The sequence below is a fragment of the Pseudoduganella albidiflava genome (assembly GCF_004322755.1).
GTDB lineage: Bacteria > Pseudomonadota > Gammaproteobacteria > Burkholderiales > Burkholderiaceae_D > Rugamonas > Rugamonas albidiflava.
The window spans coordinates 856,634-914,304 of sequence record NZ_CP036401.1 but is presented as its reverse complement, the minus strand read 5'-3'; the positions used below and the strand labels follow the sequence as shown (position 1 = coordinate 914,304).

The window sequence follows — 57,671 nt, the reverse complement described above, 5'->3', positions numbered from 1 at the left end:
AGAGGACGCGGCGCGCTGCTGCTCCGTCTGCACCGGCGCCTTCGTGCTGGCGCGCGCCGGCTTGCTGGATGGCCGCCGCGCCGTCACGCACTGGCAGGACGTCTCCGCGCTGCGCGAACAGCATCCGCTGGTCGACGTGCAGGACGACGCCATCCACGTCCGCGACGGCAAGTTCCGCACTTCCGCCGGCATCAGTGCCGGCATGGACCTGGCGCTCAGCCTCGTCGAGGAAGACCTTGGCCGCGCCGCCGCGCTGGCGGTGGCCCGGCGCATGGTGCTGTTCCTGAAGCGCCCCGGCGGCCAGCGGCAGTTCAGCGCCGAGCTGCTGGCCCAGTCGGTGCCGGACGGCGTCACCGCGCAACTGACCGCATGGCTGCGCCCCCGCCTCGCCCGGCAGTTGGACGTCGACCAGATGGCATCCGCTTGCGCCCTCTCCGTCCGCACGCTGCACCGCAGGCTGCGGCAGGAGGCGGACGTCACGCCGGCGCAATTGCTCGCCCGCCTGCGCATGGAACTGGCGTGCAGCCTGCTGGAACGGCCGCGCATGACGGTCAAGGAAGCCGCCCGGCGCAGCGGCCACGGAAGCGAATACAACCTGCGCCGCGCCTTCATGCAGCACCTCGGCGTGCTGCCCAGCGAGTACCAGGCCCGCTTCGCCTGAATGCTGCAAGAAAACCGGTGGCTTCATGGGGAGTTCGTGGAGCATGCACCGCGCCCATACAGCGGTGATGGCATGCATGCCATCGCTCCCTCCAGGCTCCAATTGTTTTGCACCATTTCCTAGAAAATGGGACCTGTCACTGAATGCCGCTTGAATAAGCCAACCCCAAGTGCAGATGCTGGGGTGAATGCATGCGCTTTCAAAGCGTCGGGTAACGCTTGACCAAGCGGCATTTGAGCCTGTCGCAGGATTTCCCATTTGCAACTTTTCCGGAAAATGGAGCCTGTCACCGGTTTCGGGCAATAAAAACGCCACCCGAAGGTGGCGTTTGGGGTGCTGCGGGGAAGCCGGGATCAGCGCTTGCGCATCGGCGGCAGGTCCGTGCACACGCCTTCATACACTTCGGCGGCCATGCCGATCGATTCGCCAAGGGTCGGGTGCGGGTGGATCGTCTTGCCGATGTCGGTGCCGTCGGCGCCCATCTCGATGGCCAGCGCGATCTCGCCGATCATGTCGCCGGCATGCGTGCCGACGATGGTGCCGCCCACGATGCGGTGCGTTTCAGCGTCGAACAGCACTTTCGTGAAGCCTTCGTCGCGGCCGTTGGCCACGGCGCGGCCCGAAGCGGCCCACGGGAAGTGGCCCTTCTCGACCTTGATGCCCTTGGCCTTCGCTTCGTCTTCCGTCAGGCCGACCCATGCCACTTCCGGATCGGTGTAGGCGACCGACGGGATCACCGAAGCATCGAAGTGCGACTTCTGGCCGACGGCTGCTTCAGCGGCCACGTGGCCTTCATGCACGGCCTTGTGCGCCAGCATCGGCTGGCCCACCAGGTCGCCGATGGCGAAGATGTGCGGCACGTTGGTGCGCATCTGGCTGTCGACGTTGATGAAGCCGCGGTCGGTCACCTGCACGCCGGCCTTGTCGGCGGCGATCTTCTTGCCGTTCGGGCTGCGGCCCACGGCCACCAGGACCATGTCGTAGATCTGCGGCTCCGGTGCGGTGGCGCCGGCTTCGGCGGCTTCGAACGTGACCTTGATCCCTTCCGGCAGCGCTTCCACGCCGACGGTCTTGGTCTTGGTCATGATGTTGTCGAAGCGGTGCGCGTTGTACTTCTGCCAGACCTTGACGGCATCGCGGTCGGCGCCCTGCATCAGGCCATCCATCATCTCGACCACGTCGATGCGCGCGCCGAAGGTGGAATACACGGTGGCCATTTCCAGGCCGATGATGCCGCCGCCGATCACCAGCATGCGCTTCGGCATGAAGCGCAGTTCCAGCGCGCCGGTCGAATCGACGATGCGCGGATCTTCCGGCACGAATGGCAGCTTGACGACAGCGGAGCCGGCCGCGATGATCGCCTGCTTGAACTGCACGACCTTCTTGACGCCATCGGCGCCGGTGACCTCGATGTGGTTCGGGCTGACGAACTGGCCAACGCCCTGCACCACCTGCACCTTGCGCGCCTTGGCCATGCCGGACAGGCCGCCGGTCATCTTCGAGATCACGCCTTCCTTGTACTTGCGCACTTCGTCGATGTCGACTTCCGGCCGGGCGAACTTCACGCCATGCTTGCCCAGGTGGGCCGTCTCGTCGATCACGGAAGCCAGGTGCAGCAGCGCCTTCGACGGGATGCAGCCCACGTTCAGGCACACGCCGCCCAGCGTCGCATAGCGCTCGACGATCACGGTGTTCTGGCCCAGGTCGGCGGCACGGAATGCGGCCGAGTAGCCGCCGGGGCCGCCGCCCAGCACCATCATGTCGCACTGGATGTCGACATTGCCGGAGTACGAACCGGCTGCCGGCGCGGGACCGGACGATGCCGGTGCCGCGGCCGGTGCCGGCACGGCAGGGCCGCCGTACACCGGTGCCGCCTGGCCCGGGGCCTCTCCTTTTTCGGCAGGCGTGGCAACCGGCGCTGCGGGAACGCCAGCCGGTGCCGGTGCAGCAGCAGGAGCAGCAGCACCCGCGGCTTCCTCCAGCAACAGCAGCAGCGAACCTTCGCTCACCTTGTCGCCCACCTTGAACTTCAGCTCCTTGACGACGCCGGCGTGCGTGGCCGGGATCTCCATGGATGCCTTGTCCGATTCCACGGTGGCGATCGACTGGTCGACCTTGATGGTGTCGCCCACCTTGACGATCACCTCGATGACTTCGACTTCCTTGAAGTCGCCGATATTCGGTACTTTTACCTCAACGATGCTCATGTAGCGGGCTCCTTACAGCAGCACTTTGCGCATGTCGCCCAGCACTTCTGCCAGGTAGACTGCGAAGCGGGCACCGGACGCGCCGTCGACCACGCGGTGGTCGTACGACAGCGACAGCGTCATCATCAGGCGCGGCACGAACTGCTTGCCGTCCCACACCGGCTTCATCGAAGCCTTCGACAGGCCGAGGATCGCCACTTCCGGCGCATTCACGATCGGGGTGAAGTGCGAGCCGCCGATACCGCCCAGCGACGAGATGGTGAACGTGGCACCCTGCATGTCGGCCGGCTTCAGCTTGCCTTCGCGCGCCGCCAGCGACAGTTCCGTCATTTCGCGGGCGATCTGCGACACGCTCTTCTGGTCGGCATTCTTCACCACCGGTACCACCAGGCCTTGCGGCGTGTCGGCGGCGAAGCCGATGTTGTAGTACTTCTTCAGGATCAGGTTCTCGCCCTTCGCGTCCAGCGAGGAATTGAACGCCGGGTATTTCTTCAGCGCCGCGGCCGATGCCTTGATGACGAAGGCCAGCATCGTCAGCTTGGCGGCATCCTTGTTCTTCGCGTTGGCGTTGTTAGTCTCGACACGGAACGCTTCCAGGTCGGTGATATCCGCATCCTCGAACTGCGTCACGTGCGGGATCATCACCCAGTTGCGGTGCAGGTTCGGGCCGGAGATCTTCTTGATGCGCGGCAGCGGCTGCAGTTCCGTTTCGCCGAACTTCGAGAAGTCCAGCGACGGCCATGGCAGCAGGTTCAGGCCCGCACCACCGCCACCAGCCGCGGCCGGAGCCGCGGTCGGCGCGGCAGCCGCGCCGGCAATCACGCCCTTCACGTAGTTCTGCACGTCCTGCTGGGTGATGCGGCCTTTCGGACCGGTGCCCGGCACCTTCGCCACGTCCACGCCCAGTTCGCGGGCGAACTTGCGGACCGACGGCGATGCGTGGGCCAGCTTGCCCGATACCGCCGGGGCTGCCGGAGCGGCGGCAGGCGCCGGTGCAGGAGCAGCGGCAGGAGCAGGTGCTGGAGCAGCAGCGGCAGGTGCCGGAGCAGCAGCAGCAGCGGCAGGCGCGGGAGCGGCGGCGGCAGGAGCAGCCGAGCCGCCGGTCGATTCCACCACCAGCACCAGCGAACCCTCGGCCACCTTGTCGCCGACCTTGACCTTGATTTCCTTGACCACGCCGTCGTGCGACGACGGGATTTCCATCGAGGCCTTGTCGGACTCCACGGTGATCAGCGACTGGTCCTTCTTGATCGTGTCGCCCACCTTGACCATCAGCTCGATGACTTCGACTTCCTTGAAGTCGCCGATGTCCGGCACCTTGACGTCGACCGGGCCGGCGGCGGCTGCCGGAGCGGCGGCCGGCGCTGGCGCTGGAGCCGGCGCGGCAGCAGCGGCAGGCGCCGGTGCCGGCGCGGCGGCGGCGGGAGCCGGAGCAGCGGCGGCCGCACCCTCGGCTTCGACCAGCAACAGCAGCGAACCCTCGGCGACCTTGTCGCCGACCTTGACCTTGATTTCCTTGATGACCCCGGCCGACGACGATGGAATCTCCATCGATGCCTTGTCCGATTCAACGGTGATCAGCGACTGGTCGACCTTGATCGTGTCGCCGACCTTCACCATCAGCTCGATGACCTCGACTTCCTTGAAATCACCGATATCCGGGACTTTGACTTCCACAATGCTCATAGCGTTTGCTCCGTATTCTCGTTATTGGGTCACCGGATTGGGCTTGTTCGGGTTCAGGCCATATTTCACGACAGCCTGTTCCACCACGGCGAGGTCGATCTTGCCCTCGTCGGCCAGCGAACGGAGCGCGGCAACCGTGATGTAGTAACGGTTCACCTCGAAGAACTCGCGCAGCTTGGCGCGGCTGTCCGAGCGGCCGAAGCCGTCGGTGCCCAGCACGCGGTAGGTGCGGTCCTTCGGCATGAAGGCGCGGATCTGCTCGGCGTACAGGCGCATGTAGTCGGTCGTGGCGATGATCGGGCCCTGCGTATCCTTCAGCAGGCCGGTGACGTACGGCACGCGCTGTTCCTTGGTCGGATTGACGAGGTTCCAGCGCTCGGCATCCTGGCCGTCGCGCGCCACCAGCGTCAGCGACGGCGCGGACCACACGTCGGCGGCGATGCCCCAGTCCTTCTCCAGCAGCTCGGCGGCGAAGATGGACTCGCGCAGGATCGTGCCCGAGCCGATCAGCTGCACGCGCTGGCCGGCGTTCGCGGCGCCTTCCTGCAGCAGGTACATGCCCTTCAGGATGCCCTCTTCCTGGCCAGCCTTCAGGCCCGGATGAGCGTAGTTCTCGTTCATGATGGTGATGTAGTAGAACACGTCTTCCTGTTCCGTCACCATGCGGCGCAGGCCGTCATGGATGATCACCGCCAGCTCGTGGCCGAAGGTCGGGTCGTACGGCAGGCAGTTCGGGATCGCCGCGGCGAACAGGTGGCTGTGGCCATCCTCGTGCTGCAGGCCTTCGCCGTTCAGCGTGGTACGGCCGGCGGTGCCGCCCATCATGAAGCCGCGGGCACGCATGTCGCCCGCCGCCCAGGCCAGGTCGCCCACGCGCTGCATGCCGAACATCGAGTAGTACGTGAAGAACGGGATCATCACGCGGTTGTTGGTCGAGTACGACGTGGCCGCCGCGATCCACGAGCTCATGCCGCCCGCTTCGTTGATGCCTTCCTGCAGGATCTGGCCGGCCTTGTCTTCGCGGTAGTACATCACCTGGTCCTTGTCGACCGGCTCGTACAGCTGCCCCTGCTGGTTGAAGATGCCGATCTGGCGGAACAGGCCTTCCATGCCGAAGGTACGCGATTCGTCGACCAGGATCGGCACCACGCGCGGGCCCAGGCTCTGGTCGCGCAGCAGCGCGGTGATGATGCGCACGAACGACTGGGTCGTCGAGATTTCGCGGCCTTCCGCGGTCGGCTCCAGCACGTTCTTGAACGCTTCCAGCGGCGGCACGACCAGCGTTTCATCGGCCTTCATGCGGCGCGCCGGCAGGTAGCCACCCAGGGCCTTGCGGCGCTCGTGCAGGTACTTCATTTCAGGCGCGTCGTCGGACGGCTTGAAGAACGGGATCTCGGCCAGCTTGTCGTCCGGGATAGGAATGTTGAAACGGTCGCGCATTTCGCGGATCGCCTCGTCGTCCAGCTTCTTGGTCTGGTGGGCGGTGTTGCGCGCCTCGCCGGACTTGCCCATGCCGTAGCCCTTGACGGTCTTCACCAGCAGCACGGTCGGCTTGCCCTGGGCTTCCTGCGCCACCTTGAACGCGGCGTAGATCTTGTGCGGGTCGTGGCCGCCGCGGGTCAGGCGCCAGATGTCGTCGTCGCTCATGTTGGCGACCATTTCCAGCAGCTTCGGATGCTTGCCGAAGAAGTGCTTGCGCACGTAGGCGCCATCCTTGGCCTTGTAGTTCTGGTATTCGCCGTCCAGCGTTTCCATCATCACGCGCTGCAGGATGCCTTCCTTGTCCTTGGCCAGCAGCTCGTCCCAGCCCGGGCCCCAGATGACTTTCACGACGTTCCAGCCGGCGCCGCGGAATTCGCCTTCCAGCTCCTGGATGATCTTGCCGTTGCCGCGCACCGGGCCGTCCAGGCGCTGCAGGTTGCAGTTGACGACGATGACCAGGTTGTCCAGCATTTCACGGGCGGCCATGCCGATCGCGCCCAGCGATTCCGGCTCGTCCATCTCGCCGTCGCCGCAGAAGGCCCAGACCTTGCGGCCGTCGGTGTTGGCGATGCCGCGCGCGTGCAGGTACTTCAGGAAGCGCGCCTGGTAGATCGCCATCAGCGGGCCCAGGCCCATCGACACGGTGGGGAACTGCCAGAAGTCCGGCATCAGTTTCGGGTGCGGATACGACGACAGGCCACGGCCGTCGACTTCCTTGCGGAAGTTGATCAGCTGGTCTTCGGTCAGGCGGCCTTCCAGGTAGGCGCGCGCGTACACGCCGGGCGACGAGTGGCCCTGGATGTACAGCAGGTCGCCGCCGTGCTCTTCGCTCGCGGCTTTCCAGAAGTGGTTGAAGCCGATGCCCAGCATGTTCGCCAGCGAAGCGAACGAGGACAGGTGGCCACCCAGGTCGCCATCGGCACGGTTGGCGCGCACCACCATCGCCATCGCGTTCCAGCGCATCCACGAGCGCAGGCGCTCTTCGTATTCCAGGTTGCCCGGGCAGTGCGCGCCCACGTCGGCGGGGATGGTGTTCACATACGCGGTATTGGCGGAGAACGGGATGTCGGCGCCGCGGCGGCGCGCCAGGTCGACCAGGCGCTCCATCAGGTACTGGGCGCGTTCCGGCCCTTCATTCTGCAATACAGCCTCGAGTGCCTCGAGCCATTCCTTGGTTTCCAGTGCGTCCGGATCGTTGGCGGTTTGGGCCGTGACCTGGTCAAGTTGAGCTGACATCTATCTAGTCTCCTGAGTGATTGGCCCGAACCGATCCGGTGATCGTGGCGGACGCGAGGGGTGATTATTTACCAAGACTTTTACAAAGTGCGGAGATTCTAACAGTGAATTTAGCCTTTTTCAAAATACGAAAGCTGTTTTTATAATGTGAAATTTCCCTATGTGGAAATGCTGCAATGCCGCATAAATGCGCAGTTCCCAATCAGTTTCCGTGATCAAAAAATCACTTTTATGAGCACGTTCAAACTGCTTTTGGTTCCACCGCCAAAGGCCACCCCAACGCGTGCATGGTTACCTGGCAGCGACCGATCCGGCTGCGGCGCCGGCAATGGACTGCATGAAGCCCCAGCGCGGCGCAACGCGCCTTTATAATGACGGTCTTTCATCCCACCTTAGTCCATCACCATGTCTGCCCAACTCATCGACGGAATCGCCCTCTCCCAAAAACTGCGCGCCGAAATCGCTTCCCGCGCTGCCGCATTGACCGCCAGCGGCAAGCAGCCCGGCCTGGCCGTGATCCTGGTGGGCGAAGACCCTGCCAGCCAGGTCTATGTGCGCAACAAGGTGAAGGCATGCGGCGACGTGGGCATCCACTCCGTGCTGGAGAAATACGATGCCGACCTGGCGGAGCAGGCGCTGCTGGACCGCATTGCAGCATTGAATGCCGATCCGGCCATCCATGGCATCCTGGTACAGATGCCGCTGCCGAAGCACATCAACCCGCACAAGGTCATCGAAGCGATCGCCACGTCGAAGGATGTGGATGGTTACTCGGTGCTGTCGGCCGGCGAGCTGATGACGGGCCTGGAAGGCTTCCGTCCCTGCACGCCGTACGGCTGCATGAAGCTGATCGAATCGACCGGCGTGGACCTGCGCGGCAAGCACGCGGTGGTGATCGGCCGCAGCAACACGGTCGGCAAGCCGATGGGCCTGCTGCTCTTGCAGGCCAACGCCACCGTCACCATCTGCCATAGCGCCACCCCGGATCTGTCCGTATATACCAAGCAGGCGGACGTGGTCGTGGCGGCGGTCGGCCGCCGCAACACGCTGACGGCGGACATGGTGAAACCGGGGGCAATCGTGATCGATGTGGGCATGAATCGCGACGATAATGGCAAGCTGTGCGGGGACGTGGATTTTGCCGGCATCAAGGAAGTGGCCGCGCACATTACGCCGGTACCCGGCGGCGTCGGCCCGATGACGATCACCATGTTGTTAATGAACACCATCGAATCGGCGGAACGCGGCTGATTCGATTAACCACTAGGAAGAACATGACGACTGACAACCCCCTGCTGGACTTTGGCGGCCTGCCGCGTTTCGACGCGATCAAGCCGGAACACGTGACGCCGGCCATCGACGAGCTGCTGGCGAAGAACCGGGAAGTGGTGACGCAGCTGGAAGCGCCCGTGGAACCGGTGACGTGGCAGAACTTCGTGACGCCGCTGGAAAACGCCACCGAACTGCTGGGCCGTGCATGGGGCATCGTCAGTCACCTGAACAACGTGGCCGACACGCCCGAGCTGCGCGCCGTGTACAACGAGAACCTGCCGAAGGTGACGGAATTCTGGACCGAGCTGGCGCAGAACGAGGCGCTGTTCGCCAAGTACAAGGCGCTGCAGGCGTCGCCGGAATTCGCCACGCTGGCGCCGGCCCGCAAGCGCATCATTGAAAACGCGATCCGCGATTTCCGCATGGGTGGCGCCGAACTGCCGCCGGATCAGAAGGAACGCTTCGCGGAAATCCAGGAAGAGCATGCCGCCACGTCGACGCGCTTTTCCGAGAACGTGCTGGACGCCACCAACGACTGGAAGCTGCTGGTCGAGGACGAAGCCGATCTGGCCGGACTGCCGGACGACGTGAAGCACGCCGCGAAGACCCTGGCCGAAAAAGACGGCAAGCAGGGCTGGCAGTTCACGCTGCACTTCCCTTCGTATTATCCGATCCTGCAATTCGCCGACAACCGCGCGCTGCGCGAGAAGGTGTACCGCGCGAACGCCACCAAGGCCTCCGAACTGGGCGACGTGTTCAGCGAGCGCGAGAAGTGGGACAACAGCGCCAATATCGTGAAGCTGCTGCAGCTGCGCGCGGAAGAGGCACAGCTGCTGGGTTACAAGAACTTCGCCGAGGTGTCGCTGGTGCCGAAGATGGCACAGAGCCCCGAACAGGTGATCGGCTTCCTGGAAGACCTGGCGCAACGCGCCCGTCCGTATGCCGAGAAGGACCTGGAAGAACTGAAGACCTTCGCGGCCGAACACCTGGGCCTGACGGAACTGAACGCCTGGGACCTGCCGTATGCATCGGAAAAGCTGCAACAGCACCGCTACGCGTTCTCGGCGCAGGAAGTGAAGCAGTACTTCCCCGAGCACAAGGTGATCGACGGCCTGTTCAAGCTGGTGCAGAACCTGTTCGGCGTGCAGATCCTGCCGGACCAGGCCCCCACCTGGCACAAGGACGTACGATTCTTCCGCATCGAGCGCGACGGCGAACTGGTGGGCCAGTTCTACCTGGACCTGTACGCGCGCCCCGGCAAGAACAGCGGCGCGTGGATGGACGACGCGCGCAGCAGGCGCCTGGAGGCCGGCCAGCTGCAAACGCCGATCGCCTACCTCACCTGTAACTTCACGGAGCCGGCCGTCATCGATGGCAAGGTGCAGCCTTCGCTGTTCACGCACGATGAAGTGATCACGCTGTTCCACGAGTTCGGCCACGGCCTGCACCACATGCTGACCGTCGTCGAGGAACTGGGCGTGTCCGGCATTGCCGGCGTGGAGTGGGATGCGGTGGAACTGCCGTCGCAATTCATGGAAAACTTCTGCTGGGAGTGGAACGTGCTGTCGCACATGACGGCGCACGTGAAGACCGGCGAGCCGCTGCCGCGCGCGCTGTACGACAAGATGCTGGCCGCGAAAAACTTCCAGTCCGGCCTGCAGACGCTGCGCCAGGTGGAATTCTCGCTGCTGGACATGCACCTGCACTACGACTATCAAACGGCGTCGGGCAAGTCCGTGCAGGACGTGATCGACGAGGTGCGCAAGCGCTTCGCGGTCATCGTCCCGCCGGCGTTCAACCGCTTCCAGAACTCGTTCGGCCACATCTTCGCCGGCGGCTATGCGGCCGGCTACTACAGCTACAAGTGGGCCGAGGTGCTGTCCGCCGATGCCTACGCGGCCTTCGAGGAAGCGGCGGAGCTGGAAGGCGCCGACGAGCGCGTGGTCGATACGGGCCGCAAGTTCCTGCACGAGATCCTGTCGGTCGGCGGTTCGCGGCCGGCGCTGGAATCGTTCACCGCGTTCCGCGGGCGGGAACCGCAGATCGACGCGTTGCTCCGACACAGCGGCATGGCTGCGTGAAGGGACCTCTGGTAGCGCAGTGAAGTAGAAAGTTCTCCGCCGACGCCAAATGCTGGGGTCAGACCCGCCGGGGTCTGACCCCGGACTTTGCTTCTGGGGTGGACTCTCGCCGCGCTACAATAGCGCCCATGACCCGCATCGATTTCCACACCAACGTTCCCGACAAGATCGCCTATGCGTGCCGCCTGGTGCGCAAGGCCTGCAACGCCGCGAGCGCGTCCGGCGCGAAAAGCCGCATCGTCATCATGACCGAGGACAGCGCGCAGCTGGCGCGGCTCGATGCGGCGCTGTGGAGCTTTTCCGATGTCGACTTCCTGCCGCACGTGCATGTCAATGACCCGCTGGCGCCGGATACGCCGATCGTGCTGGCCGACAGCGACAGCGTGGAATTGCCGCAGGCCGACTTGCTGGTGAACCTGGCGCGCCGCGCACCCGCGCAGTTCGAGAGCTTTCCCCGCCTGATCGAGGTGGTGTCCGCCGACGAGGACGACGCGGCCGCCGGCCGCATCCGCTTCGTTGCCTACAAGCGGCAGGACTTCACGCCCGCCCACCTCAGCGTGGGCAAAGCGTGAGCGCGGGACCGTTCGATGCCGGCATTCCCGTGCTGACGGAAGTGCTGCAGGAAATCCCTGCTCCGCCCGTACCCCCGCGGGAGCCCGCAACGGTGCATCCTCCCGCTGCCGCTTTCAAGCCAGCGGTATGGCGCACAGGCGTGGGAGCGGCTTCGGTGACGACTGCTCCGGCGCCCGTCATCGACCTGGTGGTGCCGGCGGAAGCAGACCTTGAGGCGGGCACTGAGGCGATCACTGAGACGGGCACTGAAGCGGGGACTGAAGCAGGCGCTGAAGCGGGCATGGAACCCGCCGTCGATGCCCCGCCAGCAAACGACGTTGAAACTGGCGTAGCGACCGGCATAGCTGCCGGAATCGAAGCGGGTACCGAAGCGGGAGCCGAAGCCGGAGCCGGAGCAGCCGCCGGCGTAACAGTGGACATGCAAGCCGGAGCGGAAACGGAAGAAGCAGCCCCATCCGTGGAGCGCGCCGGCGCCGTGGACCTCGCCGCCATCGAGCAGGCGCTCAGCGAACGCATCGTGCAGCAACTGATGCCGCGCGTGGACGCGCTGGTGGCGGAGCGTTTCGACCAGGTATTGCAACAACTGGCCGGCGGGTTGCAAGCCGGCCTGGCCGAGTCGGTCGCGCAGGCGGTGGCCGCATCGGTGCGGCAGGAACTTGCGGCGCTGCAGGCACCAAAACCGTGAAAAACGCACTGCCTGGCGGCTGAAAACGCGGTCCTGGCCGGTGCATGCCCGCCCTGTGCCGGTGCGCGCCGCAACAATCGCCATTTGTGCCTTTGCCATTTGAAAAATTTGTTGTACCTTCTGCCAGAATGACGCTCACGAGGCGTCACCCAACATTCATTGGAGAGACGAGTATGCAGACGAAGTCCATCGCAGTTGCCATCGCCCTCGCTTTCGCGGCCAGTGCCGCGACGTCGGCCGGCGCACAGGAAGTCATCAAGATCGGCCACGTGGGCCCGGTCTCCGGCCCCCAGTCCCACCTGGGCAAGGATAACGAGAATGGCGCCAACATGGCCGTCAACGACCTGAACGCGAAGGGCATCAAGATCGGCGGCAAGCCGGTGAAATTCGTGCTCGTGCTGGAAGACGACGGCGCGGACCCGAAACAGGGCACCACCGTGGCGCAGAAGCTGGTCGATGCTAAGGTCAACGGCGTGGTCGGCCACCTGAATTCGGGCACCACGGTGCCGGCATCGCGCATCTATTACAATGCCGGTATCCCGCAGGTGTCGCCGGCTTCCACCAATCCCGTCTATACCAAGCAAAAGTTCAACACCACGTTCCGCGTGGTGGCCAATGACGCCAAGCTGGGCGGCACGCTGGGCAAATATGCCGTCGACAAGCTGGGCGCCAAGAAGATCGCAGTGATCGACGACCGCACCGCGTACGGCATGGGCGTGGCGACCGAGTTCATCAAGGGTGCCAAGGGCGCGCAGGTCGTCGACAAGCAATTCACCAACGACAAGGCAACGGACTTCAACGCGATCCTCACCAGCATCAAGGCCAAGAATCCCGACCTGGTGTTCTTCGGCGGCATGGACGCGGTAGGCGGCCCGCTGCTGCGCCAGATGAAGGCGCTGGGCATCAAGGCGAAGTTCATGGGTGGCGATGGCGTGTGTACCGACGCGCTGCCGCGCCTGGCCGGCACGGCCGCCGCCGACGGCGTGGTGACGTGCGCCGAAGCGGGTGGCGTGCCGCCGGAACTGCAAAAGAACATGGATGACTTCCGCGCCCGCTACAAGAAGGCGTACAACCAGGAAGTGCAGCTGTACGCGCCGTACGTGTACGACTCGGTGATGACGCTGGCGCAGGCCATGCAGGATGCCGGATCGTCCGATCCGAAGAAGTACCTGCCGTTCCTGAAGAAGGTGAAGTACCAGGGCGTGACGGGCCTGATCACGTTCGACCAGTTCGGCGACATCAACGATGGCGCGCTGACCCTGTTCACCTACACGGGCGGCAAGAAGACCAGGATGGAAGTGGTCAAGTAAGAAGGATAACGACGGGAGACAAACCGTGCGGCCGTCCCTGGTGGACGGCCTTTGTTTTTCAGCGGCCCATATTTGGTGACCGCATAAGTATTGGAGTAAAACGCATATGCAACAGAAGCTGATTTCCCTCGCCATCGGCGCCACCCTGCTTTCCGCTGGCGGCGCGATGGCGCAGGAAGTGGTCAAGATCGGCTATGTGGGCCCGCTGTCGGGCCAGTCCGCCCACCTGGGCACGGATACGTCGAACGGTGCGCGGCTGGCTGTCGAAGACCTGAATGCCAAGGGCTTCAAGATCGACGGCAAGCCCGTCAAGTTCGTGCTGATGGCCGAGGATGATGCCGCCGAGCCGAAACAGGCCACCGCCGCCGCGCAAAAGCTGGCGGACCAGAAGGTGAACGGCGTGATCGGCCACCAGACCTCCGGCACGTCGATCCCCGCGTCGCGCATTTACTACAATGCCGGCATTCCGCAGATTTCGGCATCGGCCACCAGCCCCGTCTACACGCGCCAGAAGTTCAACACCACGTTCCGCGTGGTTGCCAACGACCTGAAGCTGGGTGGCACGCTGGGCAATTATGCCGTGCAAAACCTGGGCGCCAAGCGGATCGCCGTGATCGACGACCGCACCGCCTACGGCATGGGCGTGGCGACCGAGTTCGTCAAGGCCGCGAAAGGCGCGCAGATCGTCGACAAGCAGTTCACCAACGACAAGGCGACGGACTTCAATGCCATCCTCACCAGCATCAAGTCGAAGAACCCGGACCTGGTCTTCTTCGGCGGCATGGATTCGGTCGGCGGCCCGCTGCTGCGCCAGATGAAGGCGCTGGGCATCAAGACCAAGCTGATGGGCGGCGACGGCATCTGTACCGAGGCGATGCCGAAGCTGGCCGGCCCGACCGCGGGCGACGATTCGGTCGTGTGCGCGGAAGCGGGCGGCGTGACGCCGGCGCAGCAAAAGAAGATGGAAGAATTCGCCGGCCGCTACAAGAAGCGCTATGGCCAGGAATTGCAGATCTATGCGCCGTATTCGTATGACGCGGTGATGGCGATGGCCACGGCGATGGCGAACGCGAAGTCGGCCAATCCCAAGCAATACCTGCCGTTCCTGTCGAAAGTCAGCTATCCGGGCATTACCGGCACGATCGCGTTCGATCCGGCCGGCGACATCAAGGATGGCGCGCTGACGCTGTTCACGTTCCGTGGCGGAAAAAAGACACTGATCGAAGTGGTGAAGTAACCACGCCGGCCTTGATCCTGGTGAAAACGATCGGGCCGACGTAAAAAAACCGGGCGCTGCCCGGTTTTTTATCGATACGGCGCAGAAAGCTTACTTCTGCGCCAGGATCCATTTGACGAGCGTCTTCGCATCTGCCTCGCTCACTTGCGGGTTGGCGGGCATCGGGATCGCGCCCCACACGCCTGCGCCGCCCTTGATCACCTTGCCGACCAGCTTGGCTTCGGCATCCTTCTGGCCCGCGTACTTGGCCGCCACGTCCTTGTAGGCAGGCCCCACCAGCTTGTTCGCAACAGCGTGGCAAGCCATGCAATTCTTTGCCTTCGCCAGGTCCGCGTTCGCCATCGCTGCCTGCGACACGAAAGCCGAGCCCACTACCAATGCACCCATCACGAAACGTTTCATCGATTTCTCCAAATTAAACCTGCCGGTGATTCTAACGCGTTTCCCATCAGCGGGTACGTATAGCGCCTATTGCCAGAACGAAGCGGTCGGGTATTCCGTTGACGCTGCAAATGTTGCGAAATGTTGCGCTCGGTAAATTTTGTAAGTAGGATGGATTGCTTACCGGAGCCCGTCATGCCGATCATCCTTGCCATCCTTGCACTTTGCGCGCTGCGCTTCTTTGAAATCTGGCGCTTCGCCGACCTGTCGTGGTGGTGGATCGTCGGGCTGATGGTGGCCGCGTTCGTGTGGTTCGAGTTCGTCGAACCGATGCTGGGGCTGGACAAGCGCAAGGCGCACGACATCGATGCGAAGCGGCGCAAGGACCGCGTCGCCGACCGGTTCGGTACGCCGAAGAAGAAATAAACTACTGTCGAGTTCGTGTCAGGGGGGTGAAGCAGGGAGCGAGACAGGGGTTTCGAGGAACACCGTTCCGCGCCTGACGAGCGACGCAGCCATACCGGGCTGCGTCTTCGCGGAGCATTGCTCCGCGCCTGCGGAACGACGCAGCCTTGCAAGGCTGCGTTCCCTCCAGGCACGCTGACACGAACTCGAGCATTGCCGGTCGTTTACCGCTTCAGCTGCGACAGGTCGCGCACGGCGCCGCGGTCGGCGGAGGTGGTCAGCGCGGCGTAGGCACGCAGCGCCTGCGAGACGGCGCGTTCACGGTTGACCGGGTGCCAGGCGGCGGCGCCCTTGTCTTCCATCCTGCCGCGGCGGTGGGCCAGTTCCTCGGCCGTCACGCGCAGGTTGATCGTGCGGTTCGGGATGTCGATGTCGATCATGTCGCCCTCTTCCACCAGGCCGATGGCGCCGCCTTCGGCCGCTTCCGGCGAGGCATGGCCGATCACCAGGCCCGAGGAGCCGCCGGAGAAGCGGCCGTCGGTGAACAGTGCGCAAGCCTTGCCGAGGCCCTTCGACTTGATGTACGACGTGGGGTACAGCATCTCCTGCATGCCCGGACCACCCTTCGGCCCTTCGTAGCGGATGATGACGACGTCGCCCGCATGCACGGTATCGCCCAGGATCCCTTCCACGGCCGCGTCCTGGCTTTCGAACACGCGCGCCTTGCCGGAGAATTTCAGGATGCTTTCATCCACGCCGGCCGTCTTCACGATGCAGCCCTTCTCGGCGATGTTCCCGTACAGGACGGCCAGGCCGCCATCCTGCGAGTAGGCATGCTCGCGGTCGCGGATGCAGCCGGCCGTGCGATCCAGGTCGTTGGCCTCGAAGCGTTCCGATTGCGAGAACGCCGTCTGCGTGGGCACGCCGCCCGGCGCGGCACGGAACAGTTGATGTACAGCCTGATCGTCGCTGCGCTTGATGTCGTATTTCTCGATCGCCTCGCCCAGCGTCTTCGAATGCACGGTCGGCAGCGACGTATCGAGCAGGCCGGCACGCGCCAGCTCGCCCAGGATGGCGATGATGCCGCCGGCGCGGTGCACGTCTTCGATGTGGTACTTGTCCGTCATCGGCGCGACCTTGCACAGGCATGGCACGTTGCGCGAAATGCGGTCGATGTCGGCCATCGTGAACGACACTTCCGCTTCGTGCGCGGCGGCCAGCAGGTGCAGAACGGTGTTGGTGGAACCGCCCATCGACACATCCAGCGCCATGGCGTTTTCCCACGCGGCCTTGCTGGCGATGTTGCGCGGCAGGACCGAGTAATCGTCCTGCTCGTAATGGCGCTTGGTGATCTCGACGATCATCCGGCCGGCGCGCAGGAACAGCTCCTTGCGGTCCGAGTGGGTTGCCAGGATCGTGCCGTTACCCGGCAGCGACAGGCCCAGCGCCTCGGTCAGGCAGTTCATCGAATTGGCGGTGAACATGCCGGAGCAGGAACCGCACGTCGGGCAGGCCGAGCGCTCGATTTCCGCCACGTCGGCGTCGGACACGGTCGCGTCGCCGGCCTTGATCATCGCATCCACCAGGTCCAGCTTGATGATCTTCCTGTCGGAGTTGACGACCTTGACGACCTTGCCCGCTTCCATCGGCCCGCCGGAGACGAAGATGGTCGGGATGTTCAGGCGCATGGCGGCCATCAGCATGCCCGGGGTGATCTTGTCGCAGTTGGAGATGCACACCATCGCATCGGCGCAGTGCGCGTTGACCATGTACTCGACCGAATCGGCGATCAGGTCGCGCGACGGCAGCGAGTACAGCATGCCGCCGTGGCCCATGGCGATGCCGTCGTCGACGGCAATCGTGTTGAATTCCTTGGCGACGCCGCCGGCGGCCTCGATCTCGCGCGCCACCATCTGGCCCAGGTCCTTCAGGTGCACGTGGCCCGGCACGAATTGCGTGAACGAGTTGACGACGGCGATGATCGGCTTGCTGAAATCGCCATCCTTCATGCCGGTGGCGCGCCACAGCGCGCGGGCGCCGGCCATGTTGCGGCCCTGGGTGGTGGTATAGGAACGGTAGGTTGGCATGACGATGTCTCCTCAGACTTGTATAAAGGGCAGCAACTGACGGCGCAACTGACGACGCAACTGACGGCAAGAAAATGTTGGCAAAAAATGTTGACAAAAAATGTTGACAACTTCTGCACACGCGCATACGCGCGCAGAGGCGCGAAAGGGCATCAGCTTGCGCCCGCCGGCATCAGTTGTCAAATATATGATTTAATGCGCTGTGAGAGCTTGGAGATATCACTGAACATGAACATCGAATTGCGCCAGCTGCGTTATTTCGTCACCGTGGCCGAGGAGCTGCACTTCGGCCGCGCGGCCAAGCGCCTGCACATGACGCAGCCGCCCCTGTCGCAGACCATCCTCGCGCTGGAAGACATGCTGGGCGCCGCCCTGTTCGACCGCAACCGCCGCGGCGTGGCGCTGACCGCGGCCGGCGACGCCCTGCTGCCGGAAGCGCGCCGCCTGCTGGCCCAGGCGGGCGAACTGCCGGGCCTCGTCAAGCGCGCGGCATCGGGCGCCACCGGCAAGCTGGTACTGGCCTTCGTGTCCTCGGCCGACTACAGCGTGCTGCCCCCTTCGCTGCGCGCCTACCGTGCCGCCTTTCCGCAGGTGCAGATCACGCTGCAGGAAGCCACCTCCGACCTGCAGCTGGAAGAACTGCTGCACGGCCGTGTCGATGCGGGCCTCCTGATCCCGCCGCTGCCGGACAAGGCGAAAGCGGAACTGGATTACCTGCCGGTGCTGAACGAGCCCCTGATCCTGGCCTCGCCGGCCAGCCTGCCCGAATTGCGCGGCAAGCACGAAGCCGACCTGTCGGCAATGCCGCCACTGCCGCTGATCATCTTCCCGCGCGCGATTTCGCCGGGCCTGTACGACGCCATCCTGGCCGTATTCCGCGCCGCCGGCATCACCCCGGTCATCGGCCAGGAAGCGATCCAGATGCAGACCATCGTCAGCCTGGTGTCGGCCGGCATGGGCATCGCCCTTGTGCCACAATCGGTCTCCAACCTGCGCCGGCCGGGAGTAGAATACCGCCCGCTGGCGCAGGCCACCCCGCTGGTCGAAACGGGCCTGGCCTGGCGCCGCGACAATACTTCCCCCGTCCTCAAGGGCTTCCTGGACTTGATGAGAAAGAGACTCTGATGCTGATTCACCCGATGCCCGATCCCGTCGCCCTGCAGCTCGGCCCGGTGGCGATCCACTGGTACGGCCTGATGTACGTGCTGGCCTTCGCGCTGTTCATCGCGCTGGGCCGCGTGCGCATCCGGCAGCCGCACATCGCCGCCCTGGGCTGGAAGAACCACGACCTGGACGACATGCTGTTCTACGGCATGCTGGGCGTGGTACTCGGTGGCCGGCTGGGCGAAGTGATCTTCTACCAGCCGCACCTGTTCGCCACGCCGCTGGAAATCTTCAAGGTCTGGCATGGCGGCATGAGCTTCCATGGCGGCTTCATCGGCGTGCTGGTCGCGATGTGGTTCTGGGCGCGCAAGGCGAAGCGCAACCTGCTGGACGTGTACGACTTCATCGCGCCGATGGTGCCGCTCGGGTATGCCGCCGGCCGCCTCGGCAATTTCATCAACGCGGAACTGCCGGGCCGCCCGGTACTCGACCCGAACCTGCCCTGGGCGATGATCTGGCCGAACGTGGATGCGCTGCCGCGCCATCCGTCGCCGATCTACCAGATGCTGGTGGACGGCATCCTCGTGTTCATCATCCTGTGGATGTTCGCGCGCCATGCCCGCCCGCGCCTCGCGGTGGGCGCCATGTATACGCTGCTGTATGGCTGCGCGCGCTTCTTCACCGAGTACTTCCGCACGCCGGACTGGGAAATCACCGTGCTGGGTTTGCCGGTCACGTCGGGCCAGGTGCTGTCGCTGCCGATGATCGTGGCCGCCATCGCGATGCTGGTGTGGTCGTACCGGCGCAATACCTACAGCGCGGCGCCGGCGCACGCGTAGCGCATTGTCGCCGCATGCGCAGGGCGGCACGCCTGCGCCGCCAGTCTTCCGGCTGGCGCTTCAGCCGATCAGCTTCAGTATGAAGCGCCACTCGTCCGCTTCCACCGGCATCACGGACAGCCTGCTGCCCTTGGCCAGCAGGCGCATGTTCTCCAGCTCGGGGTGGCTGCGCAACTCCTTCAGCTCCACGTACCGCCCCTGCTTCACGGCCCTGACGTCGATGCCGGTCCAGCGCGGGTTTTCCTGCGTGGCCTTGGCGTCGTAGTACGGGCTGGCCGGATCGAACTGCGTGGCATCCGGATACGGCATGCTGGCGATTTCGGCGATGCCCGCGATACCCGGCACCGCGCAACTGGAGTGATAGAACAGCACGCCGTCGCCGACCCGCATGGCGTCGCGGATGAAGTTGCGGGCCTGGTAATTGCGCACACCGTACCAGGACGTGGTCTGGTTCTTCGATGCGAGCACGTCGTCGAAACTGACGTCGTCGGGTTCGGACTTCATCAGCCAGTACTGTTTCGGCATCTGCCTTGCTCCTGACGTGAAAACGGCGGGCGTAAAAAAGCGGGACGTAAAAAAGCGGCTGCGCACCTTCCGGTGCAACAACCGCTTTCAGTACTTCATATAGGGCCCCGCCTGTGCCGTCATGCCGGCATCCTGAACCTAACGGTTCAAGGCGGCCACAGTCAGTTCAACTTCGGGTTCATCGGACTAGCGACGCTCACACCCGCCGAACAATGTTCCGCGACCTATGCGTGTTAATGGTTCAAGGAATATATGGCACTTCTCGAACACCGCAGGGTAGGACGCAGTTTACTCCTCAAACGCCGTCAGGGAAAGTCCTATCGTGCGTCAGAAGAGATTTTCCTGCGGGGTCAGCGCGCCGTCGAGCACCCGGTGCATCGCGGCGATCTTGTGCTGGACTTCCAGCAGCGAGATCTCCGACAGCGGGCCGGCCGGCGCCTTGGCCGTCAGGAATTCGGCGGCCATCGACAGCGCCGCCATCACGGCGATACGGTCGTTGCCCTTCACCTTGCCCGTGTCGCGGATGGTAGTCATTTTCTTGTCCAGCAGGGCCGCCGCTTCGCGCAATGCGCGTTCCTCGCCGTCCTTGCAGACCAGGCGGTACGACGAACCCAGGATATTGACGTCCACGTTGCTCATGACTGGAGGTCCTCTTGCTCGGGGGTTGCCGTTTCCAGCGGAGGGATATGTTCCAGCAGTGCCGACACGCGCGCATGCGCTTCGGCCAGGCGCTTCTGGTATCCCAGGTTTTCAGCCACCAATGCGGCATTGGCCTGGCGCAGCTGGGCGTTTTCACGCCGCAACGAGAGCGCCAGCTCGGCCAACTGCTCGATCTTGTCGGAAAGTTCTTGGAAGTCTGCAATCATCCCGCCACTATAGGGCGGCGCGATAACGTGGTCAACCGAATCGGGACGGTTCTTTACTTAATTACATCTTAATGGCAGAACGCCGCTACAAGGAAGACGGGCGGGATAGCGGATGAGGTAGCGGATGAGGTAGCGGATGAGGTAGCCGGTGAAATGGCGGACGAAGTAGCCGGTGAAATGGCGGACGAGGTGGCCCATGAGATGGCCGATGCAGCAACAGAAGCAGGTAGCAGCAGAAAAGTAAGTAGTAGCCGGAGTAAGTAGTAGCAGAAGCAAGTATCGGACGCAGGTAGCCGACATGCATGCCGCCGGATGGCGGCATGCCAGGACTGCCGGGCGAGTCAGGTAACCGTGCCCAGCGCCAGCAACAGCATGGCGCCAGCCAGCACGCCCAACGCCGCGCCGGCGGCCACGTTGATCGCCACACGCACCCATTCCGGCGCATGCAGGTCTCTGGGGAATTTCGTCTGGAACATCGCAGCCTCCGCTAGACAATGCAACGTTTAATGCTTGCAATCCCTGCAACGTTAATACAGTGCAACGCTTATGAAGTACTACCTGATGCCGTGCACCCTGATGCTGTGCAACTTGATGCAGCAACTCAATGCACGTTTGATGAATGCTTCCGAATGCGAACGGACAGTGTGCACCTCCGGCGAAGCTTTGTCAAAACACAAACGGGGCTTTCCGGCCTCCCGCTGCGAGCGCTACCGCCGATAGAAATTTTCCCAATATGAATTCTCTTGAAATCACTTAGGACCATCCCTATAATTGTTGGCACTCGTTAGTCGAGAGTGCTAACAACGAATCAACCTCACTGTACACATAAGGAGTTTTGTATGAACCTTCGCCCTTTGCACGATCGCGTCATCGTCAAACGCCTGGACCAGGAAACCAAGACCGCATCCGGTCTGATCATCCCTGATGCCGCCGCCGAGAAGCCGGATCAGGGTGAAGTGCTGGCAGTGGGCAACGGCAAGGTTGCCGACAATGGCACGCTGCGCGCACTGGAAGTGAAAGTCGGCGACCGCGTCCTGTTCGGCAAATACTCCGGCCAGGCCGTCAAGGTCGATGGCGAAGAGCTGCTGGTGATGCGCGAAGAAGACATCCTGGCGATCGTCAACAAGTAATCGGCCGACCCCTTACATAGAATCTGGAGATTTCCAACATGGCAGCTAAAGAAGTGATTTTCGGCGACGCAGCGCGCGCCAAAATGGTTGAAGGCATCAACATCCTGGCCAACGCGGTCAAGGTCACCCTGGGCCCGAAAGGCCGCAACGTCGTGCTGGAGCGCTCGTTCGGCGCCCCGACCGTGACCAAGGACGGTGTCTCGGTCGCGAAAGAAATCGAACTGAAGGACAAGCTGCAGAACATGGGCGCGCAGATGGTGAAGGAAGTCGCATCGAAGACTTCCGACAACGCCGGCGACGGCACCACCACCGCGACCGTGCTGGCACAAGCCATCGTGCGCGAAGGCATGAAGTTCGTTGCCGCCGGCATGAACCCGATGGACCTGAAGCGCGGCATCGACAAGGCCGTCGCCGCCACCGTCGAAGAACTGACCAAGATCGCCAAGCCATGCACCACCTCGAAGGAAATCGCCCAGGTTGGCGCGATCTCCGCGAACTCCGACTACTCGATCGGCGAGCGCATCGCTGAAGCGATGGAAAAAGTGGGCAAGGAAGGCGTCATCACCGTGGAAGACGGCAAGTCGCTGAACGACGAGCTGGACATCGTGGAAGGCATGCAGTTCGACCGCGGCTACCTGTCCCCGTACTTCATCAACAACCAGGAAAAGCAGGTTGCTGTCCTGGAAAACCCGTTCGTCCTGCTGTTCGACAAGAAGATCTCGAACATCCGCGACCTGCTGCCGGTACTGGAGCAAGTGGCGAAAGCCGGCCGTCCGCTGCTGATCATCGCCGAAGACATCGAAGGCGAAGCGCTGGCGACCCTGGTGGTCAACAATATCCGCGGCATCCTGAAGACCTGCGCAGTGAAAGCTCCTGGCTTCGGCGACCGCCGCAAGGCCATGCTGGAAGACATCGCCGTGCTGACCGGCGGCCAGGTGGTTGCTGAAGAAGTCGGCCTGACGCTGGAAAAAGTGACGCTGGCAGAACTGGGCCAGGCCAAGCGCATCGAAGTGGGCAAGGAGAACACCATCGTCATCGACGGCGCCGGCGAAGCCGCGGGCATCGAAGGCCGTGTTCGCCAGATCCGCGCACAGATCGAAGAAGCGACCTCGGACTACGACCGTGAAAAACTGCAAGAGCGCGTGGCCAAGCTGGCCGGCGGTGTTGCCGTGATCAAGGTTGGCGCTGCCACCGAAGTCGAAATGAAGGAAAAGAAAGCCCGCGTGGAAGATGCACTGCACGCCACCCGCGCTGCCGTGGAAGAAGGCATCGTTCCTGGCGGTGGCGTGGCCCTGCTGCGTGCCCGCGCTGCGCTGACCGTGAAGGGCGACAACCCTGACCAGGAAGCCGGCATCAAGATCGTGCTGCGCGCGATGGAAGAGCCGCTGCGCATGATCGTGCAGAACGCCGGCGAAGAATCGTCGGTGGTGGTCAACGCTGTGCTGGGCGGCACCGGCAACTACGGCTACAACGCCGCCAACGGCACCTATGGCGACATGGTTGAAATGGGCGTGCTGGATCCGGCCAAGGTCACCCGTTCGGCACTGCAGAACGCCGCATCGATCGCCGGCCTGATGCTGACGACCGACTGCATGGTGGCGGAAGTGGTGGAAGACAAGCCAGCCGGCGGCATGGGTGGCATGGGCGGCATGGGTGGCATGGGCGGCATGGACGGCATGATGTAATCATGCGGTAACTGCCGGCTTCGGCCAGCTGCACCTGAAAAGGCTGCTTCTTCGGAAGCGGCCTTTTTTACGTCAAGGTCGCCTGGAAAATGGGGATGTACCGCTTACGAAAATCCGGGACGGAGCCTAATGCCGCTTAGATAAGTCCACCCCAAGTGCAAATTCCGGGGGCAGACCCGGCGGGTCTGACCCCAGCCCTTCGCTGTTGGGGTGAAAGCATGCGCTTCCAACGTATCGGGTAACGCTTAACTTAGCGGTATCAGGGACAGACCCTGTTTTTCGGGAAACTTCCTCAAAAACAGGGTCCGTCCCGGATTTTGGCGTCGATGGAACGCATAACGCTCGAGTCGACCGGGCTTCGACACACCCCTCCCGACCCCGCAAACAACAACGGCCGCCGAAGCAGCCGTCGATGACGTCACGGGAAGCGCGTCATGGAAGTACGCGAATCATGTTCGCAGGCTCAGGGCCGCCGTCGCGCCAGCCCGGCGCCCACGGCGCTGCCGAGGCCGACACCGAGGCCGATGCCCATCGCGAAATTGCCCATTGCAACACCGATCGCGCAGCCGATCGCTGCACCCAGGCTGATACCGAAGCCAACATAGCGCCCGGTGCGGTCGTCCGGTTCCATATCCATCTTGCGTCTCCTGTTCCGTGGTTGTTGTGGGACCAATATACACCCGGTTTTCGTTCTCTCTGCTGTTTTTTTAAGCGGATCGTCCCGCTTGAACAACGTTTTCAAACGGCTGGGTTATACGGTTTTGCGTTGCATCAAAGCTCACTTTTCACTCCCAAACCATGGCGCCGGCGGGGCCTCGCGAAGGGGCGGATGGTGCACCGCAATGCTTGCGTGCGCCTGCCGCCCGGCCATCGACTTATCATTTTTTCTTGACTAATCGAGCGAGAACGACATGGCAGATACGGTGGGCGACTTCCTCTTGCAACGCCTCGGCGAATGGGGCGTGCGGCGCGTGTTCGGCTATCCCGGCGACGGCATCAACGGCATCATGGGTGCGTTCGGCCGCCAGGAAACGATCGAATTCATCCAGGTACGGCACGAGGAGATGGCCGCCTTCATGGCCACCGCGCACGCCAAGTTCACCGGCGAAGTGGGCGTGTGCCTGGCCACCTCCGGCCCCGGCGCCGTGCACCTGCTCAATGGCCTGTACGACGCCAAGCTCGATCACCAGGGCGTGGTGGCCATCGTCGGCCAGCAAAAACGCATGTCGATGGGCAGCGACTACCAGCAGGAAGTCGACCTGCAGGCGCTGTTCAAGGACGTCGCCCATGAATACGTGCACATGGCCACCGACCCGGCCCAGGTGCGCCACCTGATCGACCGGGCCTTCCGCATCGCCAAGGAAGAACGCGCCGTTACCTGCCTGATCTTCCCGAACGACGTGCAGGAGCTGGCCGCGGTTCCGAAGCCGCCGCGCGAGCACGGCACCGTGGTCTCGGGCATCGGCGCCCTGACCCGCAGCCACGTGCCGCCGCAGGCCGCGCTGCAGCAGGCCGCGCGCATCCTCAACGAAGGAAAGAAAGTCGCGATCCTGGCCGGCGCCGGCGCCCTGCATGCCACCGACGAGCTGATCGAAGTGGCCGACATCCTCGGCGCCGGCATCGCCAAGGCGCTGCTGGGCAAGGCCGCGGTGCCGGACGACCTGCCTTTCGTCACCGGCACCATCGGCCTGCTCGGCACCAAGCCCAGCCACGACATGATGAACGACTGCGACACGCTGCTGATGGTGGGCTCGAACTTCCCTTACAGCGAGCACCTGCCGAAGGAAGGCCAGGCGCGCGGCGTGCAGATCGACATCGACGCGCGCCGCGCCAGCGTGCGCTACCCGATGGAATTCAACCTGATCGGCGATTCCCGCGAAACGCTGCGCGCGCTGATCCCGCTGTTGCAGCGCAAGACCGAGCGCCAGTGGCAGGACGACATCCGCGCCAACGTCGAGCGCTGGTGGCGCGTGCTGGAAGGCCGCGCGATGAACGAAGCCAATCCGATCAACCCGCAGCGGGTATTCTGGGAACTGTCGCCGCGGCTGCCGGACGACTGCATCATCGTCGGCGATTCCGGCTCGGCCACCAACTGGTACGCGCGCGACGTCAAGATCCGGCGCGGCATGATGACCAGCGTCTCCGGCGGCCTGTCCACGATGGGCTGCGCGGTGCCGTATGCGATCGCCGCCAAGTTCGCCCACCCGGAGCGCCACGTGATCGCGCTGGTCGGCGATGGCGCCATGCAGATGAACGGCATCAATGGCCTGATCACGATCGCCAAGTACTGGCAGCGCTGGGGCAACGGCAAGCTGGTCGTCATGGTGCTCAACAACCAGGACCTGAACCTGGTCACCTGGGAAGAGCGCGTGATGGGGGCCAACCCGAAATTCGAAGCGTCGCAGGTCATGCCCGATTTCCCGTACGCGCAATACGCCGAGCTGGTGGGCCTGAAAGGCATCCGCATCGACAGCGCGGACGCCGTGGCCGCCGGCTGGGAAGCGGCGCTGGCATCGGACCGGCCGTGCGTGCTGGAGATGGTGACCGATCCGCACGTGCCGCCGCTGCCGCCGGACGTGCCGGCCAAGCAGGCCGCCGCCTACTTCAAGGCCCTGCTGAAGGGCGACCCGGACGCGCTGGCCACCGTGCGCGCCAGCATCAAGGAAACCTGGGAGGGATGGTTCCCGCCGAAGAAAGATTGATCCCGCGAGCGGCATCGTGGCGTGCATTCGATTGGCGCTGTGCAAAGAACGCCTTTCGATTACCATGTTCGCCACATGGACACGAAAAACCGCACGAGCAAATCCTCCCATCTTCCCGCCCTGGCCGGCACGCTGGCCGGGCTGCTGGCCGCCGCGCTGGGCGCGTGGTACCTGTATCCGCAGCACGTGGGGCCCGGCACCGGGCCGGCGCGGGTACCTGTCGCCGCCCCTGCCACCGCCTCGCCTGCGTCACCCACTGCTTCCGCCCCTGCCCCCGCTGCAGCTTCTGTCGCCGCCATGCAGCCCGGGCAGCCGCTGACCAGCGAGCAGGCCGTGGCCCGCCTGATGGCGCTGCCCGAACTGCAGGCCTGGGCACAGCGCATCGAGAAGGCATCCGGCGGCGCGGTGCGTGGCGCCGTGATTCCCTTCGACCCCGCGCCGCGCACGGTGAACGGCAGGCAGTATCACCAGCTCAGCTTTGTCGAGAACCGGCCGGAAGCGGCCGTCACGTGGCAAAGCTTCCTGGTCGGCGTGGCCGATGGCGAGATCCTCGTCGACGATGACGAATCCCTGTTGCCGCTGGCGCGCTGGCGCACCGAACAACGACCGATGGAACGGGCCGCGCGCTGACCCGGCCATCACCGACCACCATGGAGCCACCGATGTACACGCTGTATTACTCCCCCGGCGCGGCCAGCCTGGCCGTGCATGCCGCGATCCACGAGACCGGCGCGGACCATCAGCTGGTCAACGTCGACCTGGACGTGCCGCGCACCGACGACTACCTGCGCCTGAACCCGCAGGGCACCGTGCCCACGCTGCTCATCGACGGCGTCGCCCACCGCGAATCGGCCGCGCTGCTGATGCTGCTGGCCGAGCGCCACCCCGAAGCGAACCTGGCCCCCGCCCCCGGTGCGCCGGGCCGCGCCGAATGGCTGCAATGGACGGTAGCGCTGGCCACCTCGCTGGGCGGGCCGTTCAGGCACTGGTTCTACCCGCAGGACCTGGGCCGCGATACGCATGACGAGGCCAGCCGGGCGCCGGTGCGCCGCACGCTCGAAGCCGGATTCGAACGCATCGCGTCGCACCTGGCGGCGCATGGCCCCTATCTGCTGGGTGAGCAGTTCAGCTCGGCCGACTACCAGCTGTGCATGTACATGCGCTGGTCGCGCGCCATGCCGAAACCCGCCACGGAATGGCCGGAACTGGACCGGCTGGCGCGGCTGGTCATCGCCCGCCCCGCATGGCGCAGCGCGGTCGCGATGGAAAAATTGCGCGGCTGGCAGCTTGATGGCGACCAGTGACAGTACAATGACGCCATGTTCAAGAAACTCATTGCCGCGTTCTCGTCGCGCCGGCACGCTTCCGCTGCCCAGCCATACAAGCAGGACGAACTGAACCTGATGTACCAGCTGCTGTTCTGCGACGATCCGCAACTGGTCCAGCAGGGTCCAGAGCCCGCATCGCTGTTCGGCACGGCGCCGGATGCGCGCGTGGTGCAGACCATCGGCGAAGATCCGGCCGAGGAAAGCCGCGTGCGGCTGCTGGCCTGGCAATGGCTGCGCGCCGCCGGCCAGCCGGTCGCCTCGCGTGAATTGCTGGGCGTGGTCGTCGAAGTACCGCTCGAGGGCGGCCTCGACGTGCTGGCCGCGTATGCCGACGGCACCGTGCGCTACATCCACCATACCGGCCGCGTGGCCGTCTTCGAAGGCGCGCCGGACAACGTGGCCCAGCAGGGCAAGCTGCTGGTGCACGCGGCCATCCCGCTGGCGTCGGCCAAGGGGCTGGCGAAACACCGCGCCGCCCCGCCGGTGCTCGGCAACCTGCGGTTGTCGCTGCTGGCCGCGGACGGCCTGCACGTGCGCGACGGCACCTTTGGCGACGTGGACCGCGACAAGCTCGCATCGCCTGTCCTGAAACAGGCGCAGCGCCTGCTCGACATCGTCGTCAGGCAGGGCTCCTGACCGCCGGGGCGCCGGGCACTTCCCGCACCCGCCCCACCCACCACCAGGTAAACAGCGACAGGCCGGCGGCCAGCCAGCCGTTCAGGCCGTAGCCGCTGATGTGGCCGGCCGCATCCGTGTGCAGCCACAGTCCGCCCAGCAGCGCGCCCAGACCCGTGCCGACCTGCTGCACGGCCGCGTTGGCGCTGAGGAAGGCGCCGCGGCGCCGCGGATCGGGCACCGTCGTCATCAGCGCCTGCAGCGGCACGTTGCGGCCATTCATCGCCACCATGAAGAACGGGAACAGGCACACCAGGGCGACCAGCGGCCAGTGCGCCGACAGTTCCGGCAGGTGCGTGATCACCAGGATCGGCACCACCGAGAACAGCACGAAAATGCGGAATACCCGGTGCCGGCCGGCACGGTCCGACCAGCTGCCCACGAAGCGCGAGCTGAAGAACGCCGCCACCCCGCCCGCCATGTAGATCCACATGATGTCGCCCGGCCGTACGCCGAGATTGCCGACCAGGACCGGCGAGATGAACGGAATCACCAGCATGCCGTTCAACATCGTCACGAATGTCAGCAGGAAGGCGCGCAGGTGCTCCGGCACGCTGAACAGCGCCAGCAGTTCCGGCAGCGCGCGGGCCGGCGCAGAGTGCCGGTCGAGGTGCGCCGTCAGCGGCGGCAGCACGAACGCGGCAAGGCACCAGATCGCCATCGACGCCGCCACCAGCAGGTAGAACGGCGATTGCCAGCCGAAGCGGGCCGCCAGGCCCACGCCCAGCGGCACGCCCAGGATCGCGGCCATCGAGAACGACGTCATCACGATGCCGGTCGCGTAGCCGCGCCGCTGCGGGGCGATGAGGTCGCCGATGATCGCCATGCCGATCGCGCCCAGCACGCCGCCGGTCAGGCCGGCAAAGGCGCGCGACAGGACCAGCACGTGGAAATTCGGTGCCATCGCGCAGGCCAGGTTCGACAGGTTAAACAGGAAGAACACCGTCAACAGCATGCGCTTGCGGTCGAAGCGGTCGATATAGGTGGCGGCCAGCAGGCCGGACAAGCCCGCGCACCACGCGTACGCCGACACGACGCCGGAAAATTGCGCCGGGCTGATGGCAAACGCCGCCATCAGCTGCGGCGACAGCGGCATCATGACCATGAAGTCCATGATGACGGTGAACTGGGTCAGCGCCAGCAGCCACAGCACGAGCCGCTCGCGCGCCGGGGCCAGGCTGCCCGCGGGAGGAGGAGAAGTGGTCATTCTTTTTTTTCTTTCCGGGGCGGCGCCAGCGCCGCCCCTGCCGGTTGGTCGGATGCCGATTCGTCGTATGCCGCTTCGTCTTATGCCGAATCGTTACGCCAGCTGGCGGATCTCGTCGGCCGCCCGGCGCAGGATCGCCGCGATCTGGTCGGCGCGTGCCGGCGGAGCGGCCGGATCACGGCCCTTGTCGATCACCACGGCCTTCAGCTCGTGCATCACCGAGCGCAGGCTGTCGCGGTTGCCGGCGTGCGGCTCGGCAAGGCGCGCCATCAGCGCATCGACCATTTGCCGGTTCTCGTCCAGGAAGGCCTGCCCCTCGGGCGTGATCGAATGCAGCTTCTTGTTGCCTTCGCTGCTGATGGACACATGGCCCATGTCGTACAGCATCGCCATCAGCGGATAGATCGCCCCCGGGCTCGGCGCATAGCCGCCACCCACGCGGCTCTCCAGCTCCTTGATGATTTCATAGCCATGGCGCGGCTTTTCCGCGATCAGCTGCAGCACGACATAGCGCATCGCGCCCGCATCGAACATGCGCGGCCCCCTTCCGCCAGGGCCGCCGCCGTGCCCGCCACCGCCACGGTGCTGGTGATGTTCGTGGGAGCGGGGACCATGGTGCCGGGATTTATGGAACATGTGGAACATGTGAAGTCCTTTAAGATATATCGCAATAAGACATATCTTAAACCATCTGCGATATATCGCAAGAAGATTTTTACGGCATGGGCGGATTCCTATGCTGCGCCCGCCGGCAGGCGTTTCCGGTATGGTTGGCGCATTGCCGCGGCAGGCATCGACTCATGCCGTGGCGCAATGAAACCAACCGCACAGGAGGATGTATGCGCAAGATGATCATGATGGCGATCGCCGGCTTTATCTGGAAGAAGGTGCAGGCACGGATGCTGAACCGGGCGCCCGCGCAGGGCGCGCGCCGCCGCTACTGACGCGGCGGGCGAAAAAAAACGCCGGGGCGACCCGGCGTTTTTACGTTGGGTGGTACCGATCAACTGTCCAGGTGGGAGATCAGCAGGCGCGAACCGTTCGCGGCGCCCTTCCCTTCCAGCACCAGCGCCTTGTTCTGCGAGTCGAGCGAAATGCCCACGGTGAGGATGTCGATCAGCAGCAGCTGCAGGATGCGCGAAATCATCGACAGGAACGTGGTGCTGTCCTCGCTGTGGTCGACCGCCAGGCACACGCTGGCCTTCTTGGCCAGCGGCGACTGGCTGGTGGTGATGGCGATGACATCGGCACCCGCCGCGCGCGCCGTATCGACGGCATCGAGCAGCTCCGGCAGCCGGCCGGAGTTGGAGATGGCGATGACCACGTCGCCCGGCTGCAGCAGCTCGGCCGCCAGCGACAGCAGGTGCGAGTCGCCGTAGGACGCGGTGGGAATGCGGAAGCGGAAGAACTTGTGCTGCCCGTCCAGCCCCACCACGCGCGAATTGCCCATCGCGTAGAACTCCACCTTCTTGGCCTTGGCCACCAGCGCGATGGCGCGGTCGATGGCGCGCACGTCGAGCTGGTCGCGGAATTTCAGGATCGCCGACACGGTGTTGTCGACCACCTTGGCCGACAGGTCGTGCGTGCTGTCGCTGTTGCGCACCTGGCTGTGGCGCACCGGGATCGCGCCCGTCAGGCTGCTGGCGAACTTCAGCTTGAAGTCGGCCAGGCCCGTGAAGCCCAGCGAGCGGCAGAAGCGGATCACGGTCGGCTGCGACACTTCGGCCAGCCGCGCGATGTCGGCGATGGGTTCGTTCAGCACGAGGCGCGGCTGTTCGAGCACCAGTTGCGCCACGCGCTGCTCGGCCGGCGTCAGCTCGCGCAGCAGCGTCTGCACGCGCTCCATCAGCGTGTTGGCGCCGCTGCGCCCGCGCAGGTGTTCGGAAAGGATCGTGGCCACGCCGTAGAACGCCGGGTTCGGCGTGGTGATCACGTAGGTGGGGATCTCCGCCAGGTAGGACGAGAAGCGGCCCTTGGCCTCGAAGCGGGTGCGGAACGGCGAAGCGCGGAACCATTCTCCCATGCGCGGCACGATGCCGCCGCCGATGAAGATGCCGCCGAAGGAACCGAGCGTGACGGCCAGGTTCGCGGCCGCGCCGCCCAGCATCGCGGAAAAGCACTCGAGCACTTCGATGCACAGCGCATCCTTGTCCTTCAGGGCGCCGGAAATGATCTGCTGCGAGGTCAGGTCGCGCACGTGCAGGCCGTTGCGGCGGGCCAGCGCGCGGTAGATGATTTCCATGCCCGGGCCGGAGATCAGGCGCTCGTTCGACACGTGCGACCAGGTCTGCCACGCGTATTGCAGGATCGCGTATTCGCGTTCGTCGGCCGGCGCGAAGTTGTTGTGGCCACCTTCGGAACCGAGTGTGACGAAGCCGTCGACCGTGGGAATCACGCCCGAGCAGCCCAGGCCCGTGCCCGGACCGAGCACGCCGATGACGGAGTTGGCCGCCGGCGCGCCGCCGCCCACCTGCATCAGGTCGGTCGGCTTCAGGCCCGGAATGGCCATCGCCAGCGCGGTGAAGTCGTTCACCACCAGCAGCGTGTGCAGCCCCAGTTCGCGGCGCACTTCGTCGGTGGAGAACTGCCAGTCGCGGTTCGTCATCCGGATATAGTCGCCGTGCACCGGATTGGCCAGCGCCAGCGCGCCGTGGTTCAGGTTGATGCCGGGATGGTCGGCGAGATAGCTGCGCAGCAGCGGAACGATGCCGGTGTAGTCGTCGCACTGCAGCACCCGCACCGCCTGGTATTCGCCCGGTGCCGTCTGCAGCGCGAAGCGCGCATGCGTGGCGCCGATGTCGGCCAGCAGCCGCGGGCCGTCGGCGAACGCGGCACGTCCCAGTTTCTGTTCCACTTCCACTTGTCTCATCTCGCTCTCTTTTTACGTGTTGCTTCGCTCATGCGGGCGAGGTCGCAGCATACCCGAAACGGGCGCGCCGAAAAAGCCGGCGCCCCCGCCGGAAGGTTCAGCCTTCGTAGCCGTACCACCCGCCGCAGGCCGGCAGCCTGGCGATGCCATCGACGATCTCGCCCGGCAGCCCCGCTTCGCCGAGCTTCTGCGCGCCCCTGGCCTGCGGCAGCGCGAACGTCACTTCATTGCCGCCCAGGTTGAACACGCACAGCACGGCGCGCTCGCCGGGCAGCGTGCGGCGGAATGCCAGCACCGGCTCCGGCGCTTCCAGAAACTCGATATCGCCGCGCGTGAGCTGCGGCATGGTGCGGCGCCACGCGATCAGCCGGCGCGCGAAGTTCAGCGGCGATGCCGGATCCGCTTCCTGCACGGAAGCCGCCCCCGCGATGTGCTCCGGCGCCACCGGCAGCCATGGCTTGCCGCTCGTGAAGCCGCCGTTGTCGCCATCGGTCCAGGCGATCGGCGTGCGGCAGCCGTCGCGGCCCTTGAACTCGGGCCAGAACGTAATGCCATACGGGTCCTGGATCAGCTCATACGGCACGTCCACTTCCGTGAAGGCCAGCTCGTCGCCCTGGTACAGGCACGGCGTGCCCTTCAGCGACAGCTGCATGGCCAGCGCCACCTTGCCGAACGCCACCGGGTCCTTGCCGGCGCCCCAGCGCGTGGCCACGCGCGGCACGTCGTGGTTGCCCACCGACCAGGACGCCCAGCCATCGCTGACGCGCCGCTTGAAGTCTTCCACCTGCGTGCGGATGTGGCGCGCCGAATGGTCTTCGGTCAGCAGGTTGAAGCTGTAGGCCATGTGCAGCTTGTCGCCGCCGGCCGTGTACTCGGCCATGAACGCCAGCGCATCGTCGGCCCCCACTTCGCCGATCGACACGGCGCCGAATTCGTCCAGCACCCGGCGCACGCGCTGCAGGAACGGCACGTTCTCGGGACGGCACTTGTCATAGACGTGCGCCTGCATGCCGTACGGATTCACGTCGGTGACGGTCGACGTGTCGCGCACCGTGGCCGGCGGATTGCTGCGCAGTTCCTGGTCGTGGAACTGGAACGTCACGGCATCGAGCCGCACGCCATCCACGCCGCGCTGCAGCCAGAAGCGCAGGCTGTCCAGCATCGCCTGCTGCACTTCCGGGTTGTGGAAGTTCAGGTCCGGCTGGCTGGTGAGGAAGTTGTGCATGTAGTACTGCTTGCGGCGCGAATCCCACTGCCATGCCGAACCGCCGAAGATGGACAGCCAGTTGTTCGGCGGATTCCCGTCGGGCAGCGGGTCGGACCACACGAACCAGTCGGCTTTCGGATTATCGCGGCTGCTGCGGCTTTCCACGAACCACGGATGCTGTTCCGAGCAATGGCTCATCACCTGGTCGATCATGATCTTCACGCCCACCGAGTGCGCCTTGGCGATCAGCCGGTCGAAGTCGGCCAGCGTGCCGAACATCGGGTCCACGTCGCAGTAGTCGGCGATGTCGTAGCCGAAGTCCTTCATCGGCGACTTGAAGAACGGCGAAATCCAGACGATGTCCACGCCCAGCTTCGCGATGTAGTCGAGGCGGTCGGTGATGCCATTCAGGTCGCCGATGCCATCGCCATTCGTGTCGAGGTAGCTGCGTGGGTACACCTGATAGATGATGGCTTCCTGCCACCAGGTCGCGCTGATTGGCTGCGTGGAGTTGGTCATGAAGGTTCCGATGAAAGTTGACGGGGGTAATGTAGATAATATACAGCAACGGTATGAATAGTTCAACGGATCCGCGCGACGACGTAGTCAGGCGTCACCCATATAAAACAATGACTTACCGCGTAACTGTCCGAAAATTTCCACACGCTACCGTAGTCAAACTACAGCATCTCCAAAGCCAGCCCTTTGGACAGGGCCGACCCGGCCATTGCCAGCCCTGGCCGATTCGGCATAGCATCGCGTCCATCCACAATTCGAGAAGGCTATCCATGGCAAACGCCACCCACGAAGCAGGCTACGGCCCGCTGCCGCGCCAGATACCGTACATCATCGCCAACGAAGGGGCCGAACGCTTTTCCTTCTATGGCATGCGCAATATCCTGACGCCATTCCTGATCAGCACCCTGCTGCTGTTCGTCCCCCTGGAAGACCGTGCCGGCGAGGCCAAGCACGTATTCCACACGTTCGTCATCGGCGTGTATTTCTTCCCGCTGCTGGGCGGCTTCCTGGCCGACCGTTTCTTCGGCAAGTACAACACCATCTTCTGGCTCAGCCTCGTGTATGTCATCGGCCACGCCTGCCTGGCGATCTTCGAGGACAACCTCACGGGCTTCTACTGCGGCCTGTTCCTGATCGCGCTGGGCGCGGGCGGCATCAAGCCGCTGGTGGCCGCGTTCGTCGGCGACCAGTTCGACCACACCAACAAGAAGCGCGCCAAGGTGGTCTACGACGCGTTCTACTGGATCATCAATTTCGGCTCGTTCTTCGCGTCGCTGCTGATGCCGCTGTTCCTGAAGAACTACGGCCCCGCCGTGGCCTTCGGCATTCCCGGCCTGCTGATGGCGTTCGCGCTCCTCATCTTCTGGATGGGGAACAGGAAGTACGTGCACGTGCCGCCAGCGCCGCCCAGCCCCGATTCGCTGACGCGGGTGTCGCGCACCGCCCTGCTGGCCAATAAGCCCGGCCAGGGCCGGACCGGCCTGGCGGTGGCCGCCCTCGGCGCGGGGGGCGCCGTGGCGTCGCTGCTGATGTCGTTCTCGTGGGGCTTCGTGATCGCCGCCTGCACGGCGCTGGTGCTGCTGCTGGCCGGCTGGGGCATCGGCACCGCGCTGCAGCTGGAGCGCGCGCGCGGCCATCATCCGGATGAAGCGGTGGAAGGCGTGCGCGCCGTGCTGCGCATCCTCGTCGTGTTCGCGCTGGTCACGCCGTTCTGGTCCCTGTTCGATCAGAAGGCGTCGACCTGGATCGTGCAGGCCAATACGATGACCAGCCCGGTCATCAACCTGCTGGGCTGGGAATTCCAGCTGCTGCCGGCGCAGATGCAGGCCGTGAACCCGGCGCTGGTGATGCTGCTGATCCCCTTCAACAACCTGGTGATCTTCCCGCTGTTGAGCAAGCTCGGCCTGGAACCGACCGCGCTGCGCCGCATGACGGCCGGGATCGCCTTCTCGGGCTTTTCCTGGCTGGTGATCGGCTGGATCCAGGTCTCGATGGATGCCGGCACGCCGATGTCGATCCTGTGGCAGCTGGCGCCCTACGCGCTGCTGACGATGGGCGAGGTGCTGGTGTCGGCCACCGGCCTGGAATTCGCCTACAGCCAGGCGCCCGCGTCGATGAAGGGCTCGATCATGAGCTTCTGGACGCTGGCCGTCACCGTCGGCAACCTGTGGGTCCTGATCGTCAACGCCAGCGTGAAGAACGACGCGGTGCTGGGCCATATAGGCGACACCGGGCTCTCCGTCATCGCCTTCCAGATGTTCTTCTTCGCCGCCTTCGCCATGCTGACGGCGCTGGCGTTCGGGCTGTACGCGCGGCGCTACAAGATGGTCGACAACTACCGGGCCAGCGCCGCCGTGGCCTGATCGACATCGACCGTGGCCGATCTGTCCAGCTTCCCGCTGGCAGATCGGCCACGGCCTTGAAAAATAATGCCGCCGCCTGCTGCGCGCGCGCAACAAATCCCCTCACTTGTAGCAAGACTTCCCTATAATTGCCGTACGGCACCAATAGCATGTGCCGGCCGGCCCCCGCCCAGCCCCCGCGCCGCCGGATCCTGACCGCCCTCCTCCTCGCGGTCGTCGACTCCCGAACGGAAAACCATGAATTTGAAAAATATGAAAGTCGGCACCCGGCTGGCAGTAGGCTATGCGATCGTCCTCGTGCTGCTGTGGGTCATCGTGGGCGCGGGCCTGCTGAAGATGCGCGACATGCAGACGCGTATCACCAAGATCACGGAATTCAACAACACGCAGATCCGCCAGCTCAATTCGGCACGGGACAGCGTGACGGACCGCATGATCGCGCTGCGTAACCTTGCGCTGCTCACCGACGAAAACGCCATGCGACCCGAAGTCGAGCGCCTGCGCAAGCAGGAGGCACTCTACGCGGGAGAGATGGGGAAAGTCGTCAAGAGCCTGGAAGATCCGAGCACGGGTCCGAAGGAAAAGGCACTGATGGCGACGATCGTGGAGCAGGAACGGATGGCAATGCCATTGATGGCGGCAGCGGAAAAACTGGGCGTTGCAAATCAGGCCGAGGAAACCACCACCATGCTGATGGAGAAGGTGCGCCCGGTCCAGCGTGTCTGGCTCAACACGATTGACGAGCTGATCAAGCTTGAAGAGGCATTGAACGAAGAAGAAGCCGACGAAGCCGCGGCCGCTTACCAGACTGCCGTCCGGTTAATGCTGATCCTGGCCGTGCTGGCCATGGCGGTCGGCATCGCCGCCGCAGTGATGGTCACCCGCACACTGCTCAAGCAATTGGGCGGCGAGCCGAACGAGGCCGCCGGCATCGCGACCCGCATCGCCGAAGGCGACCTGACCGTGGACGTGCCCGTCAAGGCCGGCGACACCGCCAGCATGATGTTCGCGATGCGCAATATGCGCGACAAGCTGGCCGCCATCGTCGCCGAGGTGCGCACCGGTACCGACACGATCGCCACCGCCGCCGCCGAAGTCTCGGCCGGCAACCAGGACCTGTCGTCGCGCACCGAGGAACAGGCCAGCTCGCTGGAAGAAACCGCGTCGTCGATGGAAGAACTGACGTCGACCGTGCGCCAGAACGCCGAGAATGCCCAGCAGGCCAGCGCCATGGCCGCCTCGGCCTCCAGCGTGGCGGCACAGGGTGGCAGCGTGGTGGCCCAGGTGGTCGACACGATGGGCGCGATCGATGCGTCGGCCAAGAAGATCGTCGACATCATCTCCGTCATCGACGGCATCGCCTTCCAGACCAATATCCTGGCGCTGAACGCGGCCGTCGAGGCGGCGCGTGCCGGCGAGCAGGGCCGCGGCTTTGCCGTCGTGGCCGGCGAAGTGCGCAACCTGGCGCACCGCTCCGCCAGCGCCGCCAAGGAAATCAAGGCGCTGATCGACGACTCGGTGGAAAAGGTCGGCGTGGGCACGCAGCTGGTCGGCCAGGCCGGCGCCACCATGAACGAAGTGGTGGGCAGCGTGCAGCGCGTGACGGACATCATGGCGGAAATCTCTTCCGCCAGCCGCGAGCAGAGCAGCGGCATCGACCAGGTCAACGTGGCCATCACGCAGATGGATGAAGTGACGCAGCAGAACGCCGCGCTGGTCGAGGAAGCCAGCGCCGCTTCCGAAGCCATGCAGGAACAGGCCCGCAGGCTGGCCGAACTGGTCGGCACGTTCACGCTGGCGCAAGGTACCGCGCCGGCGCCGGCCGCACGGAAAGCAATCACTCCTGCAAAGGTGGCTGCGAAGCCTGCCGCGCTGCCGTCCGCCGTCAAGCGCCCTGCCGTGGCCAAGGCAGCACCGGTCAGCCGCAAGGCGCCGGTGACCGCCGGTTCCGAGTCGGACTGGGAAGAGTTCTAAGCCGCCCGCATCACCGGCCTGGTGGCCGGTGCGACTACAGCATGGCTGTAGTCGCAAGCTTCCTTTACCATACGTCCCCATCGAAACAGGGGGACGCATGGATCTTTCACACCGCAGCCGCGCGCTGCGCCTCGCCGTCGCCGCGGCACTGATGTCATCGGGTGCCGCCGCCGCAGCTTCCACATCCGCGGCTTCCACATCCGCAGCTTCCACATCCGGCGCTTCTTCATCCGCCGCCCTCTGCGACGGCGACGCGTTCCAGACCGTCCTCTTCCCCGCCGCGGCCAGCATGGCCAATGTCGACGCGCGTGCCGCCTGGATCGACCGGCGCACGCTGGCCTGGCCCGGCGCCCGCACCGATGCGCGCATCCGGCTGTACCACGCTGCAAACGCATCGCTGACGGCGCCGCGCGGCGGCAAGGTCGGCGGCGCCGATGGCTTCCTGCCGCTCGCGGCCACGCCTGCCGCGCTGCCGGAACGCCTGCGCTACCTGGGTAATGGCCCCGTGTTCGCGCTGCGCGAGGCGGACGTGGCGCGTATTGGTGACGGGTATGCCGGCCTGCATCGACAACAACTTCTGCTGGTCAGCGAGGCGGCCGACGGCACCGTGCTCGATGCCACGCGGGTGCAGGTGGCCGGCGCGCTGGACGACCTGTATGCGGCTGCCGAAGCGGTACCCGACCTGGGGGCGACGCCGCGCGCGAACGGCACCACCTTCAAGCTGTGGGCGCCGACCGCGCGGCAGGTTGCCGTCTGCACGTACGACAAGGGAACCGGCCCCTCGCGCGCTGCAACGCCACTGCGCTTCGATCCGACGACGGGCATCTGGTCCGCCACGCTGGCCGGCAACCTGGATGGCAAGTACTACCGCTACGCGGTCGACGTTTACGTACCTGGGTCCGTGCCGGGCGCCGGCATCGTGCGCAACCTCGTCACCGATCCGTATTCCGTCAGCCTCACCACCGATTCGCGGCGCAGCTACATCGCCGACCTGGCCTCGCCGCGTCTGAAGCCCGCCGGCTGGGACCAGGATGCGCCACCCGCCAAGGTGCGGGCGCAGCCGGACATGTCGATCTACGAACTGCACGTGCGCGATTTCTCGATCGGCGACGCGACCGTGAGCGCGGCGAACCGCGGCAAGTACACGGCATTCCTGGAATCCGGCTCGGACGGCATGCGGCACCTGCGCGCGCTGTCGCAGGCCGGGCTGACCGACGTGCACCTGCTGCCGGTGTACGACATCGGCAGCATTCCGGAGAAGGCTTGCGTCACGCCGGCGCCGAGTGGCGCGCCGGACAGCGATGCCCAGCAAAAGCTGATCGGCGCCAGCAAGCTGGCGGACTGCTACAACTGGGGCTACGACCCGTATCACTACAGCGCGCCGGAAGGCAGCTACAGCACCGACCCGGCCGATGGCGCGCGCCGCATCGTCGAGTTCCGGCAGATGGTGCAGGCGCTGCACCGCGCCGGCCTGCGCGTGGGCATGGACGTCGTCTACAACCATACCTATACCGCCGGCCAGGACGAAAAATCGGTGCTGGACCGCGTGGTGCCCGGCTACTATCACCGCCTCGACGCCAAGGGAGCGATCGAGCGCTCGACCTGCTGCGAGAACACGGCCACCGAGCACCGCATGATGGGCAAGCTGATGGTCGACTCGAGCGTGCTGTGGACGCAGGCTTACCACATCGACTCGTTCCGTTTCGACCTGATGGGCCACCAGCCGCGCAGCGTGATGGAAACCCTGCAGCGGCGCGTGAACGCCGCTGCGGGCCGGCACGTGAATCTGATCGGCGAAGGGTGGGATTTCGGCGAAGTGGCCGATGGCAGGCGCTTCGTGCAGGCGTCGCAACTGTCGCTGAACGGCAGCGGCATCGGCACCTTCAGCGACCGTGGCCGCGATGCGGTGCGCGGCGGCGGCGCTGGCGACACGGGGCACGACATGCTGGCGCGCCAGGGCTATGTGAACGGCCTGGTGTACGACCCGAACGGCGCCGCCGCACATGCCCCCGCCGAGTTGCTGAAGGCCGCGGACCTGGTCAAGGCGGGCCTGGCCGGTACCCTGCGCGGCTACCCGCTGCAGACGCACACGGGAGAAGTACGCGAGCTGCAGCGCATCGACTATGCTGGCCAGCCGGCCGGCTATGCGAGCGAACCGGGCGAAGTGGTCAACTACGTGGAGAACCACGACAACCAGACGCTGTACGACCTGAACGTGCTGCGCCTGCCGGCATCGACCTCCACCGCTGATCGCGCCCGCGTGCAGGTGCTGGCGGCGGCGATCAATGCCTTCAGCCAGGGCGTGGCGTACTTCCATGCGGGCTTCGATATCCTGCGCTCCAAGTCGCTGGACCGCAACAGCTTCGAGTCGGGCGACTGGTTCAACCGGCTGGACTGGACCTACCGCGACAACTACTTCGGCACCGGCCTGCCGCCGGCCGCCGACAACGGCAAGGACTACGCGCTGTTCCAGCCGCTGCTGGCCAATCCCGCATTCAAGCCGGCACCCGCCGACATCGCCTTCACGCGCGACGCGTTCCGCGACCTGCTGAAGATCCGCGCCAGCAGCACGCTGTTCCGGCTGCGCACCGCGGCCGACGTCACGCAGCGGCTGCGCTTCTACAATACCGGCCCGGCCCAGGTGCCGACCGTGATCGCCGGCCGGCTCGATGGCGCCGGCTACGACGGTGCCGGCTTCCAGGCCGTGCTGTACCTGCTCAACGTCGACAAGGTGGCCCGGTCGATCGACGTGCCGCAGGAAGCGGGCCGCAACTGGAAGCTGCACCCCGTCCACACCGCCCCCGACGCCGCCGACCGGCGCGCCGGCGAAGCCCGCTACGCCCCCGCCAGCGGCCGCTTCACCATCCCGCCACGCACCGCTGTCGTCTTCGTGGAATAGTTACCGAGATAAATTGCCAGAAACCGGGGCCACACCCTAACGCCGTTAAGTTTCAAGTGTTACCCGGAACATTGAAAGCGCATGCATTCACCCCAACATCGAAGGGCTGGGGTCAGGGAGGAATGCTGGCATGCATGCCAGCATCGTTCCGCAGGCGCGAAGCAGGCTTCGCGAAACCCCTGCTATACCCCGGCGGGTCTGACCCCGGAATTTGCCCTTGGGGTGGGTTATCCAAGCGGCACTAGGCCCCTGGTTTCAAGCAACGTTCAGCGGGCGGCTTCGAGCAGCACGGTGCTGAACTTGCCGCCGGTACGCACGGTGCCGTTGGTGACGGTGTAGGTGGCGCCGGCATAGGCGTCGCGTACCTTGCTGCCGTTGGCGAAGATGCCGCCGACCTTGATCGCGACGGGCTTGCCGACCGGGACGTCCAGCGCCACCACGACCTTGTCGCTCATGCCGGTGCCGGCGTAGGTGCGCGAGAAGGTATAGGGCGCATCGGCCAGCCTGGCATGCACGCCGGCGCCGATCGACACGTGGGCACGCCGGAACTGCCCCAGCTTCGCCCAGTGCGCGCGCACATCGGCGACACGGTAGCCTTCGCGCTGCGTGTTGTTCGACAAATCGTCCCAGTTCATCATCGAGCGCAGTTTCGCGTCGCCGACGGCTTCGGCGATGTCGAGCCGGCGCGCGGTCTCGTCGCCGTAGTAGATCTGCGCGGCGCCCGGCGCCAGCAGCAGCTTGCTGGCCGATTCGAACGGTTTCGCGCGCGCCGCGTCGAACGGGTTGCCATCGTCGTGCGAATCGAGATAGTTCAGTACCGACTTGCCCCGCAGCGGGCCGCGCAGCTGCGCATCGAACTTCGCGAACACGCTTTCGTAGTCGCCCTTGGCATCGTTCGGCAGGCTGAAGTTGATCAGGCTGTCGAAGCCGTTGGCGTAGAAGTCGGTCTTGACGCCGCCGCCCATGTCGAATTCGCGGCCGTGACCGATCGAATAGTTGTAGACCTCGGCCACGGTGAAGAACTTGCCGTCGCCCAGCACCTTGCCGGGATTGGCCTTCTTCCATTCATCGTGCGCCGCCTCCGTCACCGTGCGCAGCTCTTTCCACACGCCCGCTTCGGTATGCTTGACGGTGTCGGCGCGGTAGCCGTCCAGGCCGTACTTGCGGACCCAGTCCGCGTGCCACTTCATCAGGTAGTAGCGCGGCGCGCGCGGGTAGCCGGTGCGCGCGAAGAAGTCATCGAGCTCCTTCACCTCGCGCTCGTAGCGCCCTTCCTTCTTCCATTTATCGGCCAGTGCCGGCGGCAGCGCCACCGGCGTATCGCTTTCGGTGCGCACGTCCGGCAGGTTCGCCACCAGCGTGCACGAGATCGTGGTCGGCGCGTCCTTGTGCGCGCAGGTGGGCGACGTGCGCACCCAGTCCGCGGGCCACACGGGATCGGCCTCCGTGACCGGGCCGGTGTGGTTCATCACCACGTCGAGCAGCACGCGGATGCCGCGCGCATGCGCCGCGTCCACGAAGTCGCGGAAGTCCTGTTCGGTGCCCAGGTTGGCGTCGATGGCGGTGAAGTCGCGCGCCCAGTAGCCATGGAAGCCGTAGGACTTGCCGGTACCTTCATCGGTGCCGGCATGGATCTGCTCCACGGGCGGCGTGAGCCAGATCGCATTGACGCCGAGGCTGTCGAAATACCCTTCCTTGACCTTGGCGGTCAAGCCTTTCAGGTCGCCGCCCAGGTAGCCCCGCAGCGGCGCGGCATCGGCCTTGCGGCCATATGCCAGGTCGTTCGACCGCTCGCCGTTGGCGAAGCGGTCGGTGAGCAGGAAGTAGACGGTCGCGTTCTCCCACATGAACGGCATTGGTTTTGGCGGCGCCGCCAGTGCGGACGTGCCTGAGGCGGCCAACAGGATGGACAATGCGATGGATGTGAGCTTCATGCGACCTTTCGAGGGTGGGTTAAGTGATCACGGTGGGATTGCTGCGCCCCGTGTTGTAGGCGATGCTGGCCACGCTGTCGGCGATGGCGATCAGCGCCGCCAGGGCCTGTTGGGTGGGAATGTGGTGCTGCTCGGGATCGGCCTCGTAGCGCTCCAGGTAGACGCGCAGCGTGGCCCCTTCGGTACCCGTGCCGGACAGCCGGTAGACGATGCGCGAACCATCCGTCATCACGATGCGGATGCCCTGCTGCGTGGCCTTCGCGCCGTCCACCGGGTCGGTGTACTCGAAATCGTCGGCGAAATCGACCGTGTAGTGGTTCATCTCGACGCCCTTCAGGGCCGCCAGCTTCACGCGCAGGTCGTCCATCAGCACCTTGGCGGCGTGCGCGTCGATGCCTTCGTAGTCGTGGCGCGAATAATAGTTGCGGCCGAAGCGCTGCCAGTGTTCCTCGACGATCTGCTGCACGGACTGGCCCTTCACGGCCAGCAGGTTCAGCCAGAACAGCACGGCCCACACACCGTCCTTCTCGCGCACGTGGTTCGAACCGGTGCCGTAGCTTTCCTCGCCGCACAGCGTGGCCAGGCCGGCGTCCAGCAGCGTGCCGAAGTACTTCCAGCCGGTCGGCGTTTCATAGCAGGGGATGCCCAGCGCCGCGGCCACGCGGTCCGCCGCGCTCGAGGTAGGCATCGAACGGGCGATGCCGGCGATGCCGCCGCGGTAGCCGGGCGCCACCTGCGCATTGGCCGCCAGGATCGCCAGCGAATCGGATGGCGTGACGTCGAACTTGCGGCCGACGATCATGTTGCGGTCCGCGTCGCCGTCGGAGGCGGCGCCGAAGTCGGGCGCATCGTCGCGCGCCATCAGCTCGATCAGTTCCGCAGCGTTGACGGGATTGGGGTCCGGGTGCCCGCCGCCGAAATCCTCGCGCGGCACGCAGTTGATCACGGTACCTTCGGGCGCGCCCAGGCGGCCTTCGATGATGGCCTTGGCATAGGGGCCTCCCACCGCATGCATCGCATCGAAGCGCATCGTGAAGCCGCTCGCGAACAGCTTGCGGATCGCGTCGAAATCGAACAGCTGTTCCATCAGCTCCGCGTAGTCGTCGACTGGGTCGATCACTTCGACCTGCATCTGCTCCAGGTAGGAACGGCCGCCGTGGTCGATGTCCAGGTCGGGCGCGTCGCTGATGCGGTACGAGGCGATCGTGGTGGTGCGCTGGTAGATTGCATCGGTCACCGCTTCCGGTGCCGGGCCGCCATTGCCGATGTCGTACTTGATGCCGAAGTCGCCATCCGGCCCGCCGGGATTGTGGCTGGCCGACAGGATGATGCCGCCCATCGCCTCGTACTTGCGAATGACGCACGACACCGCCGGCGTGGACAGGATGCCGCCGCGCCCTACCAGCACGCGCGCCACGCCGTTGGCCGCGGCCATCTTGAGGATGGTCTGGATCGCCGTGCGATTGTGGAAGCGGCCATCGCCGCCGAGCACCAGCGTCTTGCCGGCCAGGTCGCCGAGCGTATCGAATACGCACTGCACGAAGTTCTCGAGATAATGCGCTTGCTGGAATACGCCGACCTTCTTGCGCAGGCCGGACGTGCCCGGCCGCTGGCCGGCGACGGGCGTGGTTTGAATCGTCTGAATTGCCATGTTTGCTCCGCTGTGGTGTTACCTGAAGATTAACATCCCAGCCTACCGCGATCCAGTGCGCAATGGCGCGCGGCTCATGCCCGAGCGCACCATTTTCAGGTTGGCGCCCGCAAGCTGGCGCCTGCAGGTCACCCCTTACAGGTTGACGATTACTTCTGGCGCCGCACGTTATCGGTCACGAACACGGTCAGCACGGCGGCCACCAGCAGCGATGCCCCGCCCAGCACCAGCGTCTTGGCCGCATGGCCGTCGAACATGTGGCGGATCACGAACCCCAGCACGACACCGGCGATGATCTGCGGGATCACCACGAAGAAATTGAAGAGGCCCATGTAGTAGCCCATCCGCTTGGCCGGCAGGGAGCCGGCCAGGATCGCGTACGGCATCGTCAGGATGCTGGCCCAGGCCAGGCCCACGCCGATCATCGGCAGCATCAGCATCTGCTTGTCGTGGATCTGGAACACGCTGGCCAGCGAAACGCCGCCGATGGCGAGACAGCCCATGTGCACCGCCTTGCGGCTGGTGAGGCGGGCCAGCACCGGCAGGATGAACGCGGCCAGCGCGGCGACACCCGAGTACACGGCGAACATGATGCCGACCCAGTTGCCGGCGGCCTGGTAGGCGGCCGAGCCGGCATCGGTGGTGCCGAACACGTTCTCGGCCACCGAGGCGGTGGTGTAGATCCACATCGTGTACAGGCCGACCCACGTGAAGAACGACACGTATGCCAGCTGCACCATGGTCTTCGGCATGCGGCCGAAGCCACCGAGGATCTCGGCCAGCGCATGGCCCAGGCCCTTTGACATGCTGCGCTCGCGCTGGAATTCTTCCATGTTCTCGGGCGGCAGCTCGTCGGCCGTGAACACGGTCCACAGCACGGCCAGCAGGTACACCGTGCCGCCGGCGTAGAACGCGTAGCGGACCGAATCCGGAATGGCACCGGCGGGGGCCACGTTGCTGACGCCGAGGTAGTCGGTGAAGATGGTGGGCAGCAGCGAGGCGATGACGGCGCCGCAGCCGATGAAGAAGGTCTGCATCGCGAAGCCGGCGGTCTGCTGCGACGCATCGAGCTTGTCGCCGACGAAGGCGCGGAACGGCTCCATCGAGACGTTGATCGCCGCATCCATCATCCACAGCACGATGGCCGCCATCCACAGCGCCTGCGAATTCGGCATCAGGAACAGCGCCAGCGAGGCGAACACGGCGCCCAGGAAGAAGAACGGCCTGCGGCGGCCCCATTTCGGGTGCCAGGTATTGTCGGACAGGTAGCCGATGATGGGCTGTACCAGCAGGCCGGTGGCCGGCGCCGCCAGCCAGAGCAGCGGCAGTTCATCGGGGTTCGCGCCCAGCGTGGAAAAGATCCGGCTGGTATTGGCATTTTGCAGCGCGAAGCCGAACTGGATGCCGAAAAAGCCGAAGCTCATGTTCCACAGCTGCCAGAACGACAGCCGGGGCTTGGTGGAAGAAGGTTGCATCCAGGGTCTCCGATGTTATGCGCTATCCTATTTGTAGCAAAATAACATGACCGGGCAACCCCGTCAATGGAGGAACGGCGGGTGAAAGTGCCGAATTCGGGTACTTTTGTAGTCAAACAACAGAAAAATTAAAGACAGCCCTGTTTTCTAAGAAATTTCTTGAAAGAGCGTCCGTCCCGAATGCCGCTTAGATAAGTCCACCCCAAGTGCAAGTTCCGGGGTCAGACCCGGCGGGTCTGACCCCAGCCCTTCGCTGTTGGGGTGAATGCATGCGCTTCCAACGTATCGGGTAACGCTTAACTTAGCGGCATTAGGGTCCGCCCCCATTCTCTGCGGGGTGCGGTGGCTTTACAGCTGTACCGAGACCTTGGCCGCCAGCTTGGCGCGCGCCGGCAGCACGGCCTTCGCCACCCGCGTCTTCGCATCCCACGTGAACGCCAGCGCGCGCCCGTCGAGCAGCACGCGCTTCGGTTTGGCGATGCCATGCACGTGCAGCGTGTAAGCGCGCACTACCGGCGCCGCGGCGCTGCCAGCCTCGGTGGCGATGCCGATATCGAGCGAGCCCGCCTGCGCGGCTGCGCTGAAGCGGGCGATCTCGTACTTGCCCTTGCAGTAGGCATCGGCGGTCGCGCCATCGTCGTCGTACAGCATGCCGGTGGATGCCGTCACCGCCGCGTCGTGCCAGTAATGCAGGTCGATGCTGCGGCCGTTGTAGTCGCGGGTCGACTGCACCACCGGCGCCATCGGCACGAATGCCCCTGCGCGCACGTAGACGGGAATGCGTTCCGCCGTCACGGGCACCGTTTCCAGGATGCCGCCACGGTGGCGCTCACCCGTATGGAAATCGAACCAGGTACTGCCCTTGGTCGGGAAGTACACTTCCTTGCGCTGCGCGCCCGGCTCGGTCACCGGCGCGACCAGGAAGCTGCCTCCCCACAGGTAGGTCGAAGCGAGCGTGCCCGCATCGTTCAAGGTATCTTCGAACAGCACGGGGCGCATCAGCGGCATGCCGGTGGTGCTGTTCTCGAACGCCATCGTGTAGTGGTACGGCAGCAGCGCGTAGCGCAGCCGGATCGCCTCGGCCGCCAGCTGTTTGGCACGCGGCGCGCGGTACACCGGTTCGGCCGGCACCTCTTCCTGCGCGTGCGGCCGGAACACGGGCTGGAACACGCCGTACTGCAGCCAGCGCACGTACAGCTCGTCGTCCAGCACCGGCCCGGCGAAGCCGCCCAGGTCCGAGTGCATGTAGCCCAGGCCCTGCATGCCCATCTGCAGGGCGATCTCCATCTGCGACTGCAGCCCGCCCCAGCTGCGCGACACGTCGCCCGACCAGGGAATCATGCCGAAGCGCTGCGAGCCCGAATAGCCGGCCCGCATCAGGATGAACGGGCGCTCCTCCGGAAAGTCCTTCGCATAGCCCTCGGCGATCAGCCGCGCCCAGTCGTGGCCATAGATATTGTGCACCTGGTCCGCCGAGCCGGTGGCATGCTGCAGGGCCGCCGGGTGCAGCTCCGGTTCGCCGAGGTCGCCCCACCAGCCGGCCACGCCCTGCTCCTTCAGGCCCTTGTAGATCTTCCAGAACCAGTCCTTGCCCTGCGGGCTGAAGATGTCGACCAGGCCCGTATTCCCGAAGAAGAAGTCGTACGTATAGGGTTTGCCTTCCTTCGTGGTGGCCAGCGCCTTCGCATCCACCGCTTCCTGCCAGCGGCCCGATGTCGTCAGCACGAACGGCTCGGTGATCACCACCGTGTTCACGCCCTTCGCCTTCAGGTCGCGCAGCATCCGCCGGGGGTCCGGGAAATGATCCTTGTCCCACGCCAGGTTGCCCATCGTGCCCTGGACTTCCTTGCCGAACCAGTACAGGTCCAGCACCACCGCGTCGAGGGGAATCTTCTCGTCGATGAAGCGGTCGACCACGGCGCGCACCTCCTTCTCGTCGTGGTAGCCGAAGCGGCTGGCGAAATTGCCGAAGGCCCAGCGCGGCGGCAGCGGCTGGCGCCCCGTCAGGCTGGTATAGCCGGCCATCACCCCGGCCCAGTCGTCGCCGGCGACCACCTGGTAAGTCTTGCGGCCGCCGATCGTCTCGTAGGTCAGCGTGCCATCCCGGCGGCTGTCGAAATCGAGCCAGCCGGCCTGCGGGTTATCGAAGTGCAGCGCGTACTTCTTCGACGACAGCGCCACGGGAATCGTGAAGTTCAGCAGTTCCGAGCGGTTGCCGTAGCCATAGTGCGCCTTGTTGTACAGCTGGAAGCGGTTGCCGCGGCGGTTCATGCCCACGGCCCGCGCACCGGCGCCGTACAGCGCCTCGTCGGCATCGAGCGCGAACTCCAGCGCCTCGGCGCCGTTCTTCCTCGTGTAGCCCAGCTTCTCCGCCACCAGCGGCTGGCCCTTGTAGCTGTAGGCGATGCGTAGCGGCCGGCGCTCGATGGTGACCGAGATGCCCGCCGTCGCATACTGGATGCGGCCATCGGCCTCCTTCACCGTTGCCGGCACGCCCGCCGGCGGCAGCACCACGGCGTGCGAGCGCGCATCGAACCGTTCGCCGTTCGGGATGAAGGTGGTCTCGACGATCGCCGCCGAGTATGCCCTGATCCGGTAGCTGCCGTCGTTGGTGGCGATGTGCAGCACGCCATCTTTCTCGCTCCAGTTTTCCACGTGCCGCGCGGCGTTCTGCGCGACGGCGAATTGACTGGCGAAGGTAAGTGCGAGCGCAGCGGTCGTATTGATTTTCATGGAGGCCGATGGGAGTTGGAGAAGAGCCGAGAGCATGACAAAACAGCGACATGAAAACAAGCCCGCGTGCGCTATATTGGGTGCTTCATTCACGGATCGGAGGAACGATGGACACGAAGCCGCTGGTGCTGGCGCTGGCGCCCGCAGTCATCCTGTTCGCGCTGGGCGCGGGCACGGCGCACGGCAAGCCGGAGAAGAAGGCGCAGGCGAAAAGCGCGTCCGGAGCGGCTGCCAAACCAAAGCCCGCGGTGAAGGCATCCGCCGCTCCCACGCTGGCCGACGCCAAGCGCTTCCTGGCGCAGACCGAGACGAAGTTCGACAGGCTCAATGCCGACCAGGCCCGCGCCGACTGGGTGGGCGCGAACTTCATTACCGACGACACCGAAGCCATCGCCGCCTACTTCGGCGAGCTGCAGCTGGATGCGGCCGGCCAGGCCGCGCTGGCGGCGCGCCGCTACAACCACCCGGGCCTGGCGCGTTCGCTCAGCAACAGCGATGCGCGCAAGCTCAAGCTGCTGCAGCTGACGCTGATGCTGTCCGATCCGAAGGAACGCGCCGCCTATGCGGTCGCGCGCGCGGCGCTGAGCGGCGCCTATGGCAAGGCGAAATACTGCCCCACCGATGGCCGCCCGTGCATGCCGCTGGGTGAACTGGAAAAGATCCTGGCCACCAGCCGCGATCCCGCCAGGCTGCTCGACGCCTGGTCCGGCTGGCATGCGCAGTCGCCCGCTTACAGGGACCGCTACGCCGACTTCGTGCAGCTGTCGAACAAGGGTGCCCGCGAAATGGGTTACGCGGATACCGGTGCGCTGTGGCGTTCCGGCTACGACATGCCGCCCGAGGAATTCGCCTTCGAGATGGAGCGCCTGTGGCTGCAGGTCAAGCCGCTGTATGAAGCGCTGCATGAGTACACCCGCTACAAGCTGCGCGCCGCGTACAGCCCGAAAGTGGTGCCGCTGACCGGCCCGATTCCGGCGCACCTGTTCGGCAACATGTGGAGCCAGACCTGGGACAACATCTACCCGCTGCTCCAGCCCGTATCCGGCGCGCGAGGCTTCGACCTGACCAAGGTGCTGGAGAAGCGCAAGACCACGCCGAAGCAGATGACGGAGTATGCCGAGCGCTTCTACACCTCGCTGGGCATGCCGAAGCTGCCGGCCAGTTTCTGGGAACGCTCGCTGCTGGCGAAACCGCGCGACCGCGAGGTGGTATGCCACGCTTCCGCATGGACCATCGACGGGCAGGACGACGTGCGCATCAAGATGTGCATCAATCCCACGGCCGAGGACTTCGCCGTGATCCACCACGAGCTGGGCCACGTCTACTACTTCCTCGCCTACCGGGACCAGCCGGTGCTGTTCCGCAATGGCGCCAACGACGGTTTCCATGAAGCGATCGGCGACACCGTGGCGCTGTCGATCACGCCCGCCTACCTGAAGCGGATCGGGCTGATGGACCAGGATCAGGAACAGGACCCGAAGACGCAGATGGGCGACCTGCTGCGCCGCGCGCTGTCGAAGGTGGCCGTGCTGCCGTGGGCCTACATGGTGGACCGCTGGCGCTGGGATGTCTACGCCGGCGCGACGCAACCGGCCGACTACGACCGCAGCTGGTGGCAGCTGCGCGAGCAGTACATGGGCATCGGCCGCCCGCTGCCGCCGCAGGCCGGCGGCTTCGACGCCGGCGCCAAGTACCACGTGCCGGCCGACGTGCCCTACGCCCGCTACTTCCTGGCCAACCTGCTGCAGTTCCAGTTCCACCGCGCGCTGTGCCGCGAAGCGGGCTACGAGGGCCCGCTGCATGCGTGCTCGATCCACGGCAACGAGAAGGCCGGCAAGAAGCTGCGGGCGATGCTGGAACTGGGTACCAGCAAGCCGTGGCCGGAAGCGTTGAAGGCCATCAGCGGCGAAGACCGCATCGACGGCGGCGCCCTGCTCGAATACTTCGCGCCACTGAAGGCCTGGCTCGACGAGCAGAACCGGCTGCTGGCGGCGCAGCAGAAGGGGTAGACGTCCGGCGGCATGCGTGCGCCGCCAGTCGCGCCATCGATCAGCCGTGATCGACGGTTCGATCGATCACGGCCAGCGGGCATGTTCCGCAGTCGAGCGACGGGAAATTTCTGTGCTGAATCAACGAACGCAGGAAACGCGATGCTAGATTGACTTTCCCACTGCACTGGAGACCGATCATGGCTGACCAACCTGATAGCGCGACTTCCAAGCGCCCCAACGCGCTAATGTCGATGAGCCCCTCGGCACGCACGCGCATGCGATCGACCGAAAAGGACAAATATCATTACTACAATGACATGGGCAAGAGCAAAGGTCACTGCACCTGGGGTGCGGGCATACTCGCGCACCGTGGTGTCTGCACCACTGAGGAACTTGGCCAGGCTGTCAGCGCAAAAATGGTTGGCCTGGAGTTCGAACGGCGCGTCCTTGAGGCTGAGCGGGCGGTCCGCCGTAACGTTACGGTGGAGCTCAACCAGGAGCAGTTCGACGCCCTGTGCAGCTTGACCTACAACGCAGGCCCAACCGGCGCCCTCAAGACCTACAGTTACGTGAACCGGAACGATTTTTCCGGAGCAGCTGGCAATATTTCAAAGATGATCAAAGTCAGGATCATCGAAGGAGGAAAGGCAAGGTACGTTGTCGCTCCAGGCCTGATCAAGAGACGCGCAGAGGAAAGTGCGCCTTTCCGTCTTGATGAATCGTCGAAGGCAAAAAAATAGGCCCGCCATGTCTTTCTCGAATCTCATCGGCGAACGCCACGCCCCTGCCGCGTTCCGCCTGCTTGCCGCAGCAGTCCTGGCCTTCGCTTCGACGCTGGCATATGGCGTGGACGCGGATGAACGTACCGTCACCGGAAAGTGGCGCGTAACCGCAGCAGTGGATGGTGCCGACATTGCGTCTCTCGACGAGCGCGAAGCCAGGAGCATGGTCAACAAGATCATGGTGATCGGCCCGGACAACGTTCAATTCGGCACTCACGCATGCGGGCCTTCGACATTCGAAGCAGAAAGCGTGGAACCCCGTCTCTTCCTGCGACGGCAATTCCACGCCAGCGCCGGGAACCTGGGCCTCCCCAATCCTGTCACTGCCGTGAAGTTGAACTGCACGACGGTATTCATCAAGAATACGGACACACTGCTGATCTTCTGGGATGGCTGGTTCTTCAATGCAGTGCGGATGAAGCCCTGACCAGGTGTTTGTTGCGACAGGCCCGGCTTGCCGGGCCTTGTCCATTTGACACCCCCACGTTATACTTGACGATTCTACTCAACTATTAAGCAGCCAGCCGTCGCCAGCCCGCTTCCTCCAGGTGTCCACCTGGTGCCCATTCAGGAAGGGTTTCATGGCGCAGTTCTCCCAGCCGGCACGTGCCGGCCGTTTTACATCGCATCCCACATTTCATCCGCTGGCGCTCGCGCTGCTGTGCGCCTGGGCACCCGCCCACGCGGCCAGCCCGGCCGCCGACGCGCCGGCGGAAGCCGATGCCGCCCCGGTCGCGGTGGTGAAGATCGAAGGCAGCAAGACCGAAGACGAGTTCGTGGCCCGGCGCAGCGGTTCGGCGACGAAGACCGACACGCCGCTGATCGAAACGCCGCAATCGATTTCCGTGATCCCGGCCGAGCGCCTGCAGCTGCAGGGCGCGCAAACGCTGCGCCAGACGCTGAACTACACGGCCGGCCTGGTCTCGGTATCGTTCGACAGCCGCGGCGACAGCATCACCTCGCGCGGCGGTTCGCCGACCTCGCTGGTCGACGGCCTGCAGTACAACTTCGGCTTCTACAACACCACTCGCCCCGATCCGTTCATGCTCGAACGGGTAGAAGTCCTGCGCGGCCCGTCGTCGGTACTGTACGGCCAGGGCAGCGTGGGCGGCGTGGTCAACTACGTGACGAAGAAGCCGCTGGCGGAACGGCGGCGCGAAGTGCAGGTGCAGGCCGGCAGCCATGACCGCAAGCAGGTGGCCGTCGACCTCAATGAAGTGCTCGACGATGCCGGCCACTGGCGCGTGCGCGTGGTGGCGATCGGCCGCGACAGCGGCTCGCAGGTGAACCACGTGCCGGACGACCGCAAGGTGCTGATGCCGTCGCTGACATGGGCGCCCGGCGCCGATACGTCGCTCACGCTGCACGCGCTGCGCCAGCAGGATGAAAGCGGCTCGCTGATCGGCTTCTTCCCGTGGCAGGGCACGCTGCTGCCGTCGCAGTACGGCCAGATCCCCACCGATACCTTCACCGGCGAACCGGGCTGGGATGCCTACAAGACGGACCAGACCTCGTTCGGCTGGCAGTTCAGCCACCACTTCAGCGACAGCGTGGTGCTGCGCCAGAATGCGCGCAAGAGCAATTCCGAAGTCGACTACCGCAGCGCCTACACCAGCTTCACGGCCATCCCGTCGCGCGGGCGGCCCGGCCGCCCCGTGTTCAACGCCGACAACCGCACGATCGAGCGCGACCTGATCCAGCAGGCCAACGCGCTGGACACGCTGCTGTTCGATACGCAGCTGGAAACGAAGTTCGCCACCGGCCGCTGGCAGCACACCTTCCTGGCCGGCTTCGACGTGCAGCGCGCCGAGACGCGGCAGGCCACCGGGCGCGGCATCGCGGCGGCGCTCGATGTCTACAACCCCGTGTACGGCAGCTTTACGCCGCCCGCATCGCTGGCGCATCAACCGACCGCGGTGCTGCACCAGAAAGGCTTCTACGTGCAGGAACAGGCCAAGTTCGATGAGCGCTGGGTCGGCGTGCTGGGCTGGCGCCGCGACCACGCCGAGAACGACATCGAAGGGCGCCCCGCTTCCCGCACCGACGACAAGGCCAACACGAAACGCGTGGGCCTGCTGTACCTGGCCGACGGCGGCCTGTCTCCCTACGTCAGCTACGCCGAATCGTTCCTGCCGCTGGGCGGCGTCGATGTGTACGGCGAGCCGTTCAAGCCGCAGCGCGGCAAGCAGTGGGAAGCGGGCATCAAGTGGCAGCCTGCCGCCGCGGTCACCGCCTCGCTGGCGCTGTACCAGCTGCGCGACCAGAACCGCAAGACCACCGATCCGGCGAATCCGCAGAACAGCCTGCAGCTGGGCGAGGTGAAGGTGCGTGGCGCCGAGCTGGAAACCGCCGGGGGCGTGCGCGGCTGGGACTGGACCGCCGCGTACACCTACACCGACGCGCGGGTGTCGCGCAGCAATGGCGCCGACCTGGGCAAGCGCGTGTCCGGCATCCCGAAGCACAACGTGTCGGCCTGGCTGTCGCGCGGCTTCTCGGTGGGCGGCGTCGATGGCTTCACGGCCGGCGCCGGCGTGCGCTACCTCGGCACCTCGTGGGATGGCACCGATTCGCTGCAAACCCCGTCGGCCACGCTGGTCGACGCCATGCTCGGCTACCAGGCCGGCCCATGGCGCTTTACCATGAATGCCGTCAACCTGGCCGACAAGGTGCAGATCACCACCTGCCTCGCGCGCGGCGACTGCTTCTACGGGCAGCGGCGCACGGTGATGCTGACTGCGCGCTATCTCTGGTGACCGAAAACCGGTGACAGGCTCCGATTCTTTTGAAAACCAGGGACAGGCTCCGATTCTTTTGAAATGTTTCCCGAAAATCGGAGCCTGTCACCGGTTTTGAACGCCGCTCATATAAGTTCACCCCAAGTGCAGATTCGGGGGTCAGACCCGGCGGGTCTGACCCCGGCCCTTCGCTGTTGGGGTGAATGCATGCGTTTTCAAAGCGTCGGGTAACGCTTAACCAAACGGCATTAGAGCCTGTCACCGGTTTTCTGCCAACGAAAAAGCCCCGCCGCTTGCGCGACGGGGCTTTTTGCATTCCGGCTGGAAGCGTGATCAGAACTTGTAGCGTCAGAACTTGTAGTTCACGCCCAGCAGCAAGGTGCGGCCGTACTTCTGGTATTCCAGTTGCTGGTTCTTCGAACCGTTGTAGGTTTCGTAGGCGGCGTTGCGCAGGTTGTTCGCCTGCAGCACGATGCCCATGTCCTTCAGCGGGCCGTTCTGGAACGTGTAGCCGATCTGGAAGTCCAGGATGCTCTCGCCCACCACGTAGCGCAGCGAACGTTCGGCGGCGAAGTTGCCGATCTCGCCCACGAAGTCGGAACGCTTGCGCTGGCTCAGGCGGGTCTCGAAGCCGTTCTTCTCGTAGTACACGGTCAGGTTCGTCACGCGCTTGGACAGGCCCGGCAGCGGGATGTTCTGGCCGATCGAGCCATCCGGTTCCTGGATCGCGATATTGCTGTCCGTGTAGGTCCCGGAAGCCACGATGCCGAAGCCGTCGAGCACCGGGGTCAGCATGTTCAGCGGCAGGGAGCCGGACAGTTCCAGGCCGCGCATCACACCGCCGTTGCCGTTGTATGGCGCCTTGTAGTCGCCGAACACGGTGTTGGCCTTGGTACCTGGCACGAACGCCGAGAAGTCGTAGGTCTTCGTTTGCGTGAAGATGTACGTGTCGAGCTTCTTGAAGAAGAACGCGGCGGCCACGTAGGCCTTCTTGCCGAAGTATTTTTCATACGACAGGTCGAATGCCTTGGCGCGCCACGGATCGAGCTGCGCGTTGCCGCCCGAGGCACCCGGCTTGAACGTGGTGTCCGACACGCCGAAGTCCAGCGCGGCGCGCAGCTGATCCACGCGCGGGCGGGCGATCTGCTTGGCCATCGCCACGCGCACGGTCTGGTCGTTCGGCAGGCCGAAGTTCAGGTTCATGCTCGGCAGCCAGTCGTTGTACGACTTGCCGTCGTGGATCGGCTGCACCTGCTGGTCGCCGGCCAGCGCACCGTTGAAGTACTTCGAATCGGAGAACTGCTTGGTGTGCTGCACCTGCACGCCGAAGTTACCGCGCAGCGAGATGTCGCCGAACTCGTGTTCGATGTTGGCCTTGGCGTAGGCGGTCGAGATCTTCTCGCGCACCGACCAGTTCTTGATCAGGATGGCGCCGCTGCCCGCGGTCGGGTTGAACGTCATGTAGCGCGCGACGACGGCTGGCACGTCCCATGCCGGCACGTTGCCGATGCCGGCAAAGCCCAGGTCGACGGAACCGTACAGCAGCGACGGATCGATGGTGGTCGGGTTGCCGGCCAGGTTGATGTTGCCTTCCGGCTGGTCCTTGTCCTTCGAGCGGTCGCTGTGGTTGACGCCCACGTCGAAGCCGGAGAACCAGTTTTCCAGCGCGGCCGGGGCCTGGAAGTTGGCGGCCAGCTTGACGCTCTTCAGCTCATCTTCCACGTACGGTACCTTGCCGTAGCCGGAACCGTAGATCGTGTTCTTCACGTACAGGTTGGCCGAATCGCTGTAGTCGTTGCGGCCGGGTGCCATGGACGGGAACGTGCCCGTCTTGAAGGCCAGGTTCACGGTGTCCAGGTATTGCGCGTTGTTGACGGCGCCCAGTTGCAGGTTGTTTTCCAGGCCCAGTTCATCGCGCTTGGCTTTCGACCACGACAGGTCGGCCACCAGCTTCACGCCATCCAGGCGCCATTCGTTGTTCCAGCCCAGCGCGCGGATATCGTCGCGGCGGTTGGTGTACATGCCGCGCACCAGCGGGTAGACATTGTTGGCGACGGCGGTACTGATCGCATTGCCGTTCTTCGTCACATTCGAGTAGAACGGCTGCGGCTCCAGGCCGCCGTTCCAGCCGGACAGGTTGACTTCGAACTGGTTGGCCGTGTCCTCGTGCTTGAAGATGGACGCGTAGAAGTCCAGCGTGCTGGTGAACTGCTTGCTCGGGCGGTATTCCACCACGCCCATCAGGCCATCGCGGCGGTTGTAGCCGGTGCGGGACAGCGCCTTGATACCGTCGGTGGCGGTGGTGCCTGCCGGCAGGCCGGTGCGCGCATCGGTCTTCCACGGTTCGTAGATGCCGGTCTCGTTGGCCAGCACCGGCGACTCCAGGTGCGCGAAGCCGATCGCCACGCCCAGCTTGCGGTTCAGGAACTGGTCGATGTAGCTGATGGAGAAGCGGTTGCCCAGCGACTTCGTGTTGGCCATGCTGCCCAGCGAATTGTGCTCGGCGCGGGCGTTCATCGCCACGGTGCGCTTGCCGAAGTTCAGCGGACGCACGGTCTGCAGGTCGATCGTGCCGGACAGGCCCTGGCCGATCAGGCCGGCGTCCGGGGTCTTGTAGATCGTCACGCCGGACAGCAGCTCGGATGGATACTGGTCGAATTCCACGGAGCGGTTGTCGCCGGTGGACACCTGTTCGCGGCCGTTCAGCAGCGTGGTGGAAAAGTCCGGCGACAGGCCGCGTACCGAGATCACCTGGGCACGGCCGGCCACGCGCTGGGCGGCCAGGCCGGGCAGGCGGGCGATCGATTCGGCGATGGAGACGTCCGGCAGCTTGCCGATGTCTTCGGCGGAGATGGCTTCGACGATCGACGACGAATCCTTCTTGACCGAGATGGCGTCCTCGATGCCGCGGCGGATGCCGGTCACGGTGACGGTGGCGATCGGCGCCTCGGCCGCCGGGGTGGTTTGTTCCTGCGCGACGGCCGGTGCGGCCAGCGCGGCGATGAAGATTGCGCAGCCGGTCGACAATGGTGTCAAACGCAGGCTCGGTTGCAGGGCCGTGCGCGTGCTGCGCTCAGGCGCGAAGAATTTCATGGAAGTCCCCTCACTAATTTACGATTTTTCCCACGATCAATAACTAGCTCGACTACATGGGAATCCAAGGATTGCGGCCGCTCTATCAGACGTCCTGAAAGAATTTTGTATTAAAACTAGATCGAGTGTCAATTGGAGTTCCGTTCAACTACGCCGCTTTCGCCTGTTTCCAGGCCTATTCAAGGCCTTTTTGGCGGTTTCGTTGTATCGTGGCTACAGAAGCCCGGCAATGGATCTGTAGTGGAACTACAAAATATGACGCAGAGCAAGCGTTTCCACTGTAAAGATGTAACGAAAGCGCCATTTCCCGGGGCGGGATGTATTAAAACTAAGCCGACCACGGCGGAGATCGTTGTGTGAGCCCCTTGGTCATAGTATTCTGCTCACGTTTTGTCCTTGAGCAGGCCGATCAAGAGCCTGTAGTCCCACTACTTCACCAGCGAAGTCCTGAGGAGACCCATGCACCCTGCCCTGCTGCCGCCGGCATGCGCCATGCCGCTGCTGTTCGCCGCCACACTGGTTTCGCTGCCGGTATCGGCCACCCCCGCCAGCTATCGCATCGCCCACCTGGAACCCATGTCGT

At 64.8% G+C, this 57,671-nt stretch carries 43 protein-coding genes and 1 other RNA gene (2 of these 44 running past the window's edge); 24 read left to right on the top strand and 20 right to left on the bottom strand.

All coding sequences use genetic code 11. The annotated features are described in order from the left end of the window. A protein-coding gene (locus EYF70_RS03835) for a GlxA family transcriptional regulator (RefSeq protein WP_229420696.1) crosses the window boundary here: on the top strand, positions 1-661 show its 3' portion. It extends 59 nt beyond the left edge of the window; 661 of the gene's 720 nt are visible here — the last part of the coding sequence; its start codon lies off the left edge, out of view; the stop codon is at positions 659-661. A gap of 353 nt (positions 662-1,014) precedes the next feature. On the opposite strand, the gene lpdA is transcribed toward EYF70_RS03835, so the two are convergent. The 3 genes from lpdA to aceE are packed head-to-tail and all read right to left on the bottom strand — an operon-like array spanning position 1,015 to position 7,272. Next, a complete protein-coding gene (lpdA, locus tag EYF70_RS03830; RefSeq protein ID WP_131144215.1) occupies positions 1,015-2,868 on the bottom strand; it encodes a dihydrolipoyl dehydrogenase in 1,854 nt (617 codons plus the stop codon). Positions 2,869-2,880: 12 nt separating this feature from the next. Beyond that, positions 2,881-4,554 carry a dihydrolipoyllysine-residue acetyltransferase gene (gene aceF / locus EYF70_RS03825; RefSeq protein WP_131144214.1) on the bottom strand — a complete coding sequence of 558 codons (1,674 nt, stop codon included), beginning with the start codon at positions 4,552-4,554 and terminating at the stop codon, positions 2,881-2,883. 21 nt (positions 4,555-4,575) lie between these two features. Further along, positions 4,576-7,272, bottom strand: coding sequence for a pyruvate dehydrogenase (acetyl-transferring), homodimeric type (aceE, locus tag EYF70_RS03820; RefSeq protein WP_131144213.1), 2,697 nt, complete (start codon positions 7,270-7,272; stop codon positions 4,576-4,578). Between the two features lie 405 nt (positions 7,273-7,677). Between aceE and folD the strand changes: the two genes are divergently transcribed. The 6 genes from folD (at position 7,678) to EYF70_RS03790 (ending at position 14,430) form a co-directional block, all read left to right on the top strand. Next, entirely contained in the window at positions 7,678-8,523 is an 846-nt protein-coding gene (folD, locus tag EYF70_RS03815) for a bifunctional methylenetetrahydrofolate dehydrogenase/methenyltetrahydrofolate cyclohydrolase FolD (RefSeq protein ID WP_131144212.1), read from the top strand. Positions 8,524-8,546: 23 nt separating this feature from the next. Then, positions 8,547-10,625 carry a M3 family metallopeptidase gene (locus tag EYF70_RS03810; protein WP_131144211.1) on the top strand — a complete coding sequence of 693 codons (2,079 nt, stop codon included), beginning with the start codon at positions 8,547-8,549 and terminating at the stop codon, positions 10,623-10,625. Positions 10,626-10,753: 128 nt separating this feature from the next. Then, a complete protein-coding gene (locus EYF70_RS03805; protein WP_131144210.1) occupies positions 10,754-11,197 on the top strand; it encodes a DNA polymerase III subunit chi in 444 nt (147 codons plus the stop codon). A gap of 155 nt (positions 11,198-11,352) precedes the next feature. Further along, a complete protein-coding gene (locus EYF70_RS03800; protein ID WP_131144209.1) occupies positions 11,353-11,883 on the top strand; it encodes a hypothetical protein in 531 nt (176 codons plus the stop codon). Between the two features lie 173 nt (positions 11,884-12,056). Further along, positions 12,057-13,193 carry a branched-chain amino acid ABC transporter substrate-binding protein gene (locus tag EYF70_RS03795; RefSeq protein WP_131144208.1) on the top strand — a complete coding sequence of 379 codons (1,137 nt, stop codon included), beginning with the start codon at positions 12,057-12,059 and terminating at the stop codon, positions 13,191-13,193. A gap of 106 nt (positions 13,194-13,299) precedes the next feature. Next, positions 13,300-14,430, top strand: a complete 1,131-nt coding sequence (locus EYF70_RS03790) for a branched-chain amino acid ABC transporter substrate-binding protein (protein ID WP_131144207.1) — start codon at positions 13,300-13,302, stop codon at positions 14,428-14,430. A gap of 90 nt (positions 14,431-14,520) precedes the next feature. Here EYF70_RS03790 and EYF70_RS03785 read toward each other — a convergent pair whose 3' ends face one another. Then, entirely contained in the window at positions 14,521-14,832 is a 312-nt protein-coding gene (locus EYF70_RS03785) for a c-type cytochrome (protein ID WP_131144206.1), read from the bottom strand. 174 nt (positions 14,833-15,006) lie between these two features. Here EYF70_RS03785 and EYF70_RS03780 point away from each other — a divergent pair, with 174 nt between their 5' ends. After that, entirely contained in the window at positions 15,007-15,237 is a 231-nt protein-coding gene (locus EYF70_RS03780; protein ID WP_131144205.1) for a TIGR04438 family Trp-rich protein, read from the top strand. A 203-nt stretch (positions 15,238-15,440) separates the two neighbouring features. Here EYF70_RS03780 and ilvD read toward each other — a convergent pair whose 3' ends face one another. Continuing rightward, a complete protein-coding gene (gene ilvD / locus EYF70_RS03775) occupies positions 15,441-17,303 on the bottom strand; it encodes a dihydroxy-acid dehydratase (RefSeq protein ID WP_131144204.1) in 1,863 nt (620 codons plus the stop codon). Positions 17,304-17,531: 228 nt separating this feature from the next. Between ilvD and EYF70_RS03770 the strand changes: the two genes are divergently transcribed. Beyond that, complete coding sequence (locus EYF70_RS03770; RefSeq protein ID WP_131144203.1) at positions 17,532-18,428, top strand: LysR family transcriptional regulator; 897 nt, start codon at positions 17,532-17,534, stop codon at positions 18,426-18,428. Continuing rightward, positions 18,428-19,246: a prolipoprotein diacylglyceryl transferase gene (lgt, locus tag EYF70_RS03765; protein WP_131144202.1), complete on the top strand. Its 819-nt coding sequence runs from the start codon at positions 18,428-18,430 to the stop codon at positions 19,244-19,246. The genes EYF70_RS03770 and lgt overlap by 1 nt, the downstream gene beginning before the upstream one ends. Positions 19,247-19,306: 60 nt before the next feature. Here the strand turns inward: lgt and EYF70_RS03760 are convergent, their stop codons facing one another. From EYF70_RS03760 to EYF70_RS31815, 5 genes are all read right to left on the bottom strand, one after another. Continuing rightward, the gene (locus EYF70_RS03760; RefSeq protein ID WP_131144201.1) at positions 19,307-19,771 is read right to left on the bottom strand and encodes an EVE domain-containing protein; all 465 of its coding nucleotides are present in this window, start codon (positions 19,769-19,771) and stop codon (positions 19,307-19,309) included. 100 nt (positions 19,772-19,871) lie between these two features. Then, positions 19,872-20,052, bottom strand: a non-coding RNA gene (gene ssrS / locus EYF70_RS03755) — 6S RNA. 46 nt (positions 20,053-20,098) lie between these two features. Further along, on the bottom strand, positions 20,099-20,410 hold the full coding sequence (locus EYF70_RS03750; protein ID WP_131144200.1) for a cell division protein ZapA: 312 nt from the start codon (positions 20,408-20,410) through the stop codon (positions 20,099-20,101). Next, positions 20,407-20,637 (bottom strand): hypothetical protein, encoded by a 231-nt coding sequence (locus EYF70_RS03745; RefSeq protein WP_131144199.1) that lies wholly within the window; start codon positions 20,635-20,637, stop codon positions 20,407-20,409. The genes EYF70_RS03750 and EYF70_RS03745 overlap by 4 nt, the downstream gene beginning before the upstream one ends. A gap of 341 nt (positions 20,638-20,978) precedes the next feature. Then, positions 20,979-21,113 carry a hypothetical protein gene (locus EYF70_RS31815; protein ID WP_259772414.1) on the bottom strand — a complete coding sequence of 45 codons (135 nt, stop codon included), beginning with the start codon at positions 21,111-21,113 and terminating at the stop codon, positions 20,979-20,981. Between the two features lie 363 nt (positions 21,114-21,476). Between EYF70_RS31815 and groES the strand changes: the two genes are divergently transcribed. Both groES and groL read left to right on the top strand, forming a co-directional pair. Further along, positions 21,477-21,767, top strand: coding sequence for a co-chaperone GroES (groES, locus tag EYF70_RS03740; protein ID WP_130187819.1), 291 nt, complete (start codon positions 21,477-21,479; stop codon positions 21,765-21,767). Between the two features lie 38 nt (positions 21,768-21,805). Next, positions 21,806-23,452 carry a chaperonin GroEL gene (gene groL, locus EYF70_RS03735; RefSeq protein WP_130187818.1) on the top strand — a complete coding sequence of 549 codons (1,647 nt, stop codon included), beginning with the start codon at positions 21,806-21,808 and terminating at the stop codon, positions 23,450-23,452. Positions 23,453-23,915: 463 nt separating this feature from the next. On the opposite strand, the gene EYF70_RS30985 is transcribed toward groL, so the two are convergent. Next, positions 23,916-24,089, bottom strand: a complete 174-nt coding sequence (locus tag EYF70_RS30985) for a glycine zipper domain-containing protein (RefSeq protein WP_165497569.1) — start codon at positions 24,087-24,089, stop codon at positions 23,916-23,918. Positions 24,090-24,363: 274 nt separating this feature from the next. Here EYF70_RS30985 and EYF70_RS03730 point away from each other — a divergent pair, with 274 nt between their 5' ends. The 4 genes from EYF70_RS03730 (at position 24,364) to EYF70_RS03715 (ending at position 28,118) form a co-directional block, all read left to right on the top strand. After that, entirely contained in the window at positions 24,364-26,154 is a 1,791-nt protein-coding gene (locus EYF70_RS03730; protein ID WP_131144198.1) for a thiamine pyrophosphate-requiring protein, read from the top strand. Between the two features lie 75 nt (positions 26,155-26,229). Then, complete coding sequence (locus EYF70_RS31515) at positions 26,230-26,784, top strand: hypothetical protein (protein ID WP_229420695.1); 555 nt, start codon at positions 26,230-26,232, stop codon at positions 26,782-26,784. A gap of 32 nt (positions 26,785-26,816) precedes the next feature. Further along, a complete protein-coding gene (locus EYF70_RS03720; protein ID WP_131144197.1) occupies positions 26,817-27,458 on the top strand; it encodes a glutathione S-transferase family protein in 642 nt (213 codons plus the stop codon). 15 nt (positions 27,459-27,473) lie between these two features. Further along, on the top strand, positions 27,474-28,118 hold the full coding sequence (locus tag EYF70_RS03715) for a hypothetical protein (protein WP_131144196.1): 645 nt from the start codon (positions 27,474-27,476) through the stop codon (positions 28,116-28,118). On the opposite strand, the gene EYF70_RS03710 is transcribed toward EYF70_RS03715, so the two are convergent. From EYF70_RS03710 to EYF70_RS03695, 4 genes are all read right to left on the bottom strand, one after another. Then, a complete protein-coding gene (locus tag EYF70_RS03710) occupies positions 28,102-29,364 on the bottom strand; it encodes an MFS transporter (protein WP_131144195.1) in 1,263 nt (420 codons plus the stop codon). The two genes, EYF70_RS03715 and EYF70_RS03710, sit on opposite strands and share 17 nt — an antisense overlap. A gap of 93 nt (positions 29,365-29,457) precedes the next feature. Next, positions 29,458-30,009: a PadR family transcriptional regulator gene (locus tag EYF70_RS03705; RefSeq protein WP_229420694.1), complete on the bottom strand. Its 552-nt coding sequence runs from the start codon at positions 30,007-30,009 to the stop codon at positions 29,458-29,460. Positions 30,010-30,367: 358 nt separating this feature from the next. Beyond that, positions 30,368-32,233 (bottom strand): glucokinase, encoded by a 1,866-nt coding sequence (locus EYF70_RS03700; RefSeq protein ID WP_131144194.1) that lies wholly within the window; start codon positions 32,231-32,233, stop codon positions 30,368-30,370. Positions 32,234-32,330: 97 nt separating this feature from the next. Next, on the bottom strand, positions 32,331-33,959 hold the full coding sequence (locus tag EYF70_RS03695; RefSeq protein WP_131144193.1) for an alpha-glucosidase family protein: 1,629 nt from the start codon (positions 33,957-33,959) through the stop codon (positions 32,331-32,333). A 269-nt stretch (positions 33,960-34,228) separates the two neighbouring features. Between EYF70_RS03695 and EYF70_RS03690 the strand changes: the two genes are divergently transcribed. From EYF70_RS03690 to EYF70_RS03680, 3 genes are all read left to right on the top strand, one after another. Beyond that, complete coding sequence (locus EYF70_RS03690; protein ID WP_131144192.1) at positions 34,229-35,821, top strand: POT-type proton-dependent oligopeptide transporter; 1,593 nt, start codon at positions 34,229-34,231, stop codon at positions 35,819-35,821. 237 nt (positions 35,822-36,058) lie between these two features. Continuing rightward, positions 36,059-37,795 (top strand): methyl-accepting chemotaxis protein, encoded by a 1,737-nt coding sequence (locus EYF70_RS31900; RefSeq protein ID WP_307722120.1) that lies wholly within the window; start codon positions 36,059-36,061, stop codon positions 37,793-37,795. 97 nt (positions 37,796-37,892) lie between these two features. Continuing rightward, entirely contained in the window at positions 37,893-40,694 is a 2,802-nt protein-coding gene (locus EYF70_RS03680) for an alpha-1,6-glucosidase domain-containing protein (RefSeq protein ID WP_229420693.1), read from the top strand. A gap of 266 nt (positions 40,695-40,960) precedes the next feature. On the opposite strand, the gene EYF70_RS03675 is transcribed toward EYF70_RS03680, so the two are convergent. The 4 genes from EYF70_RS03675 to EYF70_RS03660 form a co-directional block, all read right to left on the bottom strand. Next, on the bottom strand, positions 40,961-42,628 hold the full coding sequence (locus EYF70_RS03675) for an alpha-amylase family glycosyl hydrolase (RefSeq protein WP_131144191.1): 1,668 nt from the start codon (positions 42,626-42,628) through the stop codon (positions 40,961-40,963). A gap of 19 nt (positions 42,629-42,647) precedes the next feature. Beyond that, positions 42,648-44,279 (bottom strand): alpha-D-glucose phosphate-specific phosphoglucomutase, encoded by a 1,632-nt coding sequence (locus EYF70_RS03670; RefSeq protein WP_131144190.1) that lies wholly within the window; start codon positions 44,277-44,279, stop codon positions 42,648-42,650. Between the two features lie 149 nt (positions 44,280-44,428). Beyond that, a complete protein-coding gene (locus EYF70_RS03665; RefSeq protein WP_131144189.1) occupies positions 44,429-45,754 on the bottom strand; it encodes an MFS transporter in 1,326 nt (441 codons plus the stop codon). Between the two features lie 348 nt (positions 45,755-46,102). Next, positions 46,103-48,487 (bottom strand): TIM-barrel domain-containing protein, encoded by a 2,385-nt coding sequence (locus EYF70_RS03660; protein WP_131144188.1) that lies wholly within the window; start codon positions 48,485-48,487, stop codon positions 46,103-46,105. A 107-nt stretch (positions 48,488-48,594) separates the two neighbouring features. Between EYF70_RS03660 and EYF70_RS03655 the strand changes: the two genes are divergently transcribed. The 4 genes from EYF70_RS03655 to EYF70_RS03640 all read left to right on the top strand — a co-directional run bounded on the left by EYF70_RS03655 (position 48,595) and on the right by EYF70_RS03640 (position 54,013). Further along, positions 48,595-50,496 carry a M2 family metallopeptidase gene (locus EYF70_RS03655; protein WP_131144187.1) on the top strand — a complete coding sequence of 634 codons (1,902 nt, stop codon included), beginning with the start codon at positions 48,595-48,597 and terminating at the stop codon, positions 50,494-50,496. A 179-nt stretch (positions 50,497-50,675) separates the two neighbouring features. Next, positions 50,676-51,218, top strand: a complete 543-nt coding sequence (locus EYF70_RS03650; protein WP_229420692.1) for a lysozyme — start codon at positions 50,676-50,678, stop codon at positions 51,216-51,218. A gap of 7 nt (positions 51,219-51,225) precedes the next feature. Continuing rightward, complete coding sequence (locus EYF70_RS03645; RefSeq protein ID WP_131144186.1) at positions 51,226-51,687, top strand: hypothetical protein; 462 nt, start codon at positions 51,226-51,228, stop codon at positions 51,685-51,687. 154 nt (positions 51,688-51,841) lie between these two features. Continuing rightward, the gene (locus EYF70_RS03640) at positions 51,842-54,013 is read left to right on the top strand and encodes a TonB-dependent siderophore receptor (RefSeq protein WP_131144185.1); all 2,172 of its coding nucleotides are present in this window, start codon (positions 51,842-51,844) and stop codon (positions 54,011-54,013) included. A gap of 330 nt (positions 54,014-54,343) precedes the next feature. Here EYF70_RS03640 and EYF70_RS03635 read toward each other — a convergent pair whose 3' ends face one another. Then, positions 54,344-57,088, bottom strand: a complete 2,745-nt coding sequence (locus tag EYF70_RS03635; protein WP_131144184.1) for a TonB-dependent receptor — start codon at positions 57,086-57,088, stop codon at positions 54,344-54,346. A gap of 459 nt (positions 57,089-57,547) precedes the next feature. On the opposite strand from EYF70_RS03635, the gene EYF70_RS03630 reads away from it, so the two are divergent. Continuing rightward, positions 57,548-57,671, top strand: the beginning of a protein-coding gene (locus tag EYF70_RS03630) for a glycoside hydrolase family 13 protein (protein WP_229420691.1). Its footprint extends 1,799 nt past the window's final position; the window shows 124 of its 1,923 coding nt (coding positions 1-124); the start codon lies at positions 57,548-57,550; its stop codon lies beyond the right edge, outside the window.

Excerpts from the sequence above, each read along its gene's own strand:
- aceE (WP_131144213.1), bottom strand. The coding sequence starts at position 7,272 with ATGTCAGCTCAACTTGACCAGGTCACGGCCCAAACCGCCAACGATCCG.
- EYF70_RS03660 (WP_131144188.1), bottom strand. The coding sequence starts at position 48,487 with ATGAAAATCAATACGACCGCTGCGCTCGCACTTACCTTCGCCAGTCAA.
- lpdA (WP_131144215.1), bottom strand. The coding sequence starts at position 2,868 with ATGAGCATCGTTGAGGTAAAAGTACCGAATATCGGCGACTTCAAGGAA.
- EYF70_RS03700 (WP_131144194.1), bottom strand. The coding sequence starts at position 32,233 with ATGAGACAAGTGGAAGTGGAACAGAAACTGGGACGTGCCGCGTTCGCC.
- groES (WP_130187819.1), top strand. The coding sequence starts at position 21,477 with ATGAACCTTCGCCCTTTGCACGATCGCGTCATCGTCAAACGCCTGGAC.
- EYF70_RS03760 (WP_131144201.1), bottom strand. The coding sequence starts at position 19,771 with ATGCCGAAACAGTACTGGCTGATGAAGTCCGAACCCGACGACGTCAGT.
- EYF70_RS03785 (WP_131144206.1), bottom strand. The coding sequence starts at position 14,832 with ATGAAACGTTTCGTGATGGGTGCATTGGTAGTGGGCTCGGCTTTCGTG.
- EYF70_RS31815 (WP_259772414.1), bottom strand. The coding sequence starts at position 21,113 with ATGTTCCAGACGAAATTCCCCAGAGACCTGCATGCGCCGGAATGGGTG.
- EYF70_RS03650 (WP_229420692.1), top strand. The coding sequence starts at position 50,676 with ATGGCTGACCAACCTGATAGCGCGACTTCCAAGCGCCCCAACGCGCTA.
- EYF70_RS03680 (WP_229420693.1), top strand. The coding sequence starts at position 37,893 with ATGGATCTTTCACACCGCAGCCGCGCGCTGCGCCTCGCCGTCGCCGCG.
- EYF70_RS31900 (WP_307722120.1), top strand. The coding sequence starts at position 36,059 with ATGAATTTGAAAAATATGAAAGTCGGCACCCGGCTGGCAGTAGGCTAT.
- EYF70_RS31515 (WP_229420695.1), top strand. The coding sequence starts at position 26,230 with ATGGACACGAAAAACCGCACGAGCAAATCCTCCCATCTTCCCGCCCTG.
- EYF70_RS03670 (WP_131144190.1), bottom strand. The coding sequence starts at position 44,279 with ATGGCAATTCAGACGATTCAAACCACGCCCGTCGCCGGCCAGCGGCCG.
- EYF70_RS03810 (WP_131144211.1), top strand. The coding sequence starts at position 8,547 with ATGACGACTGACAACCCCCTGCTGGACTTTGGCGGCCTGCCGCGTTTC.
- EYF70_RS03655 (WP_131144187.1), top strand. The coding sequence starts at position 48,595 with ATGGACACGAAGCCGCTGGTGCTGGCGCTGGCGCCCGCAGTCATCCTG.
- folD (WP_131144212.1), top strand. The coding sequence starts at position 7,678 with ATGTCTGCCCAACTCATCGACGGAATCGCCCTCTCCCAAAAACTGCGC.
- EYF70_RS03780 (WP_131144205.1), top strand. The coding sequence starts at position 15,007 with ATGCCGATCATCCTTGCCATCCTTGCACTTTGCGCGCTGCGCTTCTTT.
- EYF70_RS03695 (WP_131144193.1), bottom strand. The coding sequence starts at position 33,959 with ATGACCAACTCCACGCAGCCAATCAGCGCGACCTGGTGGCAGGAAGCC.
- EYF70_RS03635 (WP_131144184.1), bottom strand. The coding sequence starts at position 57,088 with ATGAAATTCTTCGCGCCTGAGCGCAGCACGCGCACGGCCCTGCAACCG.
- aceF (WP_131144214.1), bottom strand. The coding sequence starts at position 4,554 with ATGAGCATTGTGGAAGTCAAAGTCCCGGATATCGGTGATTTCAAGGAA.
- EYF70_RS03790 (WP_131144207.1), top strand. The coding sequence starts at position 13,300 with ATGCAACAGAAGCTGATTTCCCTCGCCATCGGCGCCACCCTGCTTTCC.
- EYF70_RS03730 (WP_131144198.1), top strand. The coding sequence starts at position 24,364 with ATGGCAGATACGGTGGGCGACTTCCTCTTGCAACGCCTCGGCGAATGG.
- EYF70_RS03645 (WP_131144186.1), top strand. The coding sequence starts at position 51,226 with ATGTCTTTCTCGAATCTCATCGGCGAACGCCACGCCCCTGCCGCGTTC.
- EYF70_RS03665 (WP_131144189.1), bottom strand. The coding sequence starts at position 45,754 with ATGCAACCTTCTTCCACCAAGCCCCGGCTGTCGTTCTGGCAGCTGTGG.
- EYF70_RS03745 (WP_131144199.1), bottom strand. The coding sequence starts at position 20,637 with ATGATTGCAGACTTCCAAGAACTTTCCGACAAGATCGAGCAGTTGGCC.
- EYF70_RS03750 (WP_131144200.1), bottom strand. The coding sequence starts at position 20,410 with ATGAGCAACGTGGACGTCAATATCCTGGGTTCGTCGTACCGCCTGGTC.
- groL (WP_130187818.1), top strand. The coding sequence starts at position 21,806 with ATGGCAGCTAAAGAAGTGATTTTCGGCGACGCAGCGCGCGCCAAAATG.
- EYF70_RS03710 (WP_131144195.1), bottom strand. The coding sequence starts at position 29,364 with ATGACCACTTCTCCTCCTCCCGCGGGCAGCCTGGCCCCGGCGCGCGAG.
- EYF70_RS03690 (WP_131144192.1), top strand. The coding sequence starts at position 34,229 with ATGGCAAACGCCACCCACGAAGCAGGCTACGGCCCGCTGCCGCGCCAG.
- ilvD (WP_131144204.1), bottom strand. The coding sequence starts at position 17,303 with ATGCCAACCTACCGTTCCTATACCACCACCCAGGGCCGCAACATGGCC.
- EYF70_RS03770 (WP_131144203.1), top strand. The coding sequence starts at position 17,532 with ATGAACATCGAATTGCGCCAGCTGCGTTATTTCGTCACCGTGGCCGAG.
- EYF70_RS03705 (WP_229420694.1), bottom strand. The coding sequence starts at position 30,009 with ATGTTCCACATGTTCCATAAATCCCGGCACCATGGTCCCCGCTCCCAC.
- lgt (WP_131144202.1), top strand. The coding sequence starts at position 18,428 with ATGCTGATTCACCCGATGCCCGATCCCGTCGCCCTGCAGCTCGGCCCG.
- EYF70_RS30985 (WP_165497569.1), bottom strand. The coding sequence starts at position 24,089 with ATGGATATGGAACCGGACGACCGCACCGGGCGCTATGTTGGCTTCGGT.
- EYF70_RS03795 (WP_131144208.1), top strand. The coding sequence starts at position 12,057 with ATGCAGACGAAGTCCATCGCAGTTGCCATCGCCCTCGCTTTCGCGGCC.
- EYF70_RS03715 (WP_131144196.1), top strand. The coding sequence starts at position 27,474 with ATGTTCAAGAAACTCATTGCCGCGTTCTCGTCGCGCCGGCACGCTTCC.
- EYF70_RS03675 (WP_131144191.1), bottom strand. The coding sequence starts at position 42,628 with ATGAAGCTCACATCCATCGCATTGTCCATCCTGTTGGCCGCCTCAGGC.
- EYF70_RS03640 (WP_131144185.1), top strand. The coding sequence starts at position 51,842 with ATGGCGCAGTTCTCCCAGCCGGCACGTGCCGGCCGTTTTACATCGCAT.
- EYF70_RS03805 (WP_131144210.1), top strand. The coding sequence starts at position 10,754 with ATGACCCGCATCGATTTCCACACCAACGTTCCCGACAAGATCGCCTAT.
- EYF70_RS03720 (WP_131144197.1), top strand. The coding sequence starts at position 26,817 with ATGTACACGCTGTATTACTCCCCCGGCGCGGCCAGCCTGGCCGTGCAT.